The 55999-nt window shown below is 74.5% G+C and carries 53 protein-coding genes and 2 pseudogenes (1 of these 55 cut by a window edge); 29 read left to right on the plus strand and 26 right to left on the minus strand.

Annotated elements, in window-relative coordinates:
* Positions 1-80: 80 nt before the first annotated feature.
* Together WCD74_RS27030 and WCD74_RS27035 are read left to right on the plus strand one after the other, a co-directional pair.
* Positions 81-1460 (plus strand): NAD(P)/FAD-dependent oxidoreductase, encoded by a 1380-nt coding sequence (locus WCD74_RS27030; protein ID WP_337698011.1) that lies wholly within the window; start codon positions 81-83, stop codon positions 1458-1460.
* A gap of 43 nt (positions 1461-1503) precedes the next feature.
* Positions 1504-2442, plus strand: a complete 939-nt coding sequence (locus WCD74_RS27035) for a formylglycine-generating enzyme family protein (RefSeq protein ID WP_444876351.1) — start codon at positions 1504-1506, stop codon at positions 2440-2442.
* Between the two features lie 22 nt (positions 2443-2464).
* Here the strand turns inward: WCD74_RS27035 and WCD74_RS27040 are convergent, their stop codons facing one another.
* Entirely contained in the window at positions 2465-4816 is a 2352-nt protein-coding gene (locus tag WCD74_RS27040; protein ID WP_337698013.1) for an arylsulfatase, read from the minus strand.
* Between the two features lie 107 nt (positions 4817-4923).
* On the opposite strand from WCD74_RS27040, the gene WCD74_RS27045 reads away from it, so the two are divergent.
* From WCD74_RS27045 to WCD74_RS27060, 4 genes are all read left to right on the plus strand, one after another.
* Positions 4924-5841, plus strand: coding sequence for a LysR family transcriptional regulator (locus WCD74_RS27045; protein ID WP_337698014.1), 918 nt, complete (start codon positions 4924-4926; stop codon positions 5839-5841).
* 192 nt (positions 5842-6033) lie between these two features.
* A complete protein-coding gene (locus tag WCD74_RS27050; protein ID WP_337698015.1) occupies positions 6034-6192 on the plus strand; it encodes a DUF6131 family protein in 159 nt (52 codons plus the stop codon).
* A gap of 105 nt (positions 6193-6297) precedes the next feature.
* Positions 6298-6870, plus strand: coding sequence for a TetR/AcrR family transcriptional regulator (locus tag WCD74_RS27055; protein ID WP_337698016.1), 573 nt, complete (start codon positions 6298-6300; stop codon positions 6868-6870).
* Between the two features lie 119 nt (positions 6871-6989).
* On the plus strand, positions 6990-7847 hold the full coding sequence (locus WCD74_RS27060; protein WP_373696140.1) for an aldo/keto reductase: 858 nt from the start codon (positions 6990-6992) through the stop codon (positions 7845-7847).
* 58 nt (positions 7848-7905) lie between these two features.
* On the opposite strand, the gene WCD74_RS27065 is transcribed toward WCD74_RS27060, so the two are convergent.
* Entirely contained in the window at positions 7906-10923 is a 3018-nt protein-coding gene (locus WCD74_RS27065; RefSeq protein ID WP_337698017.1) for an ATP-binding protein, read from the minus strand.
* A 128-nt stretch (positions 10924-11051) separates the two neighbouring features.
* Here WCD74_RS27065 and WCD74_RS27070 point away from each other — a divergent pair, with 128 nt between their 5' ends.
* Positions 11052-11438 carry a cupin domain-containing protein gene (locus WCD74_RS27070; protein WP_337698018.1) on the plus strand — a complete coding sequence of 129 codons (387 nt, stop codon included), beginning with the start codon at positions 11052-11054 and terminating at the stop codon, positions 11436-11438.
* Positions 11439-11467: 29 nt separating this feature from the next.
* Positions 11468-12781, plus strand: a complete 1314-nt coding sequence (locus WCD74_RS27075; protein WP_337698019.1) for a hypothetical protein — start codon at positions 11468-11470, stop codon at positions 12779-12781.
* Positions 12782-12790: 9 nt separating this feature from the next.
* Here the strand turns inward: WCD74_RS27075 and WCD74_RS27080 are convergent, their stop codons facing one another.
* The 6 genes from WCD74_RS27080 to WCD74_RS27105 form a co-directional block, all read right to left on the minus strand.
* Positions 12791-14083, minus strand: coding sequence for a cytochrome P450 (locus WCD74_RS27080; RefSeq protein WP_337698020.1), 1293 nt, complete (start codon positions 14081-14083; stop codon positions 12791-12793).
* 186 nt (positions 14084-14269) lie between these two features.
* A complete protein-coding gene (locus WCD74_RS27085; protein WP_337698021.1) occupies positions 14270-14749 on the minus strand; it encodes a DUF6985 domain-containing protein in 480 nt (159 codons plus the stop codon).
* Positions 14749-15225: a DUF6985 domain-containing protein gene (locus WCD74_RS27090; RefSeq protein ID WP_337698022.1), complete on the minus strand. Its 477-nt coding sequence runs from the start codon at positions 15223-15225 to the stop codon at positions 14749-14751. The genes WCD74_RS27085 and WCD74_RS27090 overlap by 1 nt, the downstream gene beginning before the upstream one ends.
* The gene (locus tag WCD74_RS27095; RefSeq protein ID WP_337698023.1) at positions 15222-15491 is read right to left on the minus strand and encodes a DUF2277 domain-containing protein; all 270 of its coding nucleotides are present in this window, start codon (positions 15489-15491) and stop codon (positions 15222-15224) included. Before WCD74_RS27095 ends, WCD74_RS27090 begins: the two co-directional genes overlap by 4 nt.
* A gap of 41 nt (positions 15492-15532) precedes the next feature.
* Positions 15533-16297 (minus strand): SDR family oxidoreductase, encoded by a 765-nt coding sequence (locus WCD74_RS27100; RefSeq protein ID WP_337698024.1) that lies wholly within the window; start codon positions 16295-16297, stop codon positions 15533-15535.
* A 130-nt stretch (positions 16298-16427) separates the two neighbouring features.
* Positions 16428-17333 carry a LysR family transcriptional regulator gene (locus WCD74_RS27105; RefSeq protein ID WP_337698025.1) on the minus strand — a complete coding sequence of 302 codons (906 nt, stop codon included), beginning with the start codon at positions 17331-17333 and terminating at the stop codon, positions 16428-16430.
* 139 nt (positions 17334-17472) lie between these two features.
* Between WCD74_RS27105 and WCD74_RS27110 the strand changes: the two genes are divergently transcribed.
* Positions 17473-17871 carry a DoxX family protein gene (locus tag WCD74_RS27110; RefSeq protein WP_337698026.1) on the plus strand — a complete coding sequence of 133 codons (399 nt, stop codon included), beginning with the start codon at positions 17473-17475 and terminating at the stop codon, positions 17869-17871.
* Between the two features lie 22 nt (positions 17872-17893).
* Here WCD74_RS27110 and WCD74_RS27115 read toward each other — a convergent pair whose 3' ends face one another.
* Positions 17894-18526, minus strand: a complete 633-nt coding sequence (locus WCD74_RS27115; RefSeq protein ID WP_337698027.1) for an NAD(P)-dependent oxidoreductase — start codon at positions 18524-18526, stop codon at positions 17894-17896.
* A gap of 49 nt (positions 18527-18575) precedes the next feature.
* Between WCD74_RS27115 and WCD74_RS27120 the strand changes: the two genes are divergently transcribed.
* From WCD74_RS27120 to WCD74_RS27130, 3 genes are all read left to right on the plus strand, one after another.
* Positions 18576-19016: a MarR family winged helix-turn-helix transcriptional regulator gene (locus WCD74_RS27120; RefSeq protein ID WP_337698028.1), complete on the plus strand. Its 441-nt coding sequence runs from the start codon at positions 18576-18578 to the stop codon at positions 19014-19016.
* A 66-nt stretch (positions 19017-19082) separates the two neighbouring features.
* Positions 19083-19379 (plus strand): YrhK family protein, encoded by a 297-nt coding sequence (locus WCD74_RS27125; protein ID WP_337698029.1) that lies wholly within the window; start codon positions 19083-19085, stop codon positions 19377-19379.
* Positions 19380-19419: 40 nt separating this feature from the next.
* Positions 19420-19710 carry a hypothetical protein gene (locus WCD74_RS27130; RefSeq protein WP_337698030.1) on the plus strand — a complete coding sequence of 97 codons (291 nt, stop codon included), beginning with the start codon at positions 19420-19422 and terminating at the stop codon, positions 19708-19710.
* Between the two features lie 15 nt (positions 19711-19725).
* Here the strand turns inward: WCD74_RS27130 and WCD74_RS27135 are convergent, their stop codons facing one another.
* Positions 19726-21666: an acetoacetate--CoA ligase gene (locus tag WCD74_RS27135; RefSeq protein WP_337698031.1), complete on the minus strand. Its 1941-nt coding sequence runs from the start codon at positions 21664-21666 to the stop codon at positions 19726-19728.
* A 60-nt stretch (positions 21667-21726) separates the two neighbouring features.
* The gene (locus WCD74_RS27140; RefSeq protein WP_337698032.1) at positions 21727-22488 is read right to left on the minus strand and encodes an SDR family NAD(P)-dependent oxidoreductase; all 762 of its coding nucleotides are present in this window, start codon (positions 22486-22488) and stop codon (positions 21727-21729) included.
* A 150-nt stretch (positions 22489-22638) separates the two neighbouring features.
* Between WCD74_RS27140 and WCD74_RS27145 the strand changes: the two genes are divergently transcribed.
* Positions 22639-23511 (plus strand): helix-turn-helix transcriptional regulator, encoded by an 873-nt coding sequence (locus WCD74_RS27145; RefSeq protein ID WP_337698033.1) that lies wholly within the window; start codon positions 22639-22641, stop codon positions 23509-23511.
* 1 nt (position 23512) lies between these two features.
* Here the strand turns inward: WCD74_RS27145 and WCD74_RS27150 are convergent, their stop codons facing one another.
* Positions 23513-23647 (minus strand): hypothetical protein, encoded by a 135-nt coding sequence (locus WCD74_RS27150; protein ID WP_337698034.1) that lies wholly within the window; start codon positions 23645-23647, stop codon positions 23513-23515.
* Positions 23648-23757: 110 nt separating this feature from the next.
* Between WCD74_RS27150 and WCD74_RS27155 the strand changes: the two genes are divergently transcribed.
* Complete coding sequence (locus WCD74_RS27155) at positions 23758-23931, plus strand: hypothetical protein (RefSeq protein ID WP_337698035.1); 174 nt, start codon at positions 23758-23760, stop codon at positions 23929-23931.
* A gap of 12 nt (positions 23932-23943) precedes the next feature.
* On the opposite strand, the gene WCD74_RS27160 is transcribed toward WCD74_RS27155, so the two are convergent.
* Complete coding sequence (locus tag WCD74_RS27160) at positions 23944-24702, minus strand: alpha/beta fold hydrolase (RefSeq protein WP_337698036.1); 759 nt, start codon at positions 24700-24702, stop codon at positions 23944-23946.
* Positions 24703-24736: 34 nt separating this feature from the next.
* Positions 24737-25033, minus strand: coding sequence for a hypothetical protein (locus tag WCD74_RS27165; protein ID WP_337698037.1), 297 nt, complete (start codon positions 25031-25033; stop codon positions 24737-24739).
* Positions 25034-25369: 336 nt separating this feature from the next.
* Between WCD74_RS27165 and WCD74_RS27170 the strand changes: the two genes are divergently transcribed.
* From WCD74_RS27170 to WCD74_RS27180, 3 genes are all read left to right on the plus strand, one after another.
* The gene (locus tag WCD74_RS27170) at positions 25370-26152 is read left to right on the plus strand and encodes an IclR family transcriptional regulator (protein ID WP_337698038.1); all 783 of its coding nucleotides are present in this window, start codon (positions 25370-25372) and stop codon (positions 26150-26152) included.
* A 74-nt stretch (positions 26153-26226) separates the two neighbouring features.
* Positions 26227-27165, plus strand: coding sequence for a PDR/VanB family oxidoreductase (locus tag WCD74_RS27175; RefSeq protein WP_337698039.1), 939 nt, complete (start codon positions 26227-26229; stop codon positions 27163-27165).
* Between the two features lie 11 nt (positions 27166-27176).
* A complete protein-coding gene (locus WCD74_RS27180) occupies positions 27177-28415 on the plus strand; it encodes a cytochrome P450 (protein WP_337698040.1) in 1239 nt (412 codons plus the stop codon).
* 4 nt (positions 28416-28419) lie between these two features.
* Here the strand turns inward: WCD74_RS27180 and WCD74_RS27185 are convergent, their stop codons facing one another.
* From WCD74_RS27185 to WCD74_RS27195, 3 genes are all read right to left on the minus strand, one after another.
* Entirely contained in the window at positions 28420-28791 is a 372-nt protein-coding gene (locus WCD74_RS27185) for a hypothetical protein (RefSeq protein ID WP_337698041.1), read from the minus strand.
* An 88-nt stretch (positions 28792-28879) separates the two neighbouring features.
* Positions 28880-30766, minus strand: a complete 1887-nt coding sequence (locus WCD74_RS27190) for a sugar phosphate isomerase/epimerase and 4-hydroxyphenylpyruvate domain-containing protein (RefSeq protein WP_337698042.1) — start codon at positions 30764-30766, stop codon at positions 28880-28882.
* On the minus strand, positions 30756-31667 hold the full coding sequence (locus tag WCD74_RS27195) for a shikimate dehydrogenase (RefSeq protein WP_373696141.1): 912 nt from the start codon (positions 31665-31667) through the stop codon (positions 30756-30758). The genes WCD74_RS27190 and WCD74_RS27195 overlap by 11 nt, the downstream gene beginning before the upstream one ends.
* 67 nt (positions 31668-31734) lie before the next feature.
* On the opposite strand from WCD74_RS27195, the gene WCD74_RS27200 reads away from it, so the two are divergent.
* Positions 31735-32367, plus strand: a complete 633-nt coding sequence (locus WCD74_RS27200) for a TetR/AcrR family transcriptional regulator (protein ID WP_337698043.1) — start codon at positions 31735-31737, stop codon at positions 32365-32367.
* Between the two features lie 85 nt (positions 32368-32452).
* Positions 32453-33805 (plus strand): MFS transporter, encoded by a 1353-nt coding sequence (locus tag WCD74_RS27205; RefSeq protein WP_337698044.1) that lies wholly within the window; start codon positions 32453-32455, stop codon positions 33803-33805.
* Here WCD74_RS27205 and WCD74_RS27210 read toward each other — a convergent pair.
* Positions 33783-35687, minus strand: coding sequence for a heavy metal translocating P-type ATPase (locus WCD74_RS27210; protein ID WP_337698045.1), 1905 nt, complete (start codon positions 35685-35687; stop codon positions 33783-33785). The genes WCD74_RS27205 and WCD74_RS27210 overlap by 23 nt on opposite strands.
* Positions 35688-35768: 81 nt before the next feature.
* Here WCD74_RS27210 and WCD74_RS27215 point away from each other — a divergent pair, with 81 nt between their 5' ends.
* From WCD74_RS27215 to WCD74_RS27230, 4 genes are all read left to right on the plus strand, one after another.
* A complete protein-coding gene (locus WCD74_RS27215; protein ID WP_337698046.1) occupies positions 35769-36110 on the plus strand; it encodes an ArsR/SmtB family transcription factor in 342 nt (113 codons plus the stop codon).
* 61 nt (positions 36111-36171) lie between these two features.
* A complete protein-coding gene (locus WCD74_RS27220) occupies positions 36172-36825 on the plus strand; it encodes a L,D-transpeptidase (RefSeq protein WP_337698047.1) in 654 nt (217 codons plus the stop codon).
* A gap of 77 nt (positions 36826-36902) precedes the next feature.
* Positions 36903-37454, plus strand: a complete 552-nt coding sequence (locus WCD74_RS27225) for a quercetin 2,3-dioxygenase (protein WP_337698048.1) — start codon at positions 36903-36905, stop codon at positions 37452-37454.
* Between the two features lie 80 nt (positions 37455-37534).
* A complete protein-coding gene (locus WCD74_RS27230; protein ID WP_337698049.1) occupies positions 37535-38404 on the plus strand; it encodes a chitosanase in 870 nt (289 codons plus the stop codon).
* A gap of 63 nt (positions 38405-38467) precedes the next feature.
* Here WCD74_RS27230 and WCD74_RS27235 read toward each other — a convergent pair whose 3' ends face one another.
* Together WCD74_RS27235 and WCD74_RS27240 are read right to left on the minus strand one after the other, a co-directional pair.
* Positions 38468-38905, minus strand: coding sequence for a tautomerase family protein (locus tag WCD74_RS27235; protein ID WP_337698050.1), 438 nt, complete (start codon positions 38903-38905; stop codon positions 38468-38470).
* 115 nt (positions 38906-39020) lie between these two features.
* Positions 39021-41909 (minus strand): AfsR/SARP family transcriptional regulator, encoded by a 2889-nt coding sequence (locus WCD74_RS27240; protein ID WP_337698051.1) that lies wholly within the window; start codon positions 41907-41909, stop codon positions 39021-39023.
* 115 nt (positions 41910-42024) lie between these two features.
* Here WCD74_RS27240 and WCD74_RS27245 point away from each other — a divergent pair, with 115 nt between their 5' ends.
* Positions 42025-43650: an FAD-dependent monooxygenase gene (locus WCD74_RS27245; protein WP_337698052.1), complete on the plus strand. Its 1626-nt coding sequence runs from the start codon at positions 42025-42027 to the stop codon at positions 43648-43650.
* 7 nt (positions 43651-43657) lie between these two features.
* Here the strand turns inward: WCD74_RS27245 and WCD74_RS27250 are convergent, their stop codons facing one another.
* On the minus strand, positions 43658-44281 hold the full coding sequence (locus WCD74_RS27250; protein ID WP_337698053.1) for a TetR/AcrR family transcriptional regulator: 624 nt from the start codon (positions 44279-44281) through the stop codon (positions 43658-43660).
* Between the two features lie 67 nt (positions 44282-44348).
* On the opposite strand from WCD74_RS27250, the gene WCD74_RS27255 reads away from it, so the two are divergent.
* Positions 44349-45236: a sterol desaturase family protein gene (locus WCD74_RS27255; RefSeq protein ID WP_337698054.1), complete on the plus strand. Its 888-nt coding sequence runs from the start codon at positions 44349-44351 to the stop codon at positions 45234-45236.
* Between the two features lie 20 nt (positions 45237-45256).
* Here the strand turns inward: WCD74_RS27255 and WCD74_RS27260 are convergent, their stop codons facing one another.
* Together WCD74_RS27260 and WCD74_RS27265 are read right to left on the minus strand one after the other, a co-directional pair.
* Positions 45257-45898: a class F sortase gene (locus WCD74_RS27260; protein WP_507237335.1), complete on the minus strand. Its 642-nt coding sequence runs from the start codon at positions 45896-45898 to the stop codon at positions 45257-45259.
* A gap of 64 nt (positions 45899-45962) precedes the next feature.
* Positions 45963-46775, minus strand: a complete 813-nt coding sequence (locus WCD74_RS27265) for a GVDTG sorting domain-containing protein (RefSeq protein WP_337698055.1) — start codon at positions 46773-46775, stop codon at positions 45963-45965.
* Positions 46776-47152: 377 nt separating this feature from the next.
* Between WCD74_RS27265 and WCD74_RS30010 the strand changes: the two are divergent.
* From WCD74_RS30010 to WCD74_RS27275, 3 genes and pseudogenes are all read left to right on the plus strand, one after another.
* A pseudogene (locus WCD74_RS30010) lies at positions 47153-47620 on the plus strand (hypothetical protein); the annotation flags it as partial.
* Positions 47621-47993: 373 nt separating this feature from the next.
* Positions 47994-49463 carry an arabinosyltransferase domain-containing protein gene (locus WCD74_RS27270; RefSeq protein WP_337698056.1) on the plus strand — a complete coding sequence of 490 codons (1470 nt, stop codon included), beginning with the start codon at positions 47994-47996 and terminating at the stop codon, positions 49461-49463.
* A 107-nt stretch (positions 49464-49570) separates the two neighbouring features.
* Positions 49571-50407 (plus strand): annotated as a pseudogene (locus WCD74_RS27275) (arabinosyltransferase C-terminal domain-containing protein); the annotation flags it as partial.
* On the opposite strand, the gene WCD74_RS27280 reads toward WCD74_RS27275, so the two are convergent.
* The 3 genes from WCD74_RS27280 to WCD74_RS27290 all read right to left on the minus strand — a co-directional run bounded on the left by WCD74_RS27280 (position 50404) and on the right by WCD74_RS27290 (position 55697).
* Positions 50404-51975: a molybdopterin-dependent oxidoreductase gene (locus WCD74_RS27280; protein WP_337698058.1), complete on the minus strand. Its 1572-nt coding sequence runs from the start codon at positions 51973-51975 to the stop codon at positions 50404-50406. The pseudogene WCD74_RS27275 and the gene WCD74_RS27280 sit on opposite strands and share 4 nt — an antisense overlap.
* Positions 51976-52100: 125 nt before the next feature.
* Positions 52101-52850 carry an SDR family NAD(P)-dependent oxidoreductase gene (locus tag WCD74_RS27285; protein ID WP_337698059.1) on the minus strand — a complete coding sequence of 250 codons (750 nt, stop codon included), beginning with the start codon at positions 52848-52850 and terminating at the stop codon, positions 52101-52103.
* Between the two features lie 96 nt (positions 52851-52946).
* Positions 52947-55697: an AAA family ATPase gene (locus WCD74_RS27290; RefSeq protein ID WP_337698060.1), complete on the minus strand. Its 2751-nt coding sequence runs from the start codon at positions 55695-55697 to the stop codon at positions 52947-52949.
* A 119-nt stretch (positions 55698-55816) separates the two neighbouring features.
* Here WCD74_RS27290 and WCD74_RS27295 point away from each other — a divergent pair, with 119 nt between their 5' ends.
* A protein-coding gene (locus WCD74_RS27295) for a DUF5996 family protein (RefSeq protein ID WP_337698061.1) crosses the window boundary here: on the plus strand, positions 55817-55999 show its 5' portion. The gene runs 771 nt beyond the window's last position; the window shows 183 of its 954 coding nt (coding positions 1-183); it begins with the start codon at positions 55817-55819; its stop codon lies beyond the right edge, outside the window.

Here is a 55999-nt window from a genome sequence, read left to right on the forward strand (position 1 = left end):
GGCGGCGGGTTCGGCGCCCGGGGTGCAGCCCCAAACCGGCAGCCGTTTCACCTCCGGTCCCCGCCGGGTTATCGGCGCCCATGACGGGCGCGGAGCGCGGTGACGGGACCGGGACGACGACGGGGCCGGGGTCCCGACCGCGGGTCGTGGTGGTGGGCAGCGGGTTCGCCGGCTCCCACGCGGTGAAGGCCCTGGCCCGGTCCGTGCGCGGCGAGGCCGACGTCGTCCTGATCAGCCCCACCAACTACTTCCTCTACCTGCCGCTGCTGCCCGAGGTCGCGAGCGGCGTCCTCGAGCCGCGGCGCATCTCGGTCTCGCTGGCGGACACGCTGCCGCGCTCGGTCGTGCACGCGCAGGGCGAGGTCGACGAGCTCGACCTCCCCGGGCGCCGCGTGCAGTGGATGGACCCCGAGGGCCGGCACCACACGATCACCTACGACCGGCTCGTCCTCGCCGTGGGCAGCGTGCACAAGCTGATGCCGATCCCCGGTCTCGACACCCACGCACACGGCTTCCGCGGCATCCCCGAGGCCCTCTACATGCGCGACCACATGATCCGGCAGATCGACCTCGCCGCCGGCGCCGACGACCCCGAGGAGCGGCGGGCGCGCTGCACCTTCGTCGTCGTCGGGGCGGGCTACACCGGCACCGAGGTCGCCGCGCAGGGCCAGCTGTTCACCCGCGAGCTGGCCCGCGACCGCGGGCTGGGGCAGGACGCCGTGCGGTGGCTGCTGGTCAGCCGCAGCAAGGTCCTCAACGGGCTGGACGACCACCTCTCCGCCACCGCCGACCGCGTGCTGCGCGACCGGGGCGTCGAGGTGCGCACCGGCGACTCGGTGGACGAGGCCACGGCCGACGGCGTGCGCCTGACCAGCGGCGAGCACGTGCCGACCCGCACCCTCGTCTGGTGCGTGGGGGTGCGCCCAGACCCACTGATCGAGGAGATCGGGCTGGAGCTCGCCGAGGGGCGCGTGGTGGTCGACCGCACCCTGGCCGTGCCCGGGCACCCCGAGGTCTTCGCCTGCGGGGACTCCGCGGCGGTCCCCGATCCGGGCAATCCCGGCCGCTTCACCGCCATGACCGCCCAGCACGCCGAACGCCAGGGAAAGCTCGCCGGGCGCAACGTCGCGGCGTCGCTGCGCGGCGGCCGGCTCCGGTCCTACCGGCACCGCGACCTCGGGTTCCTCGTCGACCTCGGCAGCACCGACGCGGCCGCCAACCCGCTGCACCTGCGCCTGTCGGGCCTGCCGGCGAAGACGATCACCCGCGGCTACCACCTGCTCTCCATGCCGGGGAACCGCATCCGCACGGCCGCGGACTGGCTCCTCGACGCCGTCCTCGGGCGCCAGTCGACGCAGCTCGGGCTCGTGCGCTCGACCTCGGTGCCGCTCGACACCTCGTCCCCGGAGGTCCCGCACCACCCGTCGATGCCCTTCCCGCCCGAGCGGGGCGGCCGCTGAGATACTCGGGGGAGGCACGGGACGACGACGGGAGGACCGCGGGGTGACCGCCTGCTGCGGAGGCACGCACGCCGGATCGGGCGCCCCGACGACGGCCAGCACCGTCCCTCGCGGCCCGCGCTCCACCCGGGGCCAGGTGACGATCCCCGGCGGCCGGTTCGCGATGGGCGACCACGCGGGGGAGGGCTATCCCGACGACGGCGAGCGGCCGGTCCACGACGTCGCGCTCGCGCCCTTCCTGCTCGACGCCACCACGGTCACCAACGCCGCGTTCGCCCGCTTCGTCAAGGAGACCGGGTACGTCACCGACGCCGAGCGGTGGGGCTCGTCGGCGGTGTTCCACCTCGTCGTCACCGGCGACCGCGCCGACGTGCTGAACGCCGTCGACGACGCCCCGTGGTGGCTGGCCGTGCGTGACGCCTGCTGGCGGCGGCCCGAGGGCCCTGGCTCGTCGGTGGGCGACCGCGCGAACCACCCCGTGGTCCACGTGTCCTGGCAGGACGCGAACGCCTACTGCGCGTGGGCCGGCAAGCACCTGCCGACCGAGGCGCAGTGGGAGTACGCCGCGCGCGGGGGCCTGACCGGCGCCCGGTTCCCGTGGGGCGACGACCTCGGCGACGGCCGCCGCTGGCCGCTCAACATCTGGCAGGGCCGGTTCCCCACCGAGAACACGGCCGAGGACGGGTTCCTGACGACGGCGCCGGTCAAGTCGTTCCGCCCGAACGGCTACGGGCTGTGGCAGATGGTGGGCAACGTCTGGGAGTGGTGCGCCGACCGCTTCTCGCCCGGCTACTACGCCGTGTCCCCGGTCGACGACCCGGCCGGGCCGCAGGAGGGGGTCGCCCGCGTGATGCGCGGCGGCTCCTACCTGTGCCACGACTCCTACTGCTACCGCTACCGCGTCGCCGCCCGGAGCGCGAACACCCCGGAGTCGAGCTCGGGCAACCTGGGCTTCCGGTGCGCGAACCCGATCCCGGGGTGATCACAGGGGCAATCGCGGGCGGTCAGTGCGCCACCATCACCCGCCGCTCGAACCCGCACGGGTCGTCGTCCTCGGTGGCCGGCTCGAGGTCGATGCGCAGGGTGTGGACCCGCCCGGTGTACGCGTTGTCGCCGGGGGCGTAGTCCTCGCTCACCGGGGTCCCGAGGTCCACGCCGACGCCGAAGGTCTCGTCGAACGAGAAGTAGTACGGGATCGTCTCGTCCACCCGGACCGACCCGACCGGCGTGCCGTCCACCCGCAGCGTGGCGGTGCCCCCGCGGCCCACGCCGCCGCCGTCGTAGGTGAAGTCCACCCGCACCTCGTGCCGCCCGGACGTCAGCGGGCCGGTCGCGCGGACGACGTGCCGGCGCAGGCCGAAGTAGTTGTAGACGTAGCAGGCGCGGCCCTCCAGGACGTACAGCGCCCAGCCACCGAACCGGCCGCCCTGCGCCGCGAGCACGCCCCGGCCGCCATCGCCCGGGACCTCGACGTCGGCGACCACGGCGTGCGAGCGGTTCTTGACGTTCGGCGTGCTCTCCTCGATCAGCCGGCGCGTCGAGCCGCGGTAGGTCACCGAGCGGCGGTCGCCGACCAGGTCGAGGCGACCCGCGAGCTGCGGGTTCTCCCGCTCGGTGACGCGGTCGTCGAGCGGGAACACCTGGTTGCGGGCGGCCTCCACGAGGAACAGGTCGCGCAGCTGCGCCAGCCGTTCGGGGTGCTCGGCGGCGACGTCGTGCGCCTGGCTCGGGTCGCGCTCGAGGTCGTAGAGCTCCCACACGTCGTCGCGGAAGCCGCCGCCGTGCGCGGACACCATGTCCCAGGGGATGCCGTGGCGGGTCACCGCGGTCCACCCCTCGTGGTAGATGCCGCGGTTGCCGCACATCTCGAAGTACTGCGTGCGGCGGCGGTCGGCGGCCGTCGCGGCGTTGAACGTGTAGCGCATGCTGACGCCGTCGACCGGCTGCTGGGGGGTGCCGTCGACGCTGGTCGGGAGGGGGATGCCCGCACAGTCGAGGACAGTGGGCAGCACGTCGATCACGTGGTGGAACTGGTGGCGCAGGCCGCCGGACTCGACGATGCCGCGCGGCCAGTGCACGACCAGCCCGTCGCGCGTGCCACCGAGGTGGGAGGCGACCTGCTTCGTCCACTGGTAGGGCGTGTTCATCGCGAGGGCCCAGCCGACCGGGGCGATCGGGTAGCTCTCCGGCCCGCCGATCTCGCCGAGGTGACCGATCATCTCCGCCGGGTCGTCGACGAGGCCGTGACCGAGCCGGTGCTCGACGTGCGTGCCCTCGATGCCGCCCTCGCCGGAGGCGCCGTTGTCGCCGAGCAGGTAGAGGAACAGGGTGTTCTCGAGCTCGCCGAGCTCCTCCAGGGCCGCGACGAACCGGCCGAGCTGGGCGTCCGCGTGCTCGGTGAAGCCGGCGAAGGTCTCCATGAAGCGCACCCCGAGCGCCCGCCGGTCGTCGTCGAGGGTGTCCCAGTGCGGGACCTCGCCCGGCCAGGGCGAGAGGTCGGCGTGCTCGGGCACCACGCCGAGCGCCTTCTGGCGGGCGAGCGTCTGCTCGCGCAGCCGGTCCCACCCGCCGTCGAACTCGCCCCGGTAGCGCTCGGCCCACTCCGGGGCGACGTGCAGCGGCGCGTGCGAGGCCCCGAAGGCGAGGTAGGTGAAGAACGGGCGGTCGGGCGTCAGGGTCCGCTGCGCCTGCACCCAGTCGACGGCGTGGTCCACCAGGTCCTCGCTGAGGTGGTAGCCCTGCTCCGGGGTGCGCGTGGGCTCGACCGGCGTCGTCCCCTGGTAGAGCAGGGGGTACCAGTGGTTCATCTCGCAGGCCATGAACCCGTAGAAGTGGTCGAAGCCCTCGCCGGTCGGCCAGCGGTCGAACGGCCCGACCGGGCTGATCTCCGCGGGCGGGGTCTGGTGCCACTTGCCGAACGCCGCGGTCGAGTACCCGTTGCCCTGCAGCGAGCGGGCGAGGGTCGCCGCGCTGCGCGGGCGGAAGCCGGTGTAGCCGGGCGCCGACGTCGCCATCTCGGTCGTCGCCCCCATCCCGACGGCGTGGTGGTTGCGTCCGGTCATCAGCGCCTGGCGCGTGGGGGAGCACAGGGCGGTGACGTGGAAGCGGGTGTAGCGCAGCCCGGCGTCGGCGAGCCGCTCGGCGGTCGGCATCCGGCACGGACCGCCGAAGGCGCTCGAGCTCCCGAACCCGAGGTCGTCGAGCACGACCAGGACGACGTTCGGCGCGCCGGTGGGCGCAGCGAGCGGGCGGACCGGGTCGTGCGCCCGGGTCTGCTCGTCGATGCCGAGGGCCGTGACCCGGTCGTGCGGCGCCTGGGGCTCCGGCAGCACACGACGATCGCGATCGGAGTTCATGGTTCCTCTCCCGGCCGGACACCCGCCGACCTACCCCGCCAGCTTCTCCCCGGACGATCATTCGCGTCCAGCGGACGTCTACGGACGGCGTCGTTTAGCTTTTCCGCATGGAGCTCTCGCTGCGACGCCTCCGGACGCTGCGCGAGGTCGCCCGCCGCGGCGGCATCAACGCGGCCGCGGCGGCGCTGCACTACTCCCCGTCGGCGGTCTCGCAGCAGATCGAGGCGCTGAGCGCCGAGGTCGGTGCGCCGGTGCTCGAACGGGTGGGCCGGGGCGTGCGGCTCAGCCAGGTCGGGCGGGTGCTGGCCGAGCACGCCGACGTGCTGCTGGCGGCCGAGCAGCGGGCGTGCGCCGCCGTCGAGAGCGCCCGACACGCGGTGACCGCGCACCTCGGGATCGGGGTGTTCGCCGCCGCGGCGGCGTCCCTGCTGCCCGCGGTGCTCGCCGACCTGCACGCCCACCACCCGGGGATCACGCTGGAGAGCTCGGAGGTCGACACCGAGGACGCCGTCACCGACCTGCGCCACGGGCATCTCGACCTCGCGCTGCTGCTCGACTACCCCGACGCCCCCGAGCCGTGGGCGGCCGATCTCGGGGTGCGCCCGCTCGGTCTCGACCGCATGCACCTCGCGGCGCCGACCGACAGCTCCTACGGGCCGGGCACCGACCTCGCCGAGCTCGCGCACGAGAACTGGATCATCTCCGGCCCGCAGACCTACTACGGCCGGGCGGTGCGCACGGCCTGCCGGCGCGCCGGCTTCGAGCCCCGCGTCCGGCACCAGGTCGACGGGTTGGCCACCGCCCTGGCCATGGTCGCCGCCGGGCTCGGCGTGACGCTGGCCAGCGACCTCGGGCGGGTCTTCGCCCCGGCGGAGGGCATCCGGATCGTGCCGTTCGAGCGGCCGCTGCGCCGGGCGGTCGTCGTCGCGCACCTCCCGCACGCCGACGACCGGCCGAGCGTGCAGGCCGTCCTCGAGGCGTTCGGCCGCGCGGCGGCGGCCCGGGACCTGGAGCCGCCGGGCTGACGGGCAGCCGGGGGAGAGGTCCTGCTGTGAACGCGTCGTGAGGTTGGGCCGGTCGCGGCGGCGTGGGGGGCGACCGGCCCAACTTCACCCCGGCAGGCGCTTGACCAGCACCGCATGGGTAAGGGCCTCGTTGACCAAGCGCCGGACGAGCCCGAGCCGGCACCGGCACGCTCCCCGAACCCCGGAGGCACCATGATCATTCTCGGCATCATCCTCATCGTCGTGGGCTACATCGCCCCCGTCCCCGGCTTCGTCGCCACCATCGGCTGGATCCTGCTCGTCGTGGGCCTCGTGCTCACCGTGCTGGGTGCCGTCGGCCGTGGTGTCGGCGGGCGCAAGACGTACTTCTGATCCCGTCGTCCGCCGCTCACCCGGTCGGGGGGAGCGGCGGACCGCGGTCGGTGTGCGGCCGTCCGGCCGATTGACCCCGATCAGACGACCGGTCACGTTGTGGTGATGCCGCAGAGGAGCCATCGCGCCGCGATCCTCGCGACCGCCGAGTCCCTGCTGCGGCGCGACGGGCCCGCGGCGGTCAGCGTCGCGGACATCACCACTGCCGCCGGCGTGCCGAAGGGGTCGTTCTACAACCACTTCGAGAGCAAGGAGGCGCTGCTCGCGGAGATCGTCGAGCAGTACGGCCGGGGCATCGACCTGACCACCCTCGACGGCCCCGGGTCGGCCCCCGAGCGGCTGCGGGCCCACTTCGCCGCCTGCGCCGAACGTCTGACCACCGACACCGGCTTCGGGTCCCTGCTCGCGGGGGCGGCCGCCGGCACGCCCGTCGTCCGGACCAGCCGGGTGCTCCAGTCCGTCCGCGTCGGCCTGGCGGTGTGGTCCCGGGCCGTGGCCGCGGTCGTCGCCGAGGGCCAGGAGCAGGGCGACTTCCGGCCCGGGCGGTCCGCGTCCGAGATCGCGTCGGCGCTGATCGAGACCTTCGAGGGCGCCGCGGTGCTGGCCCGCGCCACCCGGGACCACGCCGCGCCGTCGCGACACGTCGCGCTCCTGATCGACGCCCTGCGCGCTCCATGATCATCAGGCCCTCACCTGGGTCCGCGAGCCCCGGGAGCCACGTCAGGGTCCGTTGATCATCGCTGGGGGGCACGTCCGTCGTCGGGAAGCTCCGGCGGAGGGGCCGCGTTGAGAACGGGGTGACGCCCACGAGAACCGCCGCCCGCGCGGACGCCACCGTCACGCTGAACAACGGCGTGCGGATGCCCCGCCTCGGCTTCGGCGTGTCCGAGGCACGGGACGCCGAGCGCTCCGTGTCCGAGGCCCTGGCCCAGGGCTACCGCAGCATCGACACCGCCGCCGTCTACGGCAACGAGGAGGGTGTCGGGCGCGCGATCGCGGCCTCGGGCCTGCGTCGGGACGAGCTGTTCATCACCACCAAGGTGTGGAACGGACACGAGGGCTGCCAGCACGCCAAGGACTGCGCCGCGGCCAGCCTGGAGCGGCTCGGGCTGGACCACGTGGACCTGTACCTCGTGCACTGGCCCACCGACGTGTTCGCGGAGTGCGTCCAGACGTGGTCGGGCCTGGAGGACCTCCACGCCGACCACCGGGCACGGGCGATCGGCGTGTCGAACTTCCGGGCGGGTCACCTGCGCCGCCTGCTGGTCCTGGGTGGGACGATGCCCGCGGTCAACCAGGTCGAGCTGCACCCGCACCTGCAGCAGCACGAGATGCGCGCCCTGCACGCCGCCCACGGCATCGTCACCGAGGCCTGGAGCCCGCTCGGCCGCGGCGCGGTGCTCGAGGAACCCGCGCTGCGCGGCATCGCCGAGCGGCTCGACGCCACCCCGGCGCAGGTGGTGCTGGCCTGGCACCTGCGCGAGGGTCACGTCGTCATCCCGAAGTCGGACACGCCGGCCCGCATCGCCGAGAACCGTGCCGCGGCCGACCTGGACCTCACCGACGATGACCTCGCCGCGATCGCCGCCCTCGACGTCCCCGAGGACGCGGGGCGCATCGGGCCGGTGCCCGCCGACCCGGGCGCGGACGGCTGAGCCGCTGCCCGCCGTCCGCTGCCCGCCGTCCTCCGGAACGAACGACTCGTTCGTGCATCTAGAAGCCACGAACGGGTCGTTCGTCCCTCGCGGAGACGGGGGCCGGACGACCGGTGAGCGCGGCGAGGCGCTCCAGCGTCATCCGCACCACGTCCTCGTCGCGCATGCCGCGGCCGGTGGCCACCGCGCGTCCGTACTCGTCCTCTCCGAGCCGCACGCGCACCGACTCGGCGGTCGCAGTGATCCGGTCGGCGTCGCCGGGCTCGAACGGCAGCGCGGTAGCGGCTCCGGCCGCGTGGATCGCACCGTGCAGGGTGGCCGACGTCCGTTCCTCGCCGATCACGGCGAAGATCGCCGACACGTGTCGCAGGGAGAGCCACAGGTTCGCCCAGTCTCCACCGCGGAACCACGTCCCGACCACGTCGGAGTAGCCCCACAGGGCGGTGTCGACGTCGCCGCGGGCCGCCCGCAGGGCGAGCTCCTCGGTCCGTGCGAAGGCGCGGAGCCAGCGGTTGCCGACCGAGGCGGCGTTCCCGGCGCTGTCGTGCAGGAGACCCAGGGCGCGGTCCGGGTCCTCCCGCCGGACGCACAGCCCGGTGGCGCAGTCCGCCTGTGCTCGTGCCGTCGGCGCAGCGCACCCCCGAGCTGCAGCACGGGCGAGCGCGGCGAACCGTCTGGCCCCTTCGACGTCGCCCACGCTCGTCGCGGCCACCGAGCGCATGTAGGAGGCGTGCGCGATCAGGCCGTCGTCGGCGGAGCGCTGCGCGATGACCGTCATGCGGTCCATCGCGACCACGGCGGCGTCGGTCTCGCCGCGGTAGAACAGGGCGTTGCCGAGCGCCCGTTCGGCCAGCCCGCCCGTCGACACGCCCGCGCGGTCGGCGTAGCGGACGGCCGCGCGGCCGGCCTCGACGGCGGCCGCCAGGTCGCCGCGGACGAACCGCCCGTAGGCGACGACGCCGAGCACGAGCGGGAACAGCGGTCGGGTCGTCGCGGCAGGGAGGGCGACGAGGGACTCGGCCCATCGGCAGACCTCGTAGCGGATCGCGCGGAAGGCGAACTCCCGCGCGCAGGTGACGAGGTCGAGGGCCAGGTCGAGCTGGCCCAGCGCGATCCCGGCCTCGAACGCCTCTCGGAGGTCATCCACGGCCCGGTCTAGGGTCCGCATCCCGTCCGCCTCCTCCGCGCCGCCGAGCTGGTCGGCCGCCACGTGGGCGGCGTCGAGGTGGGCCCGTGCGTGCGCGAGGCGCCCGGCCTCGCCCGCCGCGTGGGGTCGGGCGTCCAACTGCGCGCGGGCGAACGACCGCAACGTCTCGAGCAGACGGAAGCACGTCTCCCCGTCGACGAGCTGCGACACGACCATCGACTTGTCGACCAGCGTCGCGAGACCCGGGAGGACGTCGGCGCGCTCGAGGCCGGCGCGCACGCAGACCTCCTCCGCCCGACGCACGGTGAAGGTCCCCGCGAACACCGACACGTAGGCGAACAATTCCTGCTCGAACGGTGTGAGGAGACCGTGGGACCACTCGATGACCTCATGGAGGCTGCGGTGGCGCGGATCGGGCGCGTGCTTCTCGCCGAGCAACCGGAACGATCCGTCGAGCCGGTCGGCCAGCTCGGCGACGGACATCGACCGCATCCGCGCCGCGGCGAGCTCGAGCGCGAGCGGGAGCCCGTCCAGCCGTCGGCAGACGTCCGTGGTGGCCCCGACGGTCGCCTCGTCGAGGACGAAGTCGTGACGTGCGGCGGTGGCCCGCGCGACGAAGAGGGACACCGCGTCCGAGCGTCGCGCGTCGGCCGGCGCCGTCGCGGGTGAGCGCGGGACCGCGAGGGGGGCCAGGACGGTGACCGCCTCCCCGGCCAACCCCAGCGGCTCGCGGCTGGTGGCCAGGACCAGGACGCCGGGGCACCACCGCAGGATCCGGTCGACCAGCGGTGTGATCGCGTCCAGGACGTGTTCGCAGTTGTCCAACAGCAGGACGAGCTCCTGGGTCCGCAGCGCCTCGACGACCGAGTCCTCCAGGGACCGCCCCGGTCGGCGCTGGACGTCGAGCGCGGTCGCGAGAGCCACGACCGCAGCGGTCGGGCCCGACACGGGGGCGAACTCGACCCACCGGACCCCGTGCTCGCCGGCGATGCCCAGGTCGGGCAGGAGCTCCTGGGCGAGACGCGTCTTGCCGACGCCGCCCGGGCCGGTCACCGTCACGAGACGGTTCTCCGTCAGGCGTGCGCGCACGGTCCTGAGGTCGTCGGTACGACCGATGAGCAGGTTCGGGCCACGCGGCAGGGCGGCGGCCACCCGGGCCGCCGTCCCGGGCGGGGGCCGCCAGTCGAGGTCGGGGGCCTCGGTGAGGATGCCGGTCTCGAGGTCCCGCACCTCGGCCGTCGGGTCCAGCCCGAGTTCCTCGCGCAGGAGATGGCGGAGCTGGTGCGCACGCCGGAGCGCCTCGGCGGGGCGGCCGGACCGGTAGAGGGCCAGCATCAGCTGGCTCCAGAGTCGCTCGCGCAGCGGGTGCTCGGCCACGAGACCCTCCAGCTCGCCGACGAGCTCGAGGTGCGCTCCGCAGGCCAGGCGGGCGTCCACGCCGAGCTCCCGGGCCGAGACGCGGAGCTCCTCGAGGCGCTCGGCCTCGAGCCGGATCCCGTCGACGGCCGCGAACTCGGCGAAGGCTGGTCCGCGCCATTCGGCGAGTGCGCGGTCCACATGGTCGCGTGCCGCGGCCGGGTCCCCCGCCAGGTGGAGGCGCGCCGCGGCGACCCCTGCCTCGAAGCGGTCCGCGTCGACCACGTCCGGCCCCACCGCGAGCCGGTATCCGGGCGGGCGGGTCTCGAGCCGGGGACCTTCCGGTTCGACGTGGAGGACACGCCGCAGGCGGGACAGGTGGGTCTGCAGCGTCGCCACGGCCGTGGCCGGCGCGTCGTTCTCCCAGAGGATCGCGACGAGCCGGTCCGACGGGACGAGCCGCCGTCGGTGGGCGAGGAGAGCCGCCAGCAGCAGACGGGGTTTCGGGCCGCCGAGCGGCGGGATCTCGCCCTCGGTGAGCAGCTCCAGAGAGCCGAGGACACGTAGCTGCACCATAGGAGTGTGCCTTATGTCACTTACTGGACGGAAAGTCACCGATGGGTTGTCACCGAGCTGCAAGGACCGACGCGCACGGTCGTCGTCGTGGCGAGAACTGCTCGCCCGGAGGACCGGAGGTCAGGATGAAGATCAGGAAAGAGGACATCGCGGCGACCATCGACGTGCCGGGCGCGATCGCCCGTCAGCGACAGGACTTTGGTGAGGCCTCGGGCTACGGCACGATCGCCGGGGAGTACTTCTCGCTGGGTGCCGGGACCGACATCGCGCCGCTGCTCGCCGGGCTGCCCGGCGACAGCTGCCACGCACCGCACTGGGGTTACATGCTCGAGGGCTCGCTCACGGTGAGCTACACGAACGGGACGACCGAGGACGTGGAGGGCGGCGAACTCTTCTACTGGCCGCCGGGCCACTCGGTGCGGGTGGAGCGGGACTCCGAGGTGATCCTCTTCAGCCCGGCCCAGGAGCACAACGACGTCATCGACCACATGAAGTCGCAGATGGGTGTCTGACGACGGCCGCTGTGCCACGATCTCGGCCCGTGGCCCCCTGGTTCCGCCGCCGTTCCCGCCCGTCGGAGCCGGAGCGCGAGCCGGTACCGGTCTACGGGGAGAACCCGTTCACCGAGCAGGAGCGGGCCGAGCTCGCCGGCCACGGCTTCGTCGTCTTCGCCGAGCGGGTGATCTTCGAGGCGCAGCCGCCGATGCCCGCGGCGCGCATGCGGGCGATCGAGGTGGTGTGCGCGGGCCCGCTGCCGCCCGAGCTACGGGCACTGTGGGGCACCACGGCGGGCGGTCGCCTGGACTACGACCTCTCGGTCGACGTGGGCGACGACCACCACGCGCTGCTGAGCTTCGCGGAGCTCTTCTACCCCGACAGCGACGGCTACCGGGACCTGATGGGCTGGATCTCCCACGAGCTCGAACTGGGCGAGGACGCCGCCCGGGAGCGGGGTGACCCGGAACCGCCGGACCTCGACGGCGTCCCGATCGGCGGCTTCGAGTACACCGACCGGATCTACGTGCGCACCGCGCCCGGGCCGGACGCCGGCCGCGTCGTGGCCTGGATGATCGGGCTGCCGCCGGGGTGGACGCACGCCCTGCACCAGGACTCCGTCATGGACGTGGCCGACGACCTTCCCGGGGCCTTCCGCGCGCTGCGGCTCGACCGCGACCCGCTCGCGCCCGCGATCCCCGGCGTCCGGTCGTCGTCCACCGGCGAGACGTTCCTCGACGCCGTCGAGCAGCATCGCGAGCAGGGCCTCGACCCGGACCTGGCGGACCGGCTGGTGGCGTTCTACCGGCAGGCGGTCGTCGACTGGGAGGGCCTGCTCGACGCGGGGCGCCTGGCGGAGGACCGGACGGCGGCACGCCTCGCGCTGCGGCGGGCGGTCGAGGCCGACGACGTCGAGCTCCTCGGTCGGGTGCTCGCGGCCGGGGTCGATCCCGGCCTCGTGCTCGCCGGCAGCGCCCGAGCCGTCGACCTCGCGCTGTCCCACCACGCCCCGGGCGTCCTGGCGGCGCTGCTCGACGCCGGGGCCGAGGTCCCTCCCGGCGCTCTCGACGCCGTCAACGGGCCGATCGGGACCGAGCTGGTGGTGCGGATGCTCGAGGCGGGCGCTCGCCCGAGCACGAAGGCGGTGCTGGCCTGCGTCGTCCACGGGGTGCCGGCGAGCGCAGACGCGGTCCGGCGCGCGCTCGGCGACGACGAGGCCGTCGAGCGGCACCGGGCCGCGGACCTCGCCGAGCTCGAGGAGACCGTCGTCGAGGTCCGGGCACACCGACGGGGCCACTACCTCGGCGTCGACGAGCTCCAGGCCCGGGCGGACCGGTTGCGGGCCTTCGCCTCGGACTGACGGCCTGCGTCACGACGGAAAGCTGCCGGTCCTGCCGCCCTGGTGAGCGAGCGGGAGCCGCGTGAACTCGCTGAGCAGGAGTGAGCGGCGGCGCGTGGCGCCGGGCAGGCGCCGCAGGGTCGGCATCCGCGCCGCCAGGGCCTGGAGCGCGACCCGGCCCTCCAGCCGGGCCAGGGGTGCGCCGAGGCAGTAGTGGACCCCGCCGGAGAACGCGAGGTGCTCCGACGCGGTCGTCCGGTGCGGATCGAAGACCTCCGGGTCGGTGTGCAGGGCCGGATCCCGACCGGCGGCACCGAGCAGGGCCAGCACCGTGGAGTCGGCGTGGACCGGGGCGCCGGCGAGTTCGACGTCCTCGTGGGGGACGCGGGCGGTGAACTGGACCGGCGGGTCGAAGCGGAGGGTCTCCTCCACGACGGCGGCCGCGGCGGACGGGTCGTCGACCAGGTCGTCCCAGGTGCCGGAGGCGAGCATCGCCGCGACGGCGTTCCCGATCAGCCCGCTCGTCGTCTCGAACCCCGCTAGCAGCAGCAGGACGGCCAGGCTGACCGCCTCGTCGTCGTCGACCTCCTCGGCGACGAGCAGGTCGAGGACGTCGTCGGTCCCGCCGGGGCCGTCCCGACGACGGCGGGCCAGCAGGCCCGACATCAGGGAGCGCAGTTCGAGGACCGCCCGGTCCAGGCGGTGCAGCGCCCGCAGCGACCGCACCCCGCCGAGCCCGGCGCCGACCGCGCGGCCCCAGTGCCCGAAGGTCTCCGCGTCCGCGTCGGGCACCCCGAGGATGTCCGCGATGACGACGACCGGCAGCGGGACGGCGACGTCGGCGACGAGGTCGAACCGGTGCTCCCGCGCCGCGGCGCCGGCCAGCCGCTCGGCCACCTCGCGCGCCAGGTGTTCGCGCGCCGCGACCCGGGCCGGGGTGAAGGCCGGGGCCACGAGGCGCCGCAGCCGGGTGTGGTCGGGCGGGTCGAGGCCCAGGATCGAGAGGTCGACCGGTTCGAGGAGCGGGTCCCGTCCTCCGGCGACCGCACCTCCCGGGGTGCCACCGGCGCGGGTGCGGACGCCGAAGCGGCGGTCGCGGACGACCTCCCGGCACAGCTCCGCGGTGGCCACCACCAGGACGCCGCTGCGGCTGACGAACGGCTGCGGGCCCTCGCGCAGCTGACGGTGGACCAGGTGCGGCCGGTCGACCCACGGCCGGTACATCAGGCGGAGCACCGGGTCGCCGCTCCACGCGAGGACGCGACCACCGCCGCGCATCACCGCGAGACGGGTGCCGAGCCGTAGGTCGCGGGCCACGTCCATCGCGCACCTCCTCGCGCGCAGAGTCCCACGCCGAGTGCGACACCAGGCTTCTTCCGCGGGCTCGCGAGGTGCCCCATGTGCTTCTCGGGGCGGGGTGCGCGGCGCGGCGCCCCGCCGCGGGTCGAAGGGTGTCGGCGCGACCCTGTCCGATGGCCACGGTTCCGCCTGCGCGGATCCGTGGACGGCTCAGCCGTAGATCGCGTCCGGCGGCGCCGTGCTGTCGGCGGCCGCGACGGTCAGGTGCCCGCTCACCGGACCGACCCGGCAGAGCCGTCCGGTGTGGTCGAACACGAGCTGCAGCCCGTGCTCGGGCTCCCACGTCACCCCGCCGTGGAAGTCGACGTAGCACGGCGACGGTTCGTAGGAGCCGAAGCCGGTCGCGAGGGTCGGGGGTCGGCGCAGGCGTACGTGCTCCCAGATGTCGTCGCCGTCGCCGAGGGGCGCGATCCCCAGGTCCTCCGCGTCGACGGTGGCGGCGACGTCGCGGTAGTACATCCACAGGTACGGGGTCGCCGTGTCGAGCAGCTCGGCGCCCCCCGCGCGGATCGCCGCGACGGCCTCGTCGTACCGCCGGTGTTCCTCCGGTGCCGCCGGGACGTCCGCCTCGGCCCGGTCGAGGAGATCGGCCACCGTCGCGGCCAGCTGCCGCAGGCGCTCGGTGACCATCAGCCGTAGATCGTGTCGAGATCCGCCGAGCCGCGCACGCGCGCCACGGTGACGTGCCCGGTGTAGGGACCGACGCGCGCGAGCCGGCCCGTGTGGTCGAACACGAGCTGCAGACCGTGCTCGGGCTCCCAGCGGACCTCGCCCTCGAAGTTGACGTAGCACGGCGATGGGGCGCGCTCGTCCCCGCCGAGCACCAGCGTCGGCACCCGGGGCAGTTCGACGTGCTCCCAGATGTCGTCACCGTCGCGCAGCGGCGTCATGCCGAGCTCGTCCTCGCCCACGGCGTCCGCGAGGTCGCGGTAGTACTCCCACAGGTACGGCGTGGCGGTGTCGAGCAGGTTCGCACCGCCGGCCCGGACGGCGGCGACCGCCTCCCGGCACACGTGGCGCTGCTCCGGCGTCGCGTGGTCCTCGGGCTCCGCGCGGTCGAGCAGGTCGGCGACCTGCGCGGCGATGCCGGCGAGCCGGTCGGTCATCGGGCGTAGCGCTCGCGGGCCCGTTCCCGGGCCTTGAACGCCTCGACCTCGCGGTCCTTGGGCGGCGCGGTCGTCACCAGCTCGTCGAGCAGGGTGCGGGTGCTCGCGGTGATCTCGGCGACGGCGCGGGCGAACGCGTCCTCGTTCGCCTTGGAGGGCTTCGCGGCGCCGCTGATCTTGCGCACGTACTGCAGGGCGGCCTCGTGCACCTCGGTCTCGGTGGCCGGGGGCTCGAAGTTGTGCAGGACCCGGATGTTGCGGCACATGCCGCGATCGTGCCGCACCGACCGGGTGGGGATCGAGCCCTTCACTGCGCGGCCTTGGAGTCCCCGTCGATCGGGAGGACCTGCCCGGAGATGAAGCGCCCGTGCGGACCGGCGAGGAAGACGGCGAGGGCGCCGACATCGGCGGGGTCGGTGAACTCGGCGATCGACTGGTTCCCGAGGGCCTTCGCGCGCTCGGTCTCCACGTCGGTCCCGGACGCCTCCGCGCGGCCGGCGAGCACCCGCTCGATTCGCGCCCCGGCGACCGCCCCGGGATGGATGGTGTTGGCCGTGATGCCGAGCGGGCCGAGCTCGAGGGCGAGCGTCTTCGCGAACCCGACCAGGCCCCACTTCGTCGTCGAGTACGCGACCCGGTTCGGGTAGCCGTAGCGGCCCGCGACCGAGCTCATGACGATGATCGACGCACGGTCGGAGCGTTCCAGCAGCGGGATCGCCCGCTGGGTGATCGCGAAGGTCGCCGTGAGGTTGACGGCGAGCACCTGGTCCCACGCGGTCCGGTCGTAGTCCGCCACGGGCGCCGTCGGGCCGGCGACCCCGGCGTTGTTCACCAGGACGTCCAGGCCGCCGAGCTCGCGCTCCACGTCGGCGAAGAGCTGCTCCACGACGGCGGGCTCGGTGACGTCGCCGGCGGTCCCCGTCACCGCCGACGAGCGGCCGGTCAGCTGGTCGAGGGCATGTGCGTCGACGTCCACCACGTGCACGCGGGCGCCCGCGGCGACGAACGCCTCCGCGATCGCCAGGCCGATCCCGGCCGCCCCCGCCGTCACCAGCACCCGCTGCTCAGCCATCCGGTCCTCCTGTCGCGCTCGACCGCGCGTGACCGTAGCCGAGGGTGGGCGCGCGGGCGGGGTCCTGCCGCGGCAGCAGGACCCCGTCCGGGCGACGGCGTGCCGCTCCACCCACGGGTGGAGACGACGATCAGGCGGTCAGGTCCGACGCCGCGGACCGGAGCGTGTCGCGGACCCAGGAGTGCATGGGGTCGGCATCGAGCCTGGGGTGCCAGACCATGCCGTAGGGGATGGCGTCGAAGCCCTCGGGGGCCTCGACCAGGCGGACACGCGGATCGGTGGCGGCGTGCGCCTCGGCCATGCGACGGGGGATCGTCGCGACGAGATCCGTGCCCGGCAGGACGGTGAACGCCGAGGTGAACTGGGGAACGCGGACGGCGACGGAGCGGCTGTGACCGGACGTGTCGAGCCAGCGCTGGATCATCGGCTGGTCGCCGTGGATGACGGCCACGGCGACGTGGCGCGCGCTCACGTAGTCGGAGAGGGAGAAGCGGTCCCGCGCCGAATGGTCGGCGGCGACCACGCACACCAGGTCGTCGGTGAACAATTGTTCCCAACGCAGGGACGACGCCGGGCGCATGACCGAGAGAGCCACGTCGGCGCGACCCCGTTCCAGATCGGCGTAACTGTCGTGGTCGCGCTGGTCGATGCGAATCTCGAGGTGCGGGGCGTCGCGCAGGAGGCGGGGGAGCAGGTGTGGTCCGAGTGTGGCCACGGTGTAGTCGGTACCGATGACGCGCAGGACCCCGTCGGCCGTGGACGGGTCGAAGGCCCGCCCGGCGACGAGGTTCTCGAGGCGGGGCAGGAGCATCGTGAGCTCGCGTTGCATCTCCTGCGCGCGGGGCGTCAGCTCATACTCCCCACCGGCCCTGACCAGCAGTTCGTCGGCGAACAGGGCGCGTAGCCGTTGCAGCGTGCGGCTCATCGAGGACTGGCTCAGGTGGAAGCGTGCCGCCGCCCGCGTGACGTTGCGCTCCTCGAGCAGGATGGCGAGCGCACGGAGCTCGTGCACCAGCCCGAGGTCGCTATGCGTCACGTGCATAGCGTATATCCCGATGTCGCGTTGGTGCCGACTGTCCGGAGCGGCCAGATTCTCCCCGTTGGTATTTCCCGACCCACTCCGGGAGTGAATTGACGTGACGGCATCATTCGAGACCGACACCGCGCGAGAAGACGTGGCAGTTCCCGTACGGGCGTCGGAGGCGATCCTGGGGTCCGCGCGACCGTGGGTCCTCCTCGCCTTCCGCATCGTCGTGACCGTGCTCTTCCTGCTGCACCCCGCGAGCGCGCTCGGGCTGCTCGACGGTTCCGCGCCGGCGGCCCCGATGATCGCGATCTCCGCGGTCGAGATCGTCTGCGTGCTGCTGGTGGCGGTCGGGCTCTACACGCGCGTGGCCGCGTTCCTCCTGTCCGGGATGATGGCCTTCGCCTTCTTCGTCATCCACACCTCCGCCGGCTGGAACTGGATCGACAACGGCGGCGAGCCCGCGGCGCTCTACTGCTGGGTGTTCCTGCTGCTGGTCGTGCTCGGCCCGGGCCCGCTGAGCCTGGACCGCCGTCGGCTCGGCGACTGACCTCCGGCTCCCTCCTCGTCCCTCAGTGGGCGAGGGTGGGGGCCTGCCGTGACCATCGACGTTCGTCGATCTCCCCGACGATGAACTGCGCGAGGTCGGCGCGCGTGATGGTGCGGCCCCGTCGCGGGGTGGCGGCGTCGAGGACGCGGTAGTCGCCGACCGGCTCCCGGTCGAGGAGAAGGACCGGGCGCACGAGGGTCCAGTCGAGGTCGCTCGCACGGACGACTTGCTCCATGAGGCTCATGTCCGCGTAGATCTCGCCGAGCAGCGGCCGGACGAGCAGGCGGTACCAGGGGGCGAGTTCGTGGTCGTCGTAGCGGACGCCGGCCGACGTGATCGCGAGGAGGCGGTCGACCCTGCAACGCGTCATCGCCGCGACGGTGGCCTGCGCGCCCTGGGAGTAGAGCCCGTGCGCGCGCCGTCCGGGCGGGCCGGCCGCGAAGACGACGACGTCCTGGCCGTCGATCACCGGGACGAGGCTCTCCTCGTCCCGCACGTCGACGCGCGCGACGTGCAACCGGTTGGACGTGATGCCGAGGGTGTGGAAGGCGTCGGGGTCGCGGACGGCGGCGGTGACGCGATGGCCGGCGCCCAGGGCCTCGACGACGACCGCGCGGCCGCTGCCGCCGCGGGCGCCGAGCACGACGACGTGCATGGCTGGATCCTCCTCGGTCTCGGTAACAGCCAACTGCTATCGTACGCCCGTGACGGAGGAGACGCTGACCGCGCAGAACCTGGTCCAGACCGCCCACGTCGTCGGTCTCCGGTTCAGCGAGCTGTTCGCGGCGCTCGACCTCACGCCGACCCAGTTCGCGGTCCTCATCGAGCTCGAGGCCCTCGATGACGGGGACGACGGGCTCACCCAGGCCGAGCTCGCCCGGCGGGTCCTGGTCCGCCCGCAGAGCGTCCGCGTCCTGCTGTCGTCGCTGGTGGAGCAGGGTCTCGTCACCCGCGACGGCCCAGGAGGCAAGGGTCGGCGCGTCGGCGTCTCGTTGACTGCCGAGGGCCGCGCGGCGCTCGCCCGGTCCTGGCCGTCCGTCCGGGCGTTCAACACGCCGGAGTCCCTGGGTCTCAGCAGGGCGCAGGCCGCCATGCTCAACGAGCTCCTCGACCGGGTCCGCGCCGCGCGAGAAGCAGGTTTCTGATCCGGTGCCATGCAGGGCAGAGATGTCGTGCTCGAGCTGTAGGCGCCACGGAGCAGAATGAGTCCCGTGGCCGACGGACACGCGGAAGGGCCCTCGCCGCTCACCCTGGACCTGGGGCCCGACGAGGTCGTGATCTCCCGTCGCTACGAGGCGCTGAGCATCGTCAACGACATCCTCATCGGGATCTGGTTCCTGATCGGGAGCATCCTGTTCTTCTCCGAGGCCACCACCACCGCCGGCACGTGGCTGTTCGTGATCGGCAGTGTCGAGCTGCTGGTCCGGCCGGTCATCCGGCTGAGCCGGATCGTCCACCTGCGGCGTCGGGCGGGACGAGCCACGTCGGGGTCGTCCGACGATTTCTGACGGCGGGCGGTGCCCTGCCCGCTCGTGGGTACTCCGTCGTATGGACCGGGCGGACCGCAAGGGGCCGGTGGCGCGCGACGCCTACCGTGTCCGCGCTGTCGACCGCGGGGCCGACACCCTGGACTTCACCGGTGTCGGGCCGGGTCGGGCGGCGCACGCCCGGCCGCGGAGCCCGCTGTCGACCGTCGCGCGGGGTCTCGGTGTCGCCCTGGTGATGTTCGTGCTGGCCCTGCTCCTGGTCACGGGGCTCGAGGCCGTCCTCGGGAGCCCGCTGTCGGGCGGGGCGGCCGGTCACACCACCCTCGGGGACGTGCTGCACGCACCGCGATGAGCGTCCGCCGGCCGCTCACCGCCCCCGGTAGGCCTCCCGGAACGCCGGGACGGCGTCCGCACCACGTACGGCGTCCGGACTGATGACCTCCTCGACCGGACGCCCGCGCAGCACCTGCTTCACGGGGCGCTCGAGCTTCTTGCCGGTCAGCGTCCGCGGCACCGCAGGAACGGCCGCGATGAGGTCCGGGACGTGCCGCGGCGAGAGGTTCCGCCGCAGCCCTGTCGCGATCCGCGACCGCAGGTCGGCGTCGAGCTCGGTGTCGGGGGCGAGCTCGACGAAGAGCAGCAGCTCGCCCGACCCGCCGTCGTCGTCCTCGAGGTGGACGACGAGCGCGTCCGCGATCTCCGGCATGTCCTCGACGACGGCGTAGAACTCGGCGGTGCCCAGGCGGACGCCCCCGCGGTTCAGCGTCGCGTCGGAGCGCCCGGTGATCACGCAGCTGCCGCGTTCGGTGAACCGCACCCAGTCGCCGTGGCGCCAGATGCCGGGGTAGGTGTCGAAGTAGGCCTCGCGGTAGCGCTCGCCGTCGGGGTCGTTCCAGAAGGACACGGGCATGGACGGCATCGGCGCCCGGACGACCAGCTCGCCGAGCTGCTCGACCACCGGGTTCCCGGCCTCGTCGAAGGCGGCCACGTCGTGCCCGAGACCGGCGCCGGCCATCTCGCCGCGGTACACCGGCTGCCAGGCGCTCCCGCCGACGAAGCCGCTGCACACGTCGGTGCCGCCGCTGAACGGGTTGAGGACGACGTCCGGACCGAGGTGGGCGTAGACCCAGTCGAACGCCTCGGCCGGCAGCGGGGCCCCGGTGGTGCCGATCTGGCGCAGCTCCGGCCAGCGGGGCGGCACGACGCCCGCCTTGCGGCAGGACATGAGGTAGCCGGGGCTCGTCCCGAACAGCGCGACGCCGGTCTCGGCCGCGAGCCGCCACTGCGCCTCCAGGTCCGGCCAGAGCGGGTTCCCGTCGAACAGCACGATCGTCCCGCGGTGCAGCAGCACGGAGATCGTGATGTTCCACATCGCCCAGGCGGTGGTGGTGAACCACAGCGTCCGGTCGCCCGGGCGGATGTCGAAGTGCAGGCCGAACAGCCGCAGGTGCTCGAGCAGGATCCCGCCGTGCCCGTGCACGATCGCCTTCGGCAGGCCGGTCGTGCCCGAGGAGAAGAGCACGTAGAGCGGGTGGTCGAACGGCACGTGCTCGACGACGACCGGGCCGGGCTCGGCCGTCAGCTCGTCCCACGTCATGGCGTCGGGCACCGGGTGCGGCCCGTAGTCCACCCCGACGACGTGCCGGACGCTCGGCAGGCCCTCGCGGATGCGCGCCAGCTCCTCGCGCTGGTCGATCTCCTTGTCGCCGTAGCGGTAGGAGGCCACGGCCAGCAGCACGGTCGGCTCGAGCTGGCCGAGCCGGTCGACGACGCTGCGGGCGCCGAACTCCGGCGCGCACGCCGCCCAGACCGCGCCCAGGCTCGCAGCGGCCAGGAACACGACGATCGTCTCGGGGACGTGCGGCAGGTACCCGACGACGCGGTCCCCGCGCGTGACGCCGAGGCGCTGCAGCCCGGCGCGGGCGCGGCCCACCTGGTCCCGCAGCTCGCCGAACGTCAGCTCGCGCGGTGCCCGGGTCTGGGAGCGGGCGATGATCGCGGTCGCGTCGTCGTCCGCCTCCGTCCCCAGCATGTGCTCGACGTAGTTCAGCCGCGCGCCCGGGAACCACTGCGCGCCCGGCATCGTCGACGACCCGAGGACGCGGTCGTAGGTCCCGGACACCCCGAAGTGGTCCCAGATCGACGCCCAGAACGCCTCCGGTTCGGCCACCGACCAGCGCCACAGGGCCGGGTAGTCGTCGAACTCCAGCCCCCGCGACGACGACAGGTGGGCCAGGAAGGCCCCGACCCCGGTCCCCTCCGGGGAGCCGGGCGGGCGGAGGAGCGCGGGACCGTCGGGAGCACTCACGGTGCCCGATGATGCCGTGGCCCAGGCCACATCGCGAGGGCCGGAGCGGGACAGCGTCCGCTACAGCAGCGTGCCACCCGAGGCCTCGAGGCGCTGGCCGGTGACCCAGCGGGCGCGGTCGGAGAGCACCGTCGCGATCAGCGGGCCGATGTCGTCGGGCTCGCCGATGCGGCCGAGGGCGGCGAGCGAGGCCATGTGGGTGCGCGCGCCCTCGTCGTCGCGCATCGTCCCGCCACCGAAGTCGGTGGCGATCGGCCCGGGGGCGACCGCGTTGACGCGGATGCCGCGCGGGCCGAGCTCCGTGGCGAGGTAGCGCGTGAGCTGGTCGACGCCCGCCTTGAGCGACCCGTAGATCGCCCACCCGTCGCCGGCGAAGCGCGACAGCCCGCTCGAGAGGGTGACGATCGAGCCGCCGTCGGCGATCAGGTCGGCCAGGGCCTGCGTCAGGAAGTACGGGCCCTTGAAGTGCACGGCGTAGAGGCGGTCGACGTCCTCGACGGTGGTGGCGCCGAGTCGGGTCAGCGCCGCGTGGCCACCGTTGTGGACGAGGTGGTCGAGGCGGTCGCGGTCGAAGGTGCCGCGGAGCAGCCCGCGCAGTTCCTCGGCGAAGGCCGGGAAGGACCCGACCTCGCCGACGTCGAGCTGCAGGGCCGCCGCCCGCACGCCCGCCTTCTCGAGCTCGGTGACGACGTCGTCGGCCTCCGCGCGGTTGGCGCGGTAGGTCAGCACGACGTCGACGCCGTCCTCGGCGAGCGCGAGCGCCGTCGCCCGCCCGAGCCCGCGGTTGCCGCCGGTGACCAGGGCGATCCGGGTGTCCGACACGATGTCTCCTCAGCTGTGGTCGTCTGCGTGACGCCGTCGACGGTCGTCCCGACGACGGGGCCCGACCAGCGGGCATCGACCCTGGGGACGACGACCCCAGGGTGGGCGACCCGTGCCTGGTCAGCGGCCTCGTGGCGCAGACTGGTCGCCGTGGACCTCGCTGAGCTCGGTGGCTTCCTCAAGTCGCGCCGTGACCGCATCCGCCCGGCGGACGTGGGTCTCTCCGGCTCGTCCCGACGGCGGGTACCGGGCCTGCGCCGCGACGAGGTCACGCACCTGGCCGGCGCGTCGGTGGAGTACTACACCGAGCTCGAGCAGGGCCGCGGCGCCCAGCCGTCCGAGCAGATGGTCGCCGCCCTGAGCCGGGCGCTGCGCCTGACCCGCGACGAGCGCGACCATCTCCACCACCTCGCCGGACGCCCGGTACCGGCCGCGGGCGGCGCGGCGGGCCACGTGCACCCCGGGATGCTCGACCTGCTGGCCCGGGTGGAGGGCACGCCCGCCGCCGTCGTCACCGACCTGCACGTGTCGCTGGTGCAGAACCGCCTCGCCGAAGCGCTCCTCGGCCGCGCGCCGGAGCACACGGGGTTCGCGGCCAGCTTCGTCCACCGCTGGTTCACCGATCCGGACAGCCGCCGCCTCTATCCCGAGGAGGACCACGAGCGGCACTCCGCCACCTTCACCGCCGACCTGCGGGCGGCCGTCGCCCGGCGCGGTCCCGACGACCGCGAGGCGAGCGCGATGATCGCCGACCTGCGGCGGCGCAGCCCCGAGTTCGAGTCGCTGTGGGACCGGCACGACGTCGGGGTCCGGCGCGACGACCGCAAGCGGATCGTCCACCCGCAGCTCGGCGTCATCGAGGTGAACTGCCTCAACCTGTTCAGCGAGGACGGGCTGCAGCGCCTGCTGTGGTTCACCCCCGCCGTCGGGACGGACTCGGTGGAGCTGTTCGAGCTGCTCGGGGTCGTCGGCCGCCAGGACCTGACCCCCGAGGCCGGCCCGGACGCGTCCGCGCGCCGGTAGGTCAGTCGGCGGCGTTCGCCGCGCGATGCGCGTCGACGGTGGCCATGTGGGTCTCGGCCCAGTCGCGCAGGACGTCGAGCGGCGCGACGAGGGAGCAGCCGAGCGGGGTGGGTGGCCCTCGGCGGTGCGGCCACATCGTCCCCGCCGACGCCCCGGACGCGCTCGTCCGACGACTCCGCGACCTGCTCGCCGTTGAACGCACCGACGGCGGGGTATCTTGCTGATCCCCGCGACCCGAGGAGCGTCATGATGATCGCCGGACTCGCCCTGAGAGCGCTCGGTCCCGTCCTCCGAGCCTCCGCGATGATCCTCGGGCCCGTGGCGGCCGTCCTCGCCTGGGGCGCGGTCGAGAACGAGATCGACCGCCGGAGGAACGCGGACGCGGACGCCGGGCGGGCCACGAAGGTCACCCGCGGCTGACCCGCAGGACCGTCACCAGGCGCGGGCGCGCCAGAACGCCGTGAGCACGCGGGCGCCCCGCGCCGGGTCCTCGCACATCCACCAGTGCCCGAGCCCGTCGAGCACGGTGACCTCGGCGCCGGCGCGCTCCGCGGCGCGGCGACGGAGCTCCTCCGAGCCGCCGAAGGGGTCGGCGGTGGCGACGATGCCGAGGCCGGGACGGGCGGCCAGGGTCGGCAGCCCCCGGCCGAGCTCGGCCATGGCGGGCTGGGCCGCGGAGCGGTAGAGCGCGAGGACCGCCCGCTTCATCTCGTCGCCCTGCACGCCCGCGATCCGGAGGGCCTCGGCGTGCCCGATGCCGAGTGCCTCCATCCGGGCGGCCCGGTCGGCGGGGGTCCCGCCGAACAGCTCGTCCAGGTTGGCCTCGCCGTCGCCGGGCGTCTGCCAGACCTGGGCGAGGTCGTGCCAGGTGTAGTCCGGCTCGAACAGACTCAGGGCGTCGCTGGCCCAGCTGCGGACGAGCTCCGGGCGCTCCATGAGCGCGGTGACGACGTGGCCGCCGCCCCAGTCGTGGCCCAGGAGGTCGACGGGCTGCTCGAAGCGCTCGAGCTCGGCGATCAGCCAGTCCCGGTAGGCGGTGACGGTCGCCGGGAAGTCGGCCGGCAGCGGCACGCCGAAGCCGGGCGGGGAGAGCCGGACGACGTCGTCGACGCCCGCCTTCGCCAGCTCGGTCACGAGCGGGTCCCACAGCGCCGCGCTCTCCGGGTTGCCGTGCACCAGTGCCACCGTCATGGCCGCATCCTGCCCTCTCCGGGCGCCCGACGGGCTACGGCCCCGGCCACCGGAGGAGGTCGTACACGGCCGATCCGCAGACGGCGATCACGAGCACGGCCCCGACGAGGACGACGCCCGCGGGACCGGTCAGGGCGCCCACCGCGACGAGGACGAGCACGACGAGCAGGGCGGTCGCCGTCGTCGCGGCCGCGCGCGACCACGACGTCTCGGAGCGCAGCCCCGACCGGGTCACCGCGAGGCGGATCTCCAGGTCGTCGAGTGCGGTCAGTTCCCGCGCGGTGAGCGGCCGGGCAGGGCGGTCGTGGTGAGGACCGGGGTGTGAGCGCATCGGTGTCTCCGTCGAGGGCGTCCGGGGGCTCTTTTCAGACAACGGATCGCGTGTGGATCACCGGCTCGCGGGGTCGGTGACCCATCGTGAGTCCTGCGGGCCGTCCGGGCGGTGGTCCCGAGCCCCGACCGGCGGCACCGTGGGCGACGTCCGGTCGTGTGTCCTGCGACAGCCGGAGCAGCCCGGCCTCGACGGTCCGCGACTCCGGTCGACCGGAACGGGCAGCCGGGTGAGCGGGTCGGTTGCAGGTGCCGGCATCCCCGGTCGTCGTCCGGCCGGTCCTCGTCGCCGAACGGTCCGTCGATGGGGACGCGGTCGAGGAGGACACTCCCGGCCATGGCGCGTTCGTCGTCGGGGGAGGGTGTCCTCGAGCGGGTGGTGCGGATCCTCGAGGCGTTCACGCCCGAGGACCGGGCCCTGACGGTCGGGGAGGTCTCGCGCCGTGCCGGCCTCCCGACGGCGACCGGCTCGCGGCTGATCGCCGACCTGGAGGCGCACGGGCTGCTGACCCGGGACGCCGACCGGCGCGTGCGGGTCGGGACGCGGCTGTGGGAGCTGGCGTCACGCGCCTCCCCGACCCTGTCGCTGCGGGAGCTGGCGATGCCGGTCCTCGAGGACCTCCTGCGCGTGGTGGGGCACCACGCGCAGCTGGGCGTGCTCGACGGGGACGAGGTGCTGTTCGTCGAGCGGCTCTCGACCGAGCGCGCGGTGGTCAACTACACCCGGATCGCGGCGCGGCTGCCGATCCACGCCTCGTCCTCGGGCCTCGTGCTGCTCGCCTTCGGCGCGGCGGAACGGCAGGAACGCGTGCTCGGGGGTCCGTTGGCCCGCTTCACCGAGGCCACCGTCACCGATCCCCGCGAGCTGCGGCGCCGGCTCGCGGACATCCGCAAGCAGGGCTTCGTGCTGTGCCCGGGCTTCCTGCACCTCGAGGCGACCGGGATCGCGGTCCCGGTGCGGGACGAGTCGGGGAGCGTGGCCGCGGCGGTGTCGGTGATCGTGCCCAACGACGAGGACGCCCGCACCCACGTGCCGACGCTGACCGCGGCCGCCCGGCAGATCGAGCGCCGCCTGGCCCGCTCCGCCGGCCTCGACGGCAGGTCCTCGCCCATTGAATGAGAAGGCCATATCGGGGCCCGTTCACGGGTCTGCATCCTCACCGGGCAGGACGCCCGGAGGCGAGGAGGCCGCGGATGCAGCTCACGGTGCTGGAGAAGACCGTCGAGGCCGAGGACGTGGTGTCGCTGCTCCTGGCCCGCCCCGACGGGGGGCGGCTACCCGACTGGGAGCCCGGCGCCCACGTCGACCTCACCCTCGGCTCCGGGGCGACCCGGCAGTACTCGCTGTGCGGTGACCGCTGGGACGCCCACCGGTACCGGGTCGCGGTGCTGCGTGAGCCCGACGGGCGCGGCGGGTCGGCCTTCGTCCACGACGAGCTCGGGGTGGGCGCGCCGGTCGTCCTCGGCGGCCCGCGGAACCACTTCGCGCTGGTCCCCTCGCCCCGGTACCTGTTCGTCGCGGGCGGGATCGGCATCACGCCTCTGCTGCCGATGATCGCCCAGGCCGCGCTCGTCGGGGCGGAGTGGGAGCTGCTCTACGGCGGGCGGCGCCGCGCCTCGATGGCCTTCCTCGACGAGCTCGCCGTGCACGGGGACCGCGTCCGGATCGTCCCCGAGGACGAGGCCGGGCTGCTCCCGTTGGGAGACGTCGTCGGGACCCCGCGCCACGACACCGCGGTCTACTGCTGCGGGCCCGCGCCGCTGCTGGCCGCGATCGAGCGCACCGTCGTCGACTCCGGCTGGGAACCGCACCGGCTGCGCACGGAGCGGTTCACCGCCGACGACCTGACCGCCCCCGTGCGCCGGGCGCCGTTCGAGCTGGAGCTGGCGCGCAGCAGGACGACCGTGACCGTGCCCCTGCACGTCTCGGTGCTCGAGGCGGCACGGCGCGCGGGCGCGACCACGCTGTCGTCCTGCGAACGGGGGACGTGCGGCACGTGCGAGACCACCGTGCTCGCCGGGGTCCCGGACCACCGGGACTCGATCCTCACCGACCACGAGCGCGCGGCGGGCGACTGCATGTTCCCGTGCGTGTCCCGCGCGGCCGGCGACCGCCTCGTGCTCGACCTCTAGGAGACGTCGTCATGACCACCACCATCCCGACGACGGGTCCCGGGACCTTCGTCGGTCCGCTCGGCGAGGCCGACCCGTTCTCCGCGGAGATCCTCGGCGATCCGCTGCCGTTCCAGGCGGCCCTGCGCGACGCCGGGCCGGTGACCTACCTGGCCCGCTACGACCTCTACGGGATGGGCCGCTACGTCGACGTGCACGCCGCGCTGATCGACTGGCAGCGGTTCTGCTCCGGGGCCGGTGTCGGGCTGACGAACTTCCGGCGCGAGGAGCCGTGGCGCCCGCCGTCGTTGCTGCTGGAGACCGATCCGCCGCACCACGACGCGCCCCGCCGGGTGCTCGCCCCGATCCTCGGCCCGCGCGCCCTGCGGCGGCTGCGGGACCGGTGGTTCGCCGCGGCGGAGGAGCACGTCGAGACGCTGCTCGCCGACGCGGGGGCGGGGCCGGTCGAGGTGGACGGCATGGCCGACCTGGCCGAGGCCTTCCCGCTGCGCGTCTTCCCGGACGCCGTCGGCGTCCCTCGGGAGGGCCGCGAGCACCTGCTGCCCTACGGCGACCACCTCTTCAACGCCTTCGGCCCCGCCAACTGGCTCGTCGAGCAGGGCAACCCCCACATCGCCGAGCACGGCGGGTGGGTCAACGCCCAGTGCGCCCGGGAGGTGCTCACCGACGACGGGTTCGGTGCGGAGATCTGGGCGGCTGCCGACCGCGGCGACATCACCCACGAGCAGGCGCCCCTGATCGTGCGGTCGTTGCTCTCGGCCGGGGTCGACACCACCGTGCACGGCCTCGGTGCGGTGCTGCGGGCGATGGCGACCCACCCGGAGGCGTGGACCGCACTGCGGCAGGAGCCCACCCTGGCGCGGGTCGCGTTCGACGAGGCGGTCCGCTGGGAGTCGCCGGTGCAGACGTTCTTCCGCACCGCCGAGACCGACGTCCCGGTCGGCGACACGGTGGTGCCGGAGGGCGCGAAGATCCTGATGTTCCTCGGCGCCGCGAACCGCGATCCGCGGCACTGGGACGACCCCGACCGCTTCGACCTCACCCGCGACCCGTCGGGGCACGTCGGGTTCGGGATGGGCCTGCACCAGTGCGTCGGCCAGCACGTGGCCCGCCTCGAGGCGGCCGCGCTGCTCACCGCGCTGGCGGCCCGGGTCGAGCGGATCGAGCCGACCGCCGACCCGACCCGCCACCTCAACAACACGATGCGCGCGTTCGAGGAGCAACCGCTGCGCCTGCACCTCGCCCGCTGAGGCGCTACGCCTGGAGCGTCTCCGCCCAGCGGGTGGCCTGGGCCGCCGTGCGCGCCCAGGTGACCTGTGCCCGACGCCCGGCGAGACGGGCGATCAGCTGCAACCGCTCCTGGGAGGTGGCCCGGGCTCCGAAGCCGCGTCGGGCCGCGAGGGCGCCGGGGTCGAGCACGAGGACCTGCTGCGCGGTCCCGAGCTGCTCGTCCAGCGTGGCGTCGCTGCTCAGGGCGGGACGGGCGCCGGGGACCCGGCGGGCCCAGTGCTCCGCCGCGTCGGCCCCGCACTCGTCGGGATGGACGCTGAGGACGAGGATCTCGGGGTGCGTGTGTGCGTCGGTGGGAGAGGTGTCGGCTCGGCGGGCGAGCGACGGGGAAGACATGGCGTTCCTTCGACATCGTTCCTGGCGAGGACCTGACCGGCCCGCACCTCCATGATGCCGTTCCCCGCTCCTCCCGGGGCCCCGTGGATCATTCGTCCGGCAGCCCGTTCGACAACGAGGACGAATGGTGAGCCGTGCGATACCCGCTCAACCGACGGGCGATCCGCTGCCGTCGGTGGGCGCTCATGCGGACCGGGGCGTCGGTCCAGCCGTAGCCGTCGTCGTCGCCGAGGCGTTGGACGAGGACGACGAAGACCCGCCCGGCGAGGACCTCGGTGCAGACCTGGAGGTAGGCGCCACCCGGGCCCTGGTCGTGCAGGACCCCGAGCCGGCGGTACGCGTCGAGGCGCTCGGCCGGCAGGTCGACGCGCGCGGCGAGGTCGTCGTAGTAGTTGTCCGGGATCGCGAGCAGCGGGGCCCCGGCGGCACGGGCGGCCGCGGCGCTCGTGACGACGTCGTCGACGGCGAGCGCGATGTACTGCGGCTCGGGGACGCCGGGCGCCCACTCGCCGCGTCGCAGCAGCGACACGGTCAGGGCCAGCCGGACGTGGCGGGCCGGGTCGGAGAGCCCGCGGCTGCGGACGAGGCCGAAAGGGGCGGCGAACTCGCCGGTGCCGCCCGGTAGGAGCCCGAGCACCGACCGGTAGAACAGCGTGGCCTCGTCGAAGTGGTCGTACGGCTGGGCGAGCCCGAGGTGGTCGACCCCGGTGACGCCGAGGCCGTCGCCCCGTATGTCGGTCGGCTCGAAGTCGCCGCTCCAGTCGGAGTCGTCGCCCGGCCGGCAGAAGAACAGGGCCGTGCCGTCGGGTGCGGTGACCGCCGGGAGGTCGGCCTCGGCGGGACCCCGGGTGCGGGGGAGCGGCGCCGCGCCGAGCCGGGCGGCGCGCCGCGCCGCCGCGGCCGGGTCGGCGGACTCGACCGCGAGCGCGCTGACGGCGGCCGCGTCGGCGCCGGAGCGGTTGACGAGGATGCGGGCGCGGCCCTGCTCCCACCGGTCGACGGGCTTGGTGCGGTGCCGGCCGGTGCGCGAGAAGCCGAGCGCGCTGAGCGTGTCGTCGAGGGGGCCCGCGTCGTCGCCGGTGGCGATCTCGACGAACGCGGTCCCGAGCAGGTCGGGCGCGGGGACGCCGACCGGGTCGACCCCCGTGCCGCCGGCCGCCGTCGCCTCGGCGAGCGCGAGCAGGGAGCGGTGCCCGTCGGCGGCGGTGCGGACCGGGTCGGCCTGGCGGAAGACGTCGTTGAACACCTCGAGTGAGAGCGGCCCGCGATAACCCGCCGTCAGGACCGCCGCGAGGAAGCGGGGCAGGTCGAAACCGCCCTGGCCGGGGAAGAGCCGGTGGTGGCGGCTCCACTGCAGGACGTCCATGGCCAGGACCGGGGCGTCGGCGAGCTGCAGGAAGAAGATCGCGTCGCCGGGGACGGTGGCGATGCCGTCGGGGTCGGCGGTGCGGGAGAGCACGTGGAAGCTGTCGAGGCAGAGCCCGAGCGCCGGGTGGTCGGCGCGGCGGACGACGTCCCACGACGCCTCCCACGTGTCGACGTGCCGGCCCCAGGCGAGGGCCTCGTAGGCCAGGCGCAGTCCGCGGTCGGCGGCCCGCTCGGCCAGCTCGTGCAGCTGCCCGGCGAGCCGGTCGGGGTCGGCGACGGCGTCGGGGGCGACCGACGAGCACACCAGGACCGTGTCGGAGCCCAGGGCGTGCATGACGTCGAACTTGTGGCCGGCGCGCCGGAGGTTCGCGGCGAGGCGGTCGTCGTCGGTGGAGTCGAGGTCGCGGAAGGGCTGGTAGAGGTCGATCGAGAGGCCGAGGTCGGCGCACCGCAGCCGGACCTCGCCCGGCGACATCGGGGAGGCGACCAGGTCGGGCTCGAAGATCTCCACGCCGTCGAAGCCGGCGGCGGCCGCCGCCGCGAGCTTGTCCTCGAGGGCGCCGGACAGGCACACCGTGGCGATGGCGGTGCGGGGGTCAGACGGCACGGTGGTCCTCCCGGTCGTCCGGCGCGGCGACGAGGTCGTCGAGGTGGCGGCGCATGCGGGCGGCGTCGGGGCGCAGGCCGGTGAACAGGTGCAGCGCGTCGGCGGCCTGGTGGACGGCCATGAGCCCGCCGTCGAGTGTCGGGCAGCCGACGGCCTGGGCGGCCGCGAGCAGCGCCGTCCGCAGGGGTCGGTAGACGATCTCCGCGACCCACAGCTGCGGGTGCAGGAGCTCGCCGGGCACGGGCAGGCCGGGGTGCTCGGCCATGCCCGTGGGGGTCGCGTGCACCAGCCCGTCGGCCGCGGCGAGGACGTCGGCGATCCCGTCGACCGGACGGGCCCGTGCCCGTCCGGGACCGAAGGTGGCGCCGAGCCGGCCCGCGAGGTCCCGCGCCCGCTCGGCGTCGACGTCGAGGAGGTCGACCTCCCCGGCGCCGGCGACCAGCAGGGCGTGGGCTGCCGCCGCCCCGGCTCCACCTGCTCCGAGCACCGCGACGCGGCCGACCGCCACCCCGGGGAGCCCGTCGTGCAGGGCGGCGGCGAACCCGGACCAGTCGGTGTTGTGCCCGACGGCCCGTCCCTCGTCGAAGACGACGGTGTTCACCGCACCGATCGCCTCCGCGTCGGGCGCGAGGGCGTCGAGGTGGTGGAGGACCCGCTGCTTGACGGGGTGGGTGACGTTGACGCCGCGCAGGCCGGCGTCGCGGGCCCGTCGGAGCAGGTCCCCGACGGCCGCGGGGTCCTCGGGGTCGACCCCGAGCACGTCGAGGTCGATCAGCGTGTAGCGGTAGGCGAGCCCGAGGGCGCGGGCCTCGCGTTCGTGCAGGGCGGGGGACAGCGACGGACCGACCCCCGCGCCGATCAGGCCCACGTGCATCGTGTCCGGCTCCCCGACGAGTCTCACGAGCGGCAGCGTACGTACCAGATGGTTCATAGTCACGGCCCCGCCGTGGTCCCCTAGGGTCGACGCCGTGGCCGGACGAGACGCGGTGCGTACCCGCGCGGACCTGCTCGCCGTGGCCACCGCGGAGTTCGCCGACCACGGGTTCTCCGGGGCACGGGTCGACGAGATCGCCGCCCGCACCCGCACCACCAAGCGGATGATCTACTACTACTTCGGCAGCAAGCGGGGGCTCTACCTCGCGGTGCTCGAGGACGCCTACGCCGGCATCCGGGCGCTCGAGACGCAGTTGGAGGTCGATCACCTCGACCCGGCCCGGGCCATGCGCGCGCTGGCCGAGCTGACGTTCGACCACCACGAGTCGCACCCGGACTTCGTGCGCCTCGTCGCCATCGAGAACGTCCACCGCGCCGAGCACCTGCGGGAGTCCGAGGCCCTCGCCGGCCTCGCGGCGCCGGCGGTCGACGTCCTCGGCGGCATCCTGGAGCGCGGCCGGGCGGCGGGGCTCTTCCGCGACGACGTCGACGCCCTGGACGTGCACATGGTCATCAGCGCGTTCTGCATCTTCCGCACCGCGAACCGGCACACCTTCCAGGCGGTCTTCGACCGCGACCTCCTCGACCCCGCTCGCCGCGACCACTACCGGCGCATGGTGGGCGACCTCGTCGTGGAGTACCTGACTGCGCACGTCGGCCGAGCCTGACCCCGGGCGCTTGACAGGCCGCGACGCCTCAACTCACCATCCGGTACGTAACCATCTGGTACATAGCCGTGCCGAGGGAGTGGTCGTGACCGGATCGCCGCAGGCCCCCGCCGGGCCGCCCGCCCAGCCCCGGAAGGCCGCCCTGGCGGCCTGGATCGGCAGTGCCCTGGAGTACTACGACTTCTTCATCTACGGCACGGCGGCCGCGCTGGTGTTCAACCGGCTGTTCTTCCCCGGCTCCGAGCCGGCGACGGGCACGCTGCTCGCCCTCGCGACCTTCGGCGCGGGCTACCTCGCCCGGCCCCTGGGCGCCTTCGTGCTCGGCCACCTCGGCGACCGCTTCGGCCGCAAGCGCATCCTCGTGTCCACGGTGCTGCTCATGGGCGTCGCGACCTTCGCCGTCGGGTGCCTGCCCACCTACGCGTCGATCGGCGTCTCCGCGCCGATCATCCTGGTGGTGCTGCGCCTGCTGCAGGGCTTCTCGGCCGGGGGCGAGCAGGCCGGGGCGTCGTCGACGAGCCTCGAGCACGCGCCCCCGCACCGCCGCGCCTACTTCACCAGCTTCACCCTCGGCGGGACCCAGTTCGGGCAGGTGCTCGCGACGGCGATCTTCCTGCCGGTGGCCGCCCTGCCCACGGAGGACCTGCTGGCCTGGGGCTGGCGCGTGCCGTTCTGGCTCAGCGCGATCGTCGTCGTGGCCGGGCTGCTGATCCGCCGCACGCTGGAGGAGACGCCGGTCTTCCAGGAGCAGGAGCGCCGCTCGGAGACCGTGCGGGCCCCGGTCGCGGTGCTGTTGCGCGAGCACCTCGGCTCGGTGGTCCGCGTCGTCCTGGCCGCCACGATCGCCACCGTCAGCACGATCTTCACCGTCTACGCCCTGTCCTACGCGGTGAACGACGTCGGGCTCTCCCGCACCGCGATGCTGTGGGTCGGGGTCGTGGCGAACCTCGTCGCGATCGTCGTCATCCCGTTCTTCGGCCTGCTCGGCGACCGGATCGGCCGCAAGCCGGTCTTCCTCGCGGGGTCGGTCGGGATGGCCGTGACGATGGTCGGCTACCTGTACGCGATCTCGGTCGGCAGCTACGTCTGGATCTTCGTCTTCGGCATCCTCGTGTTCGGTCTCGGCAACAGCGCCACCGGCGGGGTGTGGCCGGCCTTCTACGGCGAGATGTTCCCGGCCCGCGTGCGGCTCTCCGGCGTCGCGATCGGCACGCAGATCGGCTTCGCCGTCGCCGGGTTCGCACCCTCCATCGCTACCGCCCTGGCGGGGGAGGACGGCGGGAACTGGCCCGCCGTCGCGGGCTTCGTCGGCGCGGTCTGCCTGCTCAACATCGTCGCCGTGGCCACCGGACGCGACTACCACCGCACTCCGACCGAGGACCTCGGCCTGCGGCCCGTGTCCCGCTCCGACGCGGTCACGGCCGACGCCCCGCGGTGACCCCGCGTCGCCCGCCGCGCAGCAGGCGCAGCCCGTTGAGGGCGACGAGGATCGTGGAGCCCTCGTGCCCGGCGACCCCGAGCGCGAGCGGCAGGTGCCCGACCAGGTCCCAGGTCACCAGGCCGACGATGATCGTGCCGGCGAGGACGAGGTTCGCGACGACGGTGCGACGCGCGCGCCGTCCGAGGTCGAGCAGCCAGGGCAGCCGTCCCAGGTCGTCCCCGAGGACGACCACGTCCGCCGTGCGCACCGTGAGCTCCGCGCGCCCGACCGCGATGCCGACGTCGGCGCCGGCGAGGGCGGGGGCGTCGTTCACCCCGTCGCCGACGACGGCGACGGTGCGCCCCTGGGCCCGCAGGTCCGCCACCACGGCGACCTTGTCCTCCGGGAGCAGGTCGGCCCGCGCGTCGGTGATCCCCAGCCGGGCGGCCATCGCCTCCGCGGCCGGCGCGCGGTCGCCGGTCGCGAGCACCGGCGGGACGACGGTGCGACCGGCGAGGTCGGCCACGGCCCGAGCCGCGTCGGGGCGGACGGTGTCGGCGATCCCGAGCCTGCCGAGGACCCGGCCGGTGCCGAGGTCGGTGACGTCGACCAGGGTGATCGCGCCGTCCTGCTCGTGGTCGGCCGGTTCTCGGGAGCCGGTGTCGGCCCGGCCGACGCCGACCCGCCGGCCGCGCACGGTGCCGCGCACGCCGACCCCGGGCTCGGCGACGAAGTCGGTGACCCCGTCGATCGCGAGGTCCCGTTCCCTTGCCGCCGCGACGACGGCCCGGCCCAGCGGGTGCTCGCTGGGTGTCTCGACGGCGGCGGCGAGCGCGAGCACGTCGTCGGCCGGCTCGCCGACGACGCGGGGGGCGCCGACGGTCACGGTGCCCGTCTTGTCCAGCACCACGGCGTCCACCGCCCCGAGGCGCTCCATCACCTGCGCCGAGCGCACCAGCAGGCCGCGGCGCCCGGCGTGGGCGACCGCGGCGAGCAGCGGCGGCATCGTCGCGAGCACCAGCGCGCACGGCGAGGCGACGATCATGAAGGTCATCGCGCGCAGGAGGGCGTCGTCGAGCGTCGCACCCAGCCCGAGCGGGACCGCGAAGATCACCAGCGTCGCGACGACGATCCCGACCGAGTAGCGCTGCTCGACCTTCTCGATGAACAGCTGGGTCCGTGCCTTCGTCCGCGACGCCTCCTCGACCAGGGCGGCGATCCGTGCGACGACCGACTCGCCGGCGGGCCGTGCGACCCGCACCCGCAGCGCCCCGCCGGCGGCGATCGTGCCGCCGTAGACCTCGCTCCCGGCGCCCTTCGGGACCGGGAGGGGTTCGCCGGTGATGCTCGACTGGTCCACCTCGGCCGCGCCGTCGAGCACGAGACCGTCCGCCGGGATCGCGTCGCCGGGGCGGACGAGGACGACGTCGCCGACCGCGAGGACCTCGGCGCGCACCTCCTCCTCGGCATCGCCGGTCAGCCGGGTCGCCCGGGACGGCGCGAGGTCGAGCAGTCCGCCGACCGACTCCTCGGTCCGCGCCGTGGCCCACGCCTCGAGCGCACCCGACGTCGCGAAGATGACGATGAGCAGTGCCCCGTCGACCACCTGCCCGATCCCCGCGGCGCCCAGGGCGGCGACGACCATGAGCAGGTCCACGTCGAGACGGCGCTCGCGCAGTGCCCGGAGCCCCTCGACGGCGGGCTCCCAGCCACCGGCCACGTAGCTGGCGGCCAGTATCGGGCCCCACGACCACGCCGGGGCGCCGAGGAGCACCAGGAGGCCGCCGACGATGAAGGCGGCGAGCGCGAGCCCGGCCCGGCGGGCCTCGGGCAGACGCACCAGGAGCGGCCGGCGCGGGGGACCCGCCGGGGGAGCGGGACGGACGTCGAGGGCGGTCACGGACGCACACCGTACAGACGAATGAACGCGCGTTCATATTTTCATGTCTGACCAATCGCTGAGGTGAGTACGCTCCGGGGCATGGGTCACGGCACCGACGCCACGGTGGCGGGCGTCCTGTCGAAGGACGCCGTCGACGCGGTCGCCCGCACGATGCACGCCCTGTCGACGCCGAGCCGGGTCCACCTGCTGCTGCGCCTGCGCGACGAACCTCGCACCGTCGGCGAGCTGGTCGCCGACGTCGGCATGGAGCAGTCGGCGGTGTCGCACCAGCTCCGGGTGCTGCGCCACCTCGGCCTGGTGGTCGGTGAGCGGCACGGGCGCCAGATCCGCTACCGGCTGCACGACGACCACGTGGCCCAACTGCTCGACGAGGCCGTGTTCCACGTCGAGCACCTGACCACGGGCCGGGTGGACGGATAGGCCGGTCGGTGTTCGTCCGGACGGACGCTCCAGTCCGGTCTCCCCGCGTCCGATGGCACGGATGACGGCGGACGAGAGAGCACCGCGCACGATCCGGAGGTCCATCATCAGCACCGACACGACGTCCACGGCCGGCCGGCACCGCAGCGTGCCGCCGGAGCGGCCGGGCCGCCGCCGCTGGTGGGCGGGTGCCGCCCTGAGCGGCGTCGCCATGGTCATCGCGGGGGCCTTCGCCGTGCCGGCGCTCGCCGACGGCTCGACCGAGACGAACCCGGTGGCCCGGGCGGCCCACGCCGAGCCCGCGACCCCCGGCACGCCCTGCTCGATCTCCGCCCGGGCCTGCGTCGACCTCGAGACGCAGCGCGCGTGGCTGATCCGCGACGGGGAGGTCGTCCGCGGCCCGATGACGATCTCCTCGGGCGGCGAGGGCTACGAGACGCCGGTGGGGCACTCGCTGCGCGTGTACCGCAAGGAGGCCGACCACGTGAGCGGCGAGTCCCGGACCCCCGACGGCCGCCCGGCGCCGATGCCGTACTCGGTGTTCTTCAACGACGGCGGGATCGCCTTCCACGCCGGCGACCCGGCCCGCTCCTCCGCGGGGTGCGTGCGGATGGAGACCGACGACGCGAAGGCGATGTTCGACGACCTGCAGATCGGCGACAAGGTGCAGGTCGTCGAGGGCTCCGAGGAGAGGACCGCGCGGGCCGGTTCCTGATGCGGTCGCCGGGTCGTCTTGCCGCTCAGCGGCAGTCGGGGTGCCGGGCCGAGTGACCGTCCGCGATCCTCTCGCCCGTGAGCTTCTCCTTCATCGAGGACCCGTCGGGACGACCGGCGTGGCACGGTGTCCTGCCCGGCCGGCCCGACGCGTACTTCCTGCGCCGGGGCGAGGGCGAGCACGCCAAGCTGTTCGGCGACGTGTTCACCGTGCTGTGCAGCGGCGACGAGAGCAACGGCCAGTTCGGCGTGTTCACGCAGGAGGCGCCGCCCGGGGACATCATCCCGACCCACGCGCACGCCGCGACCAACGAGACGTTCTTCGTCATCGAGGGCGGGGTGCGGGTGTACGTCCAGCAGGCGGACGGGCGGAAGGTCTCGCAGCTGCTGGGCCCGGGCGACTTCGCGTTCGTGCCGTCCGGCGTCCCGCACGCCTACAGGGTGGAGCAGCAGAGCCGCATGATCGGCACGGCGACCGGCGGCTTCGAGCGCTTCTTCGCCGCCATGGGCACCCCGACGGACCGCCCGATGCCGGACGGGCCGCCGTTCGTCCCGGACGGTGCGCGCATCGGGGCCGCCGCGGCGGCCTACGACAACCAGTTCCTCCCCGACTTCGAGTGGCCGGAGTGATCACGCCGGTCCCCGCGTCCGGCCACGCGGGGTGATCCGCGATCCTGGGCACCGCGACCGGCGGCACGGGAGGGACGGCGATGACGACATCGGCTCGCGGGGTCCTGGCTGCCGTGGCTGCGGCGGTGCTGGTCCTCGCCGCCGGGTGTGGCGGCGGCGAGGCGCCCGCCGGTGCGCTCCCGCCGCCCATGGCCCCCAGCCCCGTCGTCGAGACGAGGCCCACCGAGCCCACCAGCCTGCGTGATCCGGGCACGAAGGACCTCGCCATGCAGCTGGTCTCCAGCGCCGAGAACTCGACGCTGGACTGGCGGGGACAGTACGGCTACCTCGAGGACATCGGGGACGGGCGCGGCTACACCGGCGGACTGATCGGCTTCACGTCGGGGACCGGCGACATGCTCACCCTGGTGCGCGACTACACCGTCGCCACCCCGCGGAACCCGCTCGCGCCGTACATCCCGGCGCTGCGGGCGGTGGACGGGAGCGACTCGCACGAGGGTCTGGGGGAGGCCTTCGAGGACGCGTGGCGGCAGTCTGCGACCGACCCCCGCTTCGCGTCCGGGTTCGCCGCCGCGCAGGACCGCGTGCGGGACCGGGTCTACTTCGAGCCCGCGGTCGCGGCGGCGGAGGCCGACGGACTGCCGCCGCTGGGTCAGTTCGCCTACTACGACGCCATGGTGGTGCACGGCCCGGGCACGGACTCCGCGAGCTTCGGGGGCATCCGCGCGGCGGCGACGCAGCGGGCGAGGACCCCGGCCCGGGGCGGTGACCTCGCCCGCTACCTGGAGGCCTTCTGGACGGCGAGGATCGCGGTGATGCGCTCCGAGCCCGCCCACGAGGACGTCTCGCGGATCACCGACCTCCAGCAGAAGTTCGCGCGGGAGGGCAACTACGCGTTGGCGACGCCGCTGACGTGGTCGGTCTACGGGGACACCTACTCGATCCCCTGAGCGGCCCCCTCGGAGGTCGGGAGCCCGGCCAGGATGCGGGTGTGGGGCACGGGTGTCCCCGACTCAGACGTACTGCTGGTACTTGCCCGGGAACTGTTCGTTGATCTTCTTCATCCACTCCACCTCGGCCTCGTGGACGGGCTCGGGCAGCACCATCCCGGCCTCCATGAGCCAGGTGCTGGGGGTGTCGCTGACGACCAGGACGATCTGGTCGGCCGGGAGGTCGACGACGTCCTGGATGACCTCGTAGAGCTTGTCCATCAGCTCGTGACGGGTCTGCTCGGAGCGTCCCGCGCGGCACGCGGCGTTGAGGATGAACGACGGTTCGATCCTCCCGGCGGTGTACATCAGGCCCAGCGGCATCGGCTGGAACACGACACGGACGAACGGGTCCGGCGCGCCGGTGACGTCGTGGTGGGTGTGGGTGAAGCGGGTGGCGAGCGCGGTGCGCTGCTCCTCGGTGAGGTCCACACCGCTGGTCACGACCTGGTAGACGGGCATCGGGAGTCCTTCCGTCGAGGCGGTCCCCGGGAGCGGGGTCCGCGACACCGAGGACGATGGACGGGGCACCTCCAAGGGCACTCCACGTCGGCTCCAAGACCGGGCCAACGGACCCTCACCGACCGACGGGCCGCCCCTCGGCGACCAGCGGTCCCCGGAGTTCCGCGACGGTGAGCCGGGCGGCGCCGCGAGCGAGACGGTCCGCCGCGTCCGGCGCGACCGCGGCACGGGTCCGTTCGAGGAGGGTCGCGGTGCCGACCGCGGTGGGCCAGGGCAGGCCGGCGCGGTCGACCTGGGCCCGGGCGGCGCCGTAGACGCGCAGGGCCTCGTCGTACCGACCCAGCAGGGCCAGGGTGTTGGCCCGCAGTTCCAGCTGCAGCGGAGCCTGCCGCCGGCCCGTCCGGTCGACGACGGCCAGGCACGCGTCGGACCACTGCAGCGCCGTCTCCGCGTCCCCGGCGGCGAGGGCCGCCATGTGCGCGCTCGCGCTCGCCAGCCAGGCCCCGAACCAGTTGTCGGCCGCCGACGCCTCGCGGTACACCTCGGCGAGGCCGACGAGGACGTCGTCGAGGTCCCCACGGCCCAGCTCGGCCATCCGTGCCCGGACGCGGTGGACCAGCGTGAGCGTGGGGTCCGCGGTGCGCGCCACGATCTCGCCGGCGACCGCGAGGGCGGCCGCGGCCCGCTCCGGTTCCCCCGCGGAACCGAGGGAGGTCGACAGCACGACGAGGGCGTCGCCGACCAGCAGCTCCTCGTCGGGTCCGACGTCGATCCGTCCGATGTCCCTCAGCGCCCCGTCGCAGAGTGGTGCGGCGTCCTCGACGCGTCGGGCGAACGCCCGCGCCGTGGCCGTACGCACCGACACCCGCAGCGACGTCACCGGGCCGACCCCCGCCGGGTCGGTGGTGCACAGCGCGTGGGCGATCTCGATCCACCGCATGCCCTCGAGGGTCGCGTCGTGCTGGAACCAGAACAGCGCCCCCAGACCGGTCATGATCTCGATGCCACGGGGGGACGGGCGGTCGACCAGGGTGTGCTGCAGGGTACTGCGCAACGCCGCGGCGTCGTCGCCCAGTGCCCGGGAGCGGGCAAGGTCCTCGGGCGTGCCCAGACGGGGCCGGCCCCCGGTCGCCACGCGCTCGATCCAGGCGTCCCGTCGGTCCTGGGCCGCCTCGGGGTCGTCGACGTCGGCCAGGGCCCGGGCAGCGTGGGCGCGGACGATGGTCAGCTGCGAGAACCTCGACGGGCGCCCCGGGCCTGCCGGGCCCCGGGCGACCACCAGCGACCGGTGGGTCAGGTCGGCCAACAGGTCCGCGGCGACGACGGGCGTGATTCCGGCGACCGCGGCCGCCGCGGCGGCGGTGAACGGTCCCGGCAGGACCGCGAGTCGCCGGTGCAGACGCCGCGTCTCGTCGTCGAGCAGCCGGTGGGTGCGTTCCACCGCGGCGTAGACGGTGGGCTGGGCCCCGGCCCGTCGGCGCCCGAGCGCGGAGAGGGCGCCGGGGTCCTGCTCGGTCTGCTCGGCGATCTCGGCGAGCGTGAAGGTCCCGGCCCGAGCGGCCGCGAGCTCGAGGGCGAGCGGCACGCCGTCGACGGCGCGGCAGACCCGGCGCGCGTCCTCGAGGTCGTCGGGGTCCGTGGGCCCGGCGGCCGCCTCCCAGTGGTCCAGGAACAGGTCGAGCGCCGTCCCGTCGGGGTGGTCCTCGTCGTCGACCACCAGGGGCGGTAGGTCCACGACGAGTTCGTCGGCCAGATCGAGCCGCTCGCGGCTGGTGACGATCACGCCGAGCCGCGGGGCGCTGCGGTGCAGCGGTTCGACGAGCGCGGCGACCTCGGCCAGGAGGTGCTCGCAGTCGTCGAGCAGCAGCAGACCGCGCCGGTCGCCCAGGAAGGCGTGCAGGGCCTCCAGCGACGAGTCGGCGGCCGGGGCGGCGAGCGAGAGGGCCGTGGTGATTGCGTCGAGGACCTGGTCGCGGTCCTGGGCCCCGGTGAGGTCGACGAGCCAGACGCCGTCGGGGAAGTCGTCGGTGAGCCGGAGGGCGGCCTCGGTCGCGAGCCGGGTCTTGCCCACCCCGGCCGGGCCGAGCACGGTGACCGGTGCGGACCGGCCGACCAGCGACGTCAGCCGCTCCAGTTCGCGCTCCCGCCCGACCAACCGACTCGTGAAGCGGGGCAGGTCGGGTTCCGGTGCGTGCCGCGGGGCGGGGGTCGGCGTCACCGACCGCAACGACGGGTCGGCGTCCAGCATGCGGCGGTGCAGGTCCCGGAGCTCGTCGGTGGGCTCCGTGCCGAGCTCGGCGACCAGCAACGCGCGCGCCCGGCCGTACGTGGCGAGGGCGTCGTCGACCCGTCCGGCCCGGTAGGCCGCGAGCATCCGCCGCGCCCACAGGCGCTCGCGCAGCGGGTGCTCGCCGAGCGCCGACCCGAGCTCGAGCAGGGCCTGCTCGGGACGCCCCAGGTCCAGCAGCGCGTCGACGTGCCGCTCGGCGAGCTGGGCGACGAGCTCCTCCAGCCGCGCCACCGTGGGTGCGGCCCAGGGCCGGTCGGCGAGGGCGGCGAACGGACGCCCCCGCCACAGCGCCCGGGCCGACTCGCACCGTTCCAGCGCCCGATCGGGCTCGCCGCGCCCGAGCAGCGTCCCGGCCTCCTCGACGAGGGCGGCGAAGCGCCGCGAGTCCACCTGGTCCGTCCCGACGCGCAGTCGGTAGCCCCCGGGCACGGTGACCAGGAGCGACGACGGTTCCCCGGGCTTCCGGTCCGGCTCGAGCACCTGGCGCAGGCGCCACAGGTGCGATTCGAGCGTCGATACGGCGCGGGGCCGGCCGTCGTCCCAGATCGCGTCGCTCAGGGTGTCGACGGAGACCGGCCGGTCGGCGTGGATCAGCAGGACCGCGAGGGCGGCGGCGGGGCGGCGGCCACCCGGAGTGCGGAGCGCTCCGTCGACCTCGACCAGCAGCTCTCCGAGGTCGAGGAAGCGCACCGCTGCGCCGTCCGGCCTCCCCATCACCCCATCGTGCCGCACCCGGCGTTGGCGCGGGCTTGGAGCGGCGATGGACCGGTCGACGCGACCGTCGTGCCGCCGCGGCCGGACCGGGCCGCCCACGGGAAGCGAGCAGACCATGGAGCCCACCTCGGACGAGCGCACGACCGTCCTCGTCGTCGGAGCCGGGCCGGTCGGCCTGACCGCCGCAGCCGAACTCGCCCGTCATGGCGCGCAGGTCCGGCTCGTCGACGCGCTGGACGGTCCGTCCGGGGAGTTCCGTGCGATCACGGTGCACCCGCGCACCCAGGAGCACCTCTCGGCGATGGGTGTCCTCGACCGGATCGTGGACCGGGCGCAGGAGATCACCGCGGTGGAGTTCCACGTCCGCGGGGAGGCCCGGCCGCGCGTGCGGCTGACCACGGACGACGTGGACTCGCGGTTCCGTCGCATCCTCGACGTCCCGCAGGTCGACACCGAGACGGCGTTGCGCGAGGTCGTCGCCGAGCGCGGGGTCGTCGTCGAGTACGGCACGCGGTGCGAAGCCCTGGACCAGGACGACGACGGCGTCACCGTCACCCTCGCGTCGCCGGAGGGGCGGGAGCAGCGGCGCTACGGCTGGGTCGTCGGCGCGGACGGGGGCCACAGTGCGATCCGCGCCGCGGTCGGCGTGCGCCTGGAGGGCGAGTTCGAGGGAGAGTGCTCCGTGCTCGCCGACGTGGACGTGGAGACCGAACTCCCGCCGACGGCCCTGCGCCTGTTCGTCGACCCCCGCGGAGGCGGCGGCGTGTTCCCGCTCGCCGACGGCCGCGCCAAGATCGCCGCGCGGGTCCCGCGCCCCGAGCCCGGGGCCACCCCGACGGTCGGGGAGGTCCAACGCGTGGTCGACGAGCAGATGGGCGGGCACTGGCGGTTGGGCACCGCGCACTGGCTCACCTACTTCGAGAGCCGCCATGCCCAGGTCGCCCGATACCGCCACGGGCGCGTCCTCCTGGCGGGCGACGCCGCCCACATCCACCCTCCCGCCGCGGGCCAGGGCATGAACACCGGGATCCAGGACGCGGTCGACCTGGCGTGGAAGCTGGCCCTGGTCAGCACCGGTCGGGCCCACGACGACCTGCTGGACACCTACGACGCCGAACGGCACCCCGTCGGTGCCGCGGTCGTCGCCCAGACCAGCCGGCTGAACGACCTGCTCGCCGCCGACGGGATCGGCGCGCACCTCCGCGACCTCGGTCTGCGCCTGCTCGGGCACCTCCCCGTCCTGGGCGGCCGCCTCATGGCCGACATGACCGAGACGACCGTGACCTACCGGACCGGGGGCGGGCGGCCCGGCGCCGGATCGCCTCCCGTGGCCGGCGACCACGCCCCGGACGTCACCGATCTGCGCACCGCCGACGGCGACCCGACCCACCTCGACGTCCTGCTCCGTCGGCCCGGCCATCTCCTGCTCGTCGTCGGCGCCGAGGAGAGCGACCTCGAGCGCCTCCAGGACGTCCTCGGTGCCCTGGGCGCGGTCGTCCCCGTCCGGAGATCGTCGACGGGCGCGACGCCCGATGCCGTGATCGACACCGTCGAGGGGTTCGCCCGGCGCTACGGACTGGGCGACCACGGCTTCGTCCTCGTGCGTCCCGACGGCTACGTGGCCCTGCTGTCCCGCGACCTGGACGCGCGCCCGCTCGCCGAGTACCTGAGCCTCCACCACCTCGACGTCGGGCACGAACCGGCGAGCCGGGCAGCATCCCGCCGCGGTCGTCGGTCCTGAGCGACGCTCAGCCCCGGCGGGCCTGGTCGGAGACCAGCGCCCCGATCAGCCGGGTCACCCGCCGGGTCATCTCCTCGGCGCCCTGGTCGGGGTGGGCCACCCACCAGTCCATCAGGGAGTCGACGATGCCCAGCCAGGTCCGGACCATCGCGGAGACGTCGAGCTCGTCGGTGATCCCGGCGTCGCCCAGCAGCTCGAGCACGCCTTCGTGGGCCAGGGTCTCGATGCGTGCGGCGTAGCGCCCGGCGACCTCGGCGGCAGGCCCGTCCTGCGGAGCGGAGCGATCGCGGAGGAGACGCCAGACGTGGCGTCGTCCGTCGAGCACGGTGAACATCGCGGCGAGCGTCCGCACGCCCCGCTCGACGCCTGCGCTGCCGTCGCGGGCCACCCGTTCGATCTCGACGGCGAGCAGGTCACCCGCCTCCGCGAGGCACGCGGCGTGCAGGCCCTCCTTCGACCCGAAGTAGCTGTACACGAGCGCCTTCGAGATGCCGGCCGACCGTGCGACGTCCGCGACCCCGGTCGCGGCGAAGCCGTCCCGGCCGAAGGCGACCGACGCCACCCGCACGATCTCCTGCTCCCGCTCCGCGCGGGGGACGCCCTTGGTGCCGGCGTTCGGGCGCGAGGTCACGGATCGACCCTAGCGCCAGATATGACCACGAGGTAACTTACCCGGCGGTCATTTCTAGGAGGGCTCGATGGACGCGCTGCTCGATCCCATGCAGAACCCGGTCACGTACGCGGCCCCGTTCTTCGTCCTGGCGATCCTCGTCGAGCTGGCCGCCCTGCGGTGGCTCGACCACGACGACTCGGTCACCGGCTACGCCCTGCGCGACGCGCGGGCGTCGATCTCCATGGGCGTCGTGTCGCTGGTGTTCCTGACGGCGTTCAAGGTGGTCACGTTCTTCGCCTTCAGCGCCGTCTACGTTCACCTCGCGCCGTTCCACCTCCCCACCGACACGTGGTGGTACTGGGTGCTGGTCGTCCTCGGGGTCGACCTCGGCTACTACGCGCACCACCGGTTCAGCCACCGCGTGCGGATCGCCTGGGCCGGCCACCAGGCGCACCACTCCAGCGAGTTCATGAACTTCGGCACCGCGCTGCGCCAGAAGTGGAACCCCTGGTTCGAGTTCTTCTTCTGGCTGCCCCTGCCGCTCCTCGGCTTCGACCCGTGGACGCTCTACGCGGCGTTCGGGGTCAACCTCGTGTTCCAGTTCTTCGTGCACACCGAGCTCGTCGACAAGCTCCCGCGGCCGGTGGAGTTCGTGTTCAACACGCCGTCGCACCACCGCGTGCACCACGGCCGCGACCCCGAGTACCTCGACCGCAACTACGGCGGGATCCTCATCATCTGGGACCGGCTGTTCGGCACCTTCGCCGCCGAGGGTCGGCGCCCGACCTACGGGCTCACCACGCCGGTCGAGACCTTCAACGTCGTGATCCTCCAGTACGGGCACTACGCCGACATCGCCCGCGACGTCCGGGCGGCACGGCGCTGGCGCGACCGGCTCGGGTACGTCCTCGGCCCGCCCGGGTGGACCCCGTCCGGCGGCCCCGCGCCGGAGCCGGTCCTCCCGCGACGCTGATGTCGTCACGGCGCCGCCGGTCAGGGTGTGGTCGGCGCACCGATCGGGCTGGCGTACACGACGGTGTTGTCACGGTAGGACCGGGCACTGTCGTCGAACGGCCCGCCGCAGGTGATCAGCCGCATCTCCGGTCGCGGGGTGGGCCCGTAGACCTGCTGGCTCGGGAATGCGTTCTTGGGATATTGCTGCACCGAATTGACGCGGAAGACGAGTGACGCGCCGTCGGCGCGGGTCACGATGAACTCGTCGAGCGGTCGGAGCTGCGCGAGTCGGTAGAACACCGACGGCCCGTTCCGCGCCGAGTCGATGTGGCCCAGGATCACCGACGGACCGTCCTGCCCGGGTGATGCGGAACCGGTGTACCAGGAGGCCTGGTCGTATCGCGGGCCCGGCGCCGACACCTCGAGCGTCCCGTCCGGATTCAGCCCGCTCGGGTTGACCACGGACTCCACCCCGATCGCGGGGATCGAGATCCGTACCGGTGGAGACGCTTCCGGGGAGGCCGGCGCCGGGGTCGCGGACACCGGGACCGGCGCGCGCGCGTCCGCGGCCACCGGCGCCGCCGCTCGTGATCCGGACGTCAGGCCCAGGACCACCAGGACCACGCCGGTCGCGGCGACCAGGGCGATCGCGACAGCCCAGGAACGCGTGCGGGACGCCATGAACGCTCCTCGGGAGACGGGCGACGGGTGCCCCCGGGCCGGGGCACCCGTCGTCGGGAAGGGCTCAGCCGCGGGCGCCGGCGCGGCGCCGGACGACCACGAGGGCACCTCCGGCCACCGCGAGGGCGAGCACGCCACCGGCGAGCAGCGTGGAGTCGACGCCCCCGGTCGCGGTGCTGCCGCCACCAGTCTCGGCGCCGCCCTGCGGCATGGCGCCCGGCATGCCGGAGCCGCCGTCCGACCCCGGCAGGTTCACCACGATCGTCGCGATCCCGACGGTGGTCCCGCCCTTGAGGGCGTCGGTGGAGAACGCCTTGTTCAGGGCGTCCGCGGCGTCGGTCGACAGCTTGACGGTCGTGCCGGTCAGCGTGGCCGTGCCGGCGGAGGCGTCCGTGGTGATCGGCTTCAGGGTCGAGCCGTCCAGGTCGAACAGGGTGACCGACTCGGCGACCACGGAGCCGTTCGCGGAGACCTTGCCCTTGAGCGTGGCGGGCTGGCCCGGGTCGATCACGAAGTCCTCGAGCGTCACCCGGGTGTCGCCCTTGGTCAGGGACAGGCCCGACCCGTCGTGCATGATCATTCCCTGGACGTAGGGGGTGACCTCGCCCGGCTTGTACACCGTGACGTTGCCGCCGGTGATCGGGAACGACGCGTTGCCGTCCTCGACCGTGGCCGAACCGGTCGGTGCAGGCGTCACCTGCAGGGACGACAGGGCGTCGGTGAAGCCGCTGTCGAGCTTCACCGACGTGCTCTTCCCGGTCAGGCTCGGGATCGACGCGACCGGGGGCGGCCCGGACTGCGCGAGGGCGAGCCCCGAGCCGAGCCCGGTCAGGGTCAGCGCGGCGACGCCGGCCAGGGCGATGGTCCGCAGCTTCATGAGTTTCTCCCTCGGGATTCATCCGGCCACTCCGCCGAAATCACCCGACTTCCGCAGCCCGCGGCTCAGGGGTTCGGAAGGATTTTGGTGGGGCACACGCGGAACACACATTCGGCGACGAATTCCGGCGTTTCTGCGGCGACGTCGAACCATGGCGGCGGTCGGGACGAACGTCGTCGTCCGACGTCGATTCCGGGAGCGTCCCCCTGGCCACGACCGAGCCGACCCAGGCGATCCCCCGGTCGGCGCCGCCCGACGCCCCCGACGATGCCGACGTCCGGGAGATCGACCGGCCGGCGGGTGCACGCGGTCGGGCCCGTCGGGTCGCGCGGCCGGCCGTCGTCCTCGTCGCGCTGGTCGCCGGGGTGGCGGCCGTGGTGCTGGCCGCGCTCGTCCCCGCGGCACCCGTCGAGTCGTCCACCTCGACCGTCTCGTGGCCACGGGCGGGTGCGGCGCCGGAGCCCACCACGCTCCTCCTCGTCCCCTACCGGCCCGCCGCCCTCGAGGTCGTGGTGCCCTGTCGGGCGCTCACGGCGGCCCGCGCCCGCTCGGAGGCGACGACGGTCCTTGCGACCGTCGTGGGCGGACCGGCGGAGGGGCTCTCCGTCCGGGCCGCGCCGAGCGCGTCCGACCCGGAGGCGATCGAGGTCCTCGCGTCCGGACGGCGGGTCCCGGTGGACGTCCCCGGGAGCGACTGCGACCTGGCAATCCGGGCCGATGCCGCAGGGCTGGCCGTCTCCGTGGGCACCACGGACGGACCGCCCGGGGTGACCGTGCCCGGCCTCGCGGTGCCCGAGGTCTCTGCGGCGACCACCGACCTCCGCGGCGCCGACGCGGCCGGCCTGTCGCTGACCGCGCGGACCCCGGCCTGGTTCGACAACGCCCCGACCCCGCAGAAGGCCGGGCTCGTCACCACCCAGCACCAGCTCGCTGCGATCGCGCTCCTGTCGGTGGTCCTCGCGCGCCTGCTGACCCCGTCCGAGGGGCCGGTCCGATCCGTGGCGGAGCTCGCGGGCCCCCGGGGCCTCGCGATCCTCCGGACCCGGGCCCGGCGGTGGCGGCGCGCCGCCCGCGAGCAGGTACGTCCCACCGCGGCGCCCGCCCGGTACGTCGTCGACGCCGTGGTCGCGGTGACCCTGGCCTGGTGGTCGATCGTCGGGCCGATGACCGACGACGACGGGTTCGCCACGGTCATCGCGCCAGGCCGGCGCGGGGGACGTGGGCAACTACTACCGGTGGTTCGACGCGTCGGAGGTGCCGTTCTCGTCGGGCCAGCGGTGGCTCGCGGCGTTCCTCGACGACGGGCTCTCGCCGGTCGCCCTCCGCACGCCCAGCGTGCTCGCGGGCCTCGCGCTCTGGTTCGTCGTGACCCGCGGCGTGCTGGGTCCGGCACTCGGTCCGGCCGGGCGCTCCGTGTCCATCCGTGCCGTCGCCGCGCTCGCCCTGCTCGTGTGGTGGCTGCCCTTCGACCTCGGCGCCCGACCCGAGCCGCTGGTCGCCCTGGGGACCACGACCGTCGTCGCCCTGGTGCTCCGCGCCGTACGACCGGGGACCGACGGGGGACGGGTGTCCCATCCCGCCGCGCTCCTCGCGGTCGCTGCGCTCGTCGCAGGCCTCACGGTCACGGTCGCACCGTCCGGCCTGCTCGCGGCCGCTCCGTTCCTGCTCTGCCCGGTCCGTGCGGTGCGGGCGGTGCGCGGGGCGGGCGGGCACCGGGAGTTCGGTCGCGCGGCCCGGATCACGCGAGCGGTCTTGCCGGTCGCGCACCTGGTGGCCATCGCCGGCGTCGCCGCCGTGGCGGTCACCGTCGTCTTCGACCGCCAGTCGTGGCACGGCTTCCTGGTCGCGACCGACATCCACCAGCAGCTCGGACCGAACCAACCCTGGTACGCCGAGTGGCTGCGCTACGGGTACCTGTTCGGCGACGACTCGTGGGGGGCGGCGGCCAAGCGGGTGCCGGTGCTGCTCGGCCTGCTCCTGGCGCTGACGGGCCTGGTGCTCCTCGCCCGCGGCCGGCGGTCGGGCGAGCTCGTGGGCCGCGAGTCGGTGCTGCTGCTGGGGCTCGCCCCGACGGGCTTCGCCCTGCTGGCGGTGACCCCGTCGAAGTGGTCGCACCACTTCGGGGCGCTCGCGGGCTTCGGCACGGTCGGGCTCGTCGTCACCGTCGTCGCGCTCCGGCGGGCGATGCGGGCCCGCGACCCGGTGGTCGCGGGCGTCGCGGAGTCGCCACCGTGGGCCTCGTGCTGGCCGCGGCGTTCGCGTTCTCCGGGCCGAACGCGTGGTGGGGCTACTCGGGCTTCGGCGTCCCCGGTGCGAGCGGGCCGCAGCATCCGGTCGACTCCCCGCTGCCCTGGGTCGTGGTGGCGGTACTGGGCGCGGTGGTCGTCGTGCTCGCGCGGTGGCGGCCCGGATCCGACCGGCGGGGTGCGGTGCTCGGCGCGGCGCCGGGCGTTCCGGTGGTCGTTGCGCTGGCGGTCGCGCTCACCTCGACGGTGCTGCTGGTCTCGGCCTTCCGGACGGCGGGTGACCGGCCCGGGTACTCCCCCGCGGCCCAGAACCGGGCCGCACTCGGGGACCCGTCGCCCACGACGGCGTGCGGGCTGCAGGACGAGGTGCAGGTGCTGGAGTCGGCGGACGGGCCGTTGCGGCCGGTCGCCGGGTCGGCCGCCACGACGACGGGGTTCGTGACCGGCGGGGGAGCCGTCGACCCGCCGCCGGTGCGTCCCGGTCAGACCGACGGGTCGGACGGGACGCCCGACACCCGCGACGGCCGCGTCACGTGGGGGAGCCGTGCCGGCGACGGCTCGGTCGGCACCCTGACCACCGGCTGGTTCGGGCTCCCGGCGCTGCGCGAGGGGCAGGAGCTCGCCGTCGGGGTGGCCGGGCGGACCGTCGACGGCCTGTCGGTGAGCTGGCAGTTCGGCGACGGGGACCGCGTGGTCGACACGCGCCCGGTCGTCGAGGTCGCCGAGCCCGACCGCGGCTACCGCGGCTACGCCGCCGACGCCCAGCAGGCGCGACTCCAGGACCGGGCGAACCCGCGGACCGCGTGGCGCACGGTCACCCTCGACCCGCCCTCGGTCCCCGAGGGCGCCGACCGGGTCCGCCTCGTGGCCGTGGACGACCGCACCGACGAGAACGGGTGGGTCGCCGTCACCGGGCCCCGCATCGTGGAGGTCGTCCCGCTGGCCCGATGGCTGGACGGGCGGGGGCCCGTGCTCGTCGACTGGGCCGTGGCCCTCGCCTGGCCGTGCACCGGTCCGCTGCCCCGGGTGGAGGCGGGAGTGGCACGGACCCCCGGCGTGTTCATCACGGCCCCCTCGGGGCCGGACGATCCGATCCCCGGGCAGCGCACCGCCGCCGTCGGGCCGATCGGCGACCTCCTCCCGGAACGCTGGACCCAGGGCGCGGACGGTCTCACCACCGGCCGGGATTCCGGCGGCAGCTTCGCGGGCGTGCCGACCCTCCGTGAACTGGACACCCGCCTGCCCGACGAGCCCGGCCGTCGGTGGGGTCGCGTCCTGGTCCCCGACCTCGAGGACCTGGCGGCCGACGGCTACGACCTCGCCCGGACGACCGTCACGGCGCCGGGCACCGTGGGCGACCCGCCTCCGCTCGTCGGCGGGAGCTAGCGGGCCGTGACGTTCACGGTGTGCCAGCCGGTGGCCCCGTCGGGGATCGTCAGGCTGAAGGCCTCCGGTTGCGTGGCGCCGGTGGCGTCGGTCGCCCGGACCTGGAGCGTGTGCGGTCCGGGGGCGAGGTCGAGCTCGGCGCGCCACATCCGCCAGGTGTCGATCGAGACGTCCGCGGCGAGCTCGGCGGTCCGCCACGGGCCGGAGTCGGCTCGGACCTCGACGCGGGCGATCCCGCGGTGCTGGGCCCAGGCCGTGCCGGCCACCGTGGCGCGGCCGGCGGGGACCGGCACGTCGGCGCGCGGCACGTCGATCCGGGACTGGGTCTTCACCGGCGCCTGCTCCGCCCAGCCGCGTTGCTCCCAGTAGGACGTGAACGAGTCGAACGTGGTGAGCTCGATGTCGGTGATCCACTTGCAGCCTGACACGAACCCGTAGAGCCCGGGCACGACCATCCGGACCGGGAAGCCGTGCTCCACCGGCAGCGGTTGCCCGTTCATCCCCAGCGCGAGCATCGCGTTGCGCCCGTCGGTGCAGGCCGCGACCGGGGTGCCGGTGGTGAAGCCGTCGACGCTCGTGGAGGCGATCTGGTCGGCGCCGCGCTGCACACCGGCCTCCGCGAGCAGGTCGCGGAGCGGCACCCCGAGGAAGACCGCATTGGAGATCAGGTCCCCGCCGACGTCGTTGGAGACGCAGGCCATCGTGATCGGGGCCTCGATGAGGGCGCGGCTGCGCAACTGCTCGTAGTCGAGGGTGAGTTCGCGGTCCACCATGCCGTGGATGCGCAGGCGGTAGTCCGCGGTGGAGACCTGAGGGACCTGCAGGGCGGTGTCGATGCGGTAGAAGTCCGCGTTCGGGGTGATCCAGGTCGGCGTGCCCGAGGTGGCGAAGTCGGCGCCCGGCGGAGGGAAGGCCGGTCCTCGCCCGGCGGGCGACGGGAGCGGGCCGACGGCGTTCCTCGACGCCTCCGCGCCTCCCGCGGCGGCGAGCACGCGGCCGAGCACCCCGGTGACGGCGGCCCCGCCGAGGGCCACCCCGAGCCCCAGGGCGACCCGACGCCCCGGGTTCCCCGCGCCGGGGTCGTGGCCCGTGGGGCGGGCCAGGCGGTGGAGACCGACGAGGGTCGCCACCCCGCCGAGGAACGCCGCGAGCGGGGCCAGGAGGTAGGCGGCGGTGAAGGTAGGGGAGGCGATGGTCGACGACGCGCCGACGAGTCCGAGGACGACGACCAGCACGACGCCCGGGAGCGGGGAGCGGCGCGAGAGGACCCCGCCGATCACGGCGACCAGGGCGATGACGACCGCCATGCTCCCCAGCAGGACCTGCTTGTCGTGGGTCCCGAAGGCACTGATGGCGAACTGCTTGAGCGGTTCCGGGGTCAGCCGGATGAACTGGTCGCCCACCGCGAGGAAGGGGGAGGACGGCGGAGCGGCGAGCGCCGCGACGAGGTCCCCGAACCCGAGCGCCACCCCCACCGCGAGTACCCCGATCGCCGCGGCGACCGGGATCGGGATCGCGGTCCGCTCGGAGACCACGGTCCCGGACGGTGGGTCGGAGTCGGTCGACATGCAGATCCTTCGTCGGCCGGGAGACACGAGTTCGGCTCGTCTTCGATCGGATTGGGTGACGTCCGATCGTGCGCAGCCTACCTTCGTCGTCGTACACGCCCCGGAGCCGGTCCTTCCGCGACGCCTCAGATCTGGTTGACGCCGCCGTCGACGTGGACCTCCGCGCCGAGCATGAAGCTGCTGTCGGACGAGGCGAGGAAGGCGACCACGGCCGCGACCTCCTCCGGCCGGCCGATCCGCCCGATGGGGAGCTGGTCGCTGAGCCCGGCGTTGTAGGCCTCGATGTTCTCCTCGCCGACGAGCTCGACGACACCCGAGGTGTCCGTCGGGCCGGGGGACACGACGTTCACCCGGACCCCACGGCCGGTGAGCTCGTTCGCCCACGCCCTCGCGAGCGCCCGGACGGCCGCCTTCGACGCGGCGTACACCCCCATCCCCGCGACACCGCGCGCCGCCGAGGTCGACGCGTTGACGATGATCGACGCTCCCTCGTTCAACAGCGGCAGCGCCTTCTGCACGGTGAGCAGGGTGCCCTTCACGTTGACGTCGACGACCCGGTCGAACTCGTCGAGGGTGGTCGCCTCCAGGGTCTGGAACGAGGCCGTGCCCGCGTTGGCGAACAGCACGTCGAGGCCACGGCCACGCGCCGCGACCGCTGCGTAGAGCCGGTCGAGGTCGTCCGTGTCCGTGATGTCGCCCGGGACCGCCGTCACGTTCCCGCCGATGGCCTCCACGGCCTCGTCCAGCTCGGCCGTGCGGCGGCCGGTGACGAACACGTGCGCACCCTCGGCCACCAGCCGCGCCGCGGTGGCCCGGCCGATCCCGGCGGTGCCACCGCCAGTCACCACGGCCGTCTTCCCGTCGAGCCGTCTCATGTCGCTCCTCCCTCGTCACCTGCGCCGGGACGCTAGGTGCGCACGGGCGAGAGCGGATCGGGTGCCGGATCGGTCGTCGGACCGACGGGCGATCGGTCACGCGTCGGGCGCAGCCCGGAGCCGCAGGTCGCCGGAGACGTCGACGCGGGCGAGCTCGGTGCGGGAGGTGATGCCGAGCTTCGGGTAGACGGCGGCCAGGTGGTGGCCGACCGTGCGGTGGCTGATCAGCAGCCGTGCCGCGATCTCGCGGTTGGTGAGGCCGTCGGCGGCAAGCTGCGCGACCCGGAGTTCCTGGACGGTGAGGCCCACCGCCGCGGCCGGCGACCCCGCGTGGCCGGTCGGCCGTTCGGTCAGGTCCTGCTCGCGGAGGGCCCGCGTCCGCAGCGGTAGCGCACCGAGCCGGTCGAAGGTCTCGGCCGCCGCGGCGAGCTCGCGTCCGGCGTCCGCCCGACGGCGGGCCCTCCGCAGCCATTCCCCGTAGAGCAGCCGCGTGCGGGCGTGCTCGAACGGGTCGTCCCCTCGCCGAGCCTCGTCGAGGGCGGCGCGGAACGCGGCCTCGGCCTCCGAGGAGTCCGCGGTGAGGGCACGGAGACGGTGGGCGGCGTTCCGGGCCCAGGCGGCTCGGGTCCGCCCGGCCCACGTCCCCAGCGCCGCGGTCTTGGCCCGGACGACGTCGAGGCGCCCGACCTGCATCGCCGCCTCGGCGGTGTCCGGCGCGGCGAGCAGGGCGACGGTGGTGTGGGCCGCGTCGTGACCGGGCTCGTCGAGGGGCATCAGCTGATGCAACGCCTCCTGCGGCCGCCCGCCGAACAGCGCGGCTCGACCGCGGACCCAGGACGCCGACGCCGTGAGCGCGCGGACGCCGCGCCCGACCGAGTCCGCGAGAGCCCGGGAGGTGTGCTCCTCGACGAGGGTGTCGTCGCCGCGCGCCGCGGCCACGATCCCGAGCACGAGGCGGCACTGGGTGGCGACGTGTCCGGCGCCGACCTCCTCCGCCAGCCGCAGGCCCTCGGTCGCGGCGGCCCCGGCCGCGTCCCACCGGCCTGCGGCGCGGTCGAGGACGGCGGACTGGGCGAGCGCCATCGCCAGCGCGGCGAGCTCGTGTCGTCGTCGCAGGTGCGCGATCCGCAGCTGCAGCGCCTCGTGCACCGGGCCCTCGACGCCCCACGCCTGGAGGAGGGGCGCGGGTGGCAGGAACTCCCACGGGACGGCGCCGAGCCGGCCGACGGTGTCGCCGCTCCCGTCCGGGGCCGGCGGGGCGAGGTCGCCGGTCTCGTCGTAGCAGGCCCACCAGGCCCGCAGGACCGGCAGGAGCGCCGCGAGCTCCGGGTCCCCGCCGGCGTCCAGGTCGAGCAGCCGTCGCAGCGCCTCGTGCTGGAGGTCGGTCCGGCCGGCCGACCACGCGGCGCGGACCGCCACGGCGCCCAGCTCCACCGCGACGCGCGGGTCGGGAGCCGCCGCCGCGTCCTGGGCGAGGTAGTGGTGGGCGCGCTCCGGCCTCCCGTCGGCGAACTCGAGGATGCCGCGCAGCCCTCCACTGATCCGGACGACGGGGTCGTCGCCGCCCCGACGTCCGGCGTCGTCGAGCAGCTGCCGCGCCGTCTCGACGTGCCCGGCGTCCCAGGCGGCGCGGGCGGCGGCGGCGAGCCGGCGTGCGGCGTCCGCCGGGTCCGGCGACAGCTCGGCGGCCCGCCGGAGCGTGCTCGCCGCCGTCGGCCCGGCACTGCGTCGCAGGCACCGTGCGGCGGCCTGCTCCAGCAGGGCGGCGACGTCCTCGTCCACCCCGCCCGCGGCGGCCGCCAGGTGCCCGGCCCGGGCCTCGACGGCGTCGTCGGGCAGCACTGCGGCGAGCGCCCGGTGCACGGCCTGGCGTTCCGCGAAGGGGGCGCCATCGTAGAGGGCCGCCCGGACGAGCGGGTGGCGGAACTCGAGACGCGGTCCCGTCGTCCGGAGCAGGCCGGAGCGCTGGGCCTCGTCCCAGCTGGACGTGTCGACCCCCCACGCTGCACCCGCGCGCTGCACGACGTCTCGGTCTCCCCGGTCCTCGGCGGCGGCCACCAGCAGCAACGCCCGGGTGGCGGGCTTCAGGGCCTCGGCCCGGGCACAGAACGCCTGCCTCAGCCGGGGTCCGACGGCCGGCGGCTGCCCCGGTGGCGTCCCGCCGTCGTCCACGTCGTCGAGGGTGGGCAGCTCGCGCAGCGCGAGGGGGTTGCCCCCTGCCGATCGCACGGTTCGTGCGATCAGTGCCTCTTCGGCGCCGGGGACGACGGCGTCGACCACCCGGCGTGCGTCGTCGTCGCGAAGGCCGACGACCTCGCACGACGGCAGGCCCTCCCAGGGACCCGAGGCGGGGTCGTCGTGACCGGCCAGGAGAACGACCGCCGGCTCGGTGCGGACCCGTCGCGTGACGAAGCCCAGACAGTGCGCGGTCGCCTCGTCGATCCACTGGGCGTCGTCGACGACCACCAGGACGGGCCGTTCCCGGGCCAGGCCGGAGAGCAGCGACAGGACGGCCGCGCCGATGAGGAAGCGGTTCGTCGGGTCCGCGCTCATCCCCAACGCCCCGCGCAGGGCGGCGGCCTGCGGCTCGGGGAGCGTCGCGAGCCGCTCCGTGACCGGCCACAGCAGCTCGTGCAGCGCGGCGAAGGCGAGTCCCGCCTCCATCCGGGTGCCCCGGCACCGGAGCACCGTGGCGTCGGCCGCGGTGTCGACGGCGTGCTCGAGCAGAGCGGTCTTCCCGATGCCCGGCTCACCCCACAGGACGAGCCCCGACCCCGTCCCGTCCGCCGCCCGGGCGAGCAGACGGTCCAGGGCCGCGGTCTCCGCGCGCCGCCCGAACAGCTCCATCATCCGATCATGCCTGCCGGCCGCCTCCTCCCGACCGATCCGATGACCGATACGCCCGGGTTCCGGATGCACGACACTCGCCGCGCCCCACCGTCCGTGCCGCGTGCCCGAGGAGAGCCATGATCAGCCCTGCGACGACGAGCTGGCCGAGCCTGCGGGTCTCGGACTGGACGGCCACCCGCAAGACCCTGCACATGTGGACCCAGATCGTGGGCAAGATCCGCATGGCCCACGCGCCGATGGTCAACCACTGGTGGCAGGTGACCCTCTACGTCAGCGCGCGGGGTCTGACGACGTCGACC

Source organism: Actinomycetospora aurantiaca, assembly GCF_037401875.1.
GTDB lineage: Bacteria > Actinomycetota > Actinomycetes > Mycobacteriales > Pseudonocardiaceae > Actinomycetospora > Actinomycetospora aurantiaca.

Bases quoted from the DNA above. Each gene is read 5' to 3' on its own strand.
- WCD74_RS27030 (WP_337698011.1), top strand. From the start codon at position 81: ATGACGGGCGCGGAGCGCGGTGACGGGACCGGGACGACGACGGGGCCG.
- WCD74_RS27040 (WP_337698013.1), bottom strand. From the start codon at position 4,816: ATGAACTCCGATCGCGATCGTCGTGTGCTGCCGGAGCCCCAGGCGCCG.
- WCD74_RS27045 (WP_337698014.1), top strand. From the start codon at position 4,924: ATGGAGCTCTCGCTGCGACGCCTCCGGACGCTGCGCGAGGTCGCCCGC.
- WCD74_RS27050 (WP_337698015.1), top strand. From the start codon at position 6,034: ATGATCATTCTCGGCATCATCCTCATCGTCGTGGGCTACATCGCCCCC.
- WCD74_RS27055 (WP_337698016.1), top strand. From the start codon at position 6,298: ATGCCGCAGAGGAGCCATCGCGCCGCGATCCTCGCGACCGCCGAGTCC.
- WCD74_RS27070 (WP_337698018.1), top strand. From the start codon at position 11,052: ATGAAGATCAGGAAAGAGGACATCGCGGCGACCATCGACGTGCCGGGC.
- WCD74_RS27080 (WP_337698020.1), bottom strand. From the start codon at position 14,083: ATGGACGTGGCCCGCGACCTACGGCTCGGCACCCGTCTCGCGGTGATG.
- WCD74_RS27085 (WP_337698021.1), bottom strand. From the start codon at position 14,749: ATGGTCACCGAGCGCCTGCGGCAGCTGGCCGCGACGGTGGCCGATCTC.
- WCD74_RS27090 (WP_337698022.1), bottom strand. From the start codon at position 15,225: ATGACCGACCGGCTCGCCGGCATCGCCGCGCAGGTCGCCGACCTGCTC.
- WCD74_RS27095 (WP_337698023.1), bottom strand. From the start codon at position 15,491: ATGTGCCGCAACATCCGGGTCCTGCACAACTTCGAGCCCCCGGCCACC.
- WCD74_RS27100 (WP_337698024.1), bottom strand. From the start codon at position 16,297: ATGGCTGAGCAGCGGGTGCTGGTGACGGCGGGGGCGGCCGGGATCGGC.
- WCD74_RS27115 (WP_337698027.1), bottom strand. From the start codon at position 18,526: ATGCACGTCGTCGTGCTCGGCGCCCGCGGCGGCAGCGGCCGCGCGGTC.
- WCD74_RS27130 (WP_337698030.1), top strand. From the start codon at position 19,420: ATGGACCGGGCGGACCGCAAGGGGCCGGTGGCGCGCGACGCCTACCGT.
- WCD74_RS27150 (WP_337698034.1), bottom strand. From the start codon at position 23,647: ATGTGGCCGCACCGCCGAGGGCCACCCACCCCGCTCGGCTGCTCCCTC.
- WCD74_RS27155 (WP_337698035.1), top strand. From the start codon at position 23,758: ATGATGATCGCCGGACTCGCCCTGAGAGCGCTCGGTCCCGTCCTCCGA.
- WCD74_RS27160 (WP_337698036.1), bottom strand. From the start codon at position 24,702: ATGACGGTGGCACTGGTGCACGGCAACCCGGAGAGCGCGGCGCTGTGG.
- WCD74_RS27165 (WP_337698037.1), bottom strand. From the start codon at position 25,033: ATGCGCTCACACCCCGGTCCTCACCACGACCGCCCTGCCCGGCCGCTC.
- WCD74_RS27170 (WP_337698038.1), top strand. From the start codon at position 25,370: ATGGCGCGTTCGTCGTCGGGGGAGGGTGTCCTCGAGCGGGTGGTGCGG.
- WCD74_RS27175 (WP_337698039.1), top strand. From the start codon at position 26,227: ATGCAGCTCACGGTGCTGGAGAAGACCGTCGAGGCCGAGGACGTGGTG.
- WCD74_RS27180 (WP_337698040.1), top strand. From the start codon at position 27,177: ATGACCACCACCATCCCGACGACGGGTCCCGGGACCTTCGTCGGTCCG.
- WCD74_RS27185 (WP_337698041.1), bottom strand. From the start codon at position 28,791: ATGTCTTCCCCGTCGCTCGCCCGCCGAGCCGACACCTCTCCCACCGAC.
- WCD74_RS27215 (WP_337698046.1), top strand. From the start codon at position 35,769: ATGGGTCACGGCACCGACGCCACGGTGGCGGGCGTCCTGTCGAAGGAC.
- WCD74_RS27220 (WP_337698047.1), top strand. From the start codon at position 36,172: ATGACGGCGGACGAGAGAGCACCGCGCACGATCCGGAGGTCCATCATC.
- WCD74_RS27230 (WP_337698049.1), top strand. From the start codon at position 37,535: ATGACGACATCGGCTCGCGGGGTCCTGGCTGCCGTGGCTGCGGCGGTG.
- WCD74_RS27235 (WP_337698050.1), bottom strand. From the start codon at position 38,905: ATGCCCGTCTACCAGGTCGTGACCAGCGGTGTGGACCTCACCGAGGAG.
- WCD74_RS27240 (WP_337698051.1), bottom strand. From the start codon at position 41,909: ATGGGGAGGCCGGACGGCGCAGCGGTGCGCTTCCTCGACCTCGGAGAG.
- WCD74_RS27245 (WP_337698052.1), top strand. From the start codon at position 42,025: ATGGAGCCCACCTCGGACGAGCGCACGACCGTCCTCGTCGTCGGAGCC.
- WCD74_RS27255 (WP_337698054.1), top strand. From the start codon at position 44,349: ATGGACGCGCTGCTCGATCCCATGCAGAACCCGGTCACGTACGCGGCC.
- WCD74_RS27260 (WP_507237335.1), bottom strand. From the start codon at position 45,898: ATGGCGTCCCGCACGCGTTCCTGGGCTGTCGCGATCGCCCTGGTCGCC.
- WCD74_RS27265 (WP_337698055.1), bottom strand. From the start codon at position 46,775: ATGAAGCTGCGGACCATCGCCCTGGCCGGCGTCGCCGCGCTGACCCTG.
- WCD74_RS27280 (WP_337698058.1), bottom strand. From the start codon at position 51,975: ATGTCGACCGACTCCGACCCACCGTCCGGGACCGTGGTCTCCGAGCGG.
- WCD74_RS27285 (WP_337698059.1), bottom strand. From the start codon at position 52,850: ATGAGACGGCTCGACGGGAAGACGGCCGTGGTGACTGGCGGTGGCACC.
- WCD74_RS27290 (WP_337698060.1), bottom strand. From the start codon at position 55,697: ATGGAGCTGTTCGGGCGGCGCGCGGAGACCGCGGCCCTGGACCGTCTG.